Source organism: Cupriavidus sp. DF5525 (genome assembly GCF_040149425.2).
GTDB classification, from domain to species: Bacteria; Pseudomonadota; Gammaproteobacteria; order Burkholderiales; family Burkholderiaceae; genus Cupriavidus; species Cupriavidus pickettii_A.
Genome location: NZ_CP168265.1, coordinates 1,917,429 through 1,973,535 on the forward strand (window position 1 = coordinate 1,917,429; position 56,107 = coordinate 1,973,535).

Genomic DNA, 56,107 nt, shown 5'->3' on the forward strand with positions numbered 1-56,107 from the left:
AGGCGGACGACCTGCGGCAGCGAAGGCCCGCAACCGCGGGAATAGCCTTGGCCGTGTTCACCGCCCCGCACCACGACTGGGGGCTTTCGTCGGCGGCGGCGTGGCTCGGCATGCCCGACCGCAGGTGGCTCTCGCGCAAGCTTCTGCAGGAGTGTTCGAGCCTTCGCCAATTGGTCAGGACGCAACGCCTCTCGCGCTTTCTGTTCGACCTGCTGTCTTCGGCGCCGCTGTGTTCTGCCGCGCGCTACGGATTCGCGGACCAGTGTGGTCTGGAGAATGCGGTGTATGACCAGTTTGGCATCTCGGTCGCGGCGCTCTCCAGGCTTTCATCCGTCGGACACGAGGGAAGCGTGGTTAGTTTCGCTTACCGTGTGGCGGAGAAAATCGAACTCGACGCATCGGAGTGCCATGCCCTAGCATGACATCCACATAAGAGAAAACAGGAGACAAACGAGATGAACAGGCGTCAATTTGTCCGGGTTGCCGGCGGCGTGTCGTTGGCGGTCGTGGGTGGCGGAGCGAGCGCGAAATCGACGCTTTATCCCGCCAAGCCCATCCGCCTGGTCGTCAGTAGCGTGGCCGGCGCTTTGCTGGACTCCGCCAGCCGCCTGTATGCCGACCGGATGTCCCAATACCTGAAGCAGCCGGTGGTGGTGGAGAACATGCCGGGCGCCAGTTCGATGCTGGGCGCCCGCTATGTCGCCCGGGCCGCGGCGGATGGCTATACCCTGCTCGCGTTCGCCAATACCGTGGTCACGATGCCTCATCTGGTCAAAGGTGCCGGTTACGATTTCGACAAAGACTTCATTGCCGTCGGGGAAATGGCGCGTTCGCCGGGGCTGCTCGTGGTCGGAGGGCGGTCGCCGTTCAGGACGCTGGCGGATCTTGTCAAGGCCGCGAAGAGCAAACCAGGGGAGGTCACATTCGGTTCCGCGGGGCAAGGCAGCACGTCGCACCTGCCGGTGGAATTGTTCGTGAAAAGCGCCGGCATTCGTCTGACGCATGTTCCCTACAAGGGGGTCGCTGCTGTCGTCCCCGACGTGATCTCCGGGCGTGTGACCTGCATGATGGGGACCGGGACCTCGCTGGTTGGCTCGATCCAGGCGGGCTCGCTGCGGGCCCTTGCCATCTCCTCCGATACCCGATCCGCCAAATTCCCCAACGTTCCTACCTTCAATGAACTGGGCTATCCGGAAGCCACATACAGCATCTTCGTCGGGCTCGCCGCGCCGGCCGGAATTCCCGAGACCGTGCGGGCCAGGCTGGCGGATGCCATGGAGGCTGCCCGTTCCGATGAAACGCTGCGAGCCCGCCTCGCGGCGCTGGATCAGGAGATCTCCGAAGTCCGGACACCGGCGAAATTTCAGGAGTTCCTGCTGGCGGAGGAAAGACGGACCATCAAGTTGATCAAGGACGCCAATATCCAGCCGGAATGACATGGCGAAGCGCGGTCTGGCAAGTCGACCGGCGGCCCGGCCGGTGCTGAAGCGACCCCTCACGGTGTAGAAGATGAAGCGTGAACCAGAAGGAATTCTCGTCCTGGACGAGCATGGGAGTCCCACGTTTTCGAGCGGCCTGGGCCAGGACGCGCGGATCTCGCAATCGCTGTGCCGGCTCTGGCAGAACCGTACGCGGGTGCCCCTCAGGCGCCTGTTGGCCCTGACGGATCTGGACCGTCCGATGACGGTCGCGACCATCCCCACGCGGGATGCCGCTTGCTTTCTGGTCTTCGATGCGCAAGAGGCGGACGAATTCAGCGAATTCCTGGCCAGTGTCGACTCGGCGGAGGACATCCTCCGTCATTTCATCACCGATCCCTACAAGGCGATGGTGGTCGTCGACGCGGACGGAAAGATCAGCTATATGAGTCCGGTCCATGAGCGCTTCTTCGGCCTGCGCCACGGCGAAGCGATCGGCAAGCATGTGACAGCCGTGGTCGAGAATACGAGGCTGCACGAGGTCGTCGCGACCGGGAAGGGGCAGGTCGCTCAATTGCAGGAGATGAACGGCGTCACGCGTATCGTCTCACGGCTGCCCGTGCTCGATCGCAGGAAGCGCGTGGTTGCGGCGATCGGGCAGGTGATGTTCAAGGGGCCGGAGTCCATCCGGCGACTGACCGGCGAGCTGGCCCAGGCGAAGCAGGAACTGGACTTCTATCGGCGCGAACTCTCCGGCATCCGTAACCGGACGTACGGGCTGGAGCAGATCGTTGGCAGCAGCGACTCGGTGCGCAAGCTCAAGGACGACATTCTGCGTCTGGCACCGCTCGACGTGCCGGTGTTGCTGGCAGGTGAAAGCGGGACCGGCAAGGAAATGGTCGCTCATGCCATCCATATGCTGAGTCCGCGCAACGACAAGCCGCTGGTCCTGGTCAACGCTGCGGCGATGCCGCCGAATCTCGTCGAGAGCGAGCTGTTTGGCTACGAGCCGGGCGCCTTCACCGGAGCGGACCGGAAGGGCAGAAATGGCAAGTTCGAGGCCGCCGATACCGGCACGCTGTTCCTGGACGAGATCGGCGACATGCCGGTCGACATGCAGGTCAAGCTCCTGCGCGTGCTCCAGGACGGCAGGTTCGAGCGGATCGGCGGCGACCGTGCGCGGCACTCGGACTTCCGGCTTATCTCGGCCAGCAACCGCGACTTCAGGTCCATGATCGCCGACTCGAGCTTTCGGCTGGACCTGTTCTATCGCATCAGCGCGGTCACCTTGCGCCTGCCTCCCCTGCGCGAGCGCCTCGAGGATATCCCCGAGCTTGCGGATACCTTCCTGGAGGCATTTTCCGTGCGACACGGCACGCCGAAGAAATCCATCTCGGAGTCTGCCATCGGCTTTCTGCAGTCTCGCGCGTGGCCGGGCAACATCCGCCAGCTCCAGCATGCGATCGAGCGGGCGGCGATCTTCTGTGACAAGCCCATGCTCTCCATCAAGGACTTCGGCACGCTCGACGGTATCGACCGGCCGCTAAACAGCCTTCAGGCCGGTGGCTCAACGTCCGGCACCGAAGCTGGCAGCGGCGAGATCCGCGAGGCCACGGAGCGGGTGGCAACCGAGATGATCCTCGCGGCGATGCAGCGCACGGGCGGAAACAAGACGCGCGTCGCGGAGCAACTGGGCATCTCGCGCTCCTACCTCTACAAGCGACTCAGCATGATGGAGCCCGCGCGCAACGGTGAGTCGGCGTCGCGCCAGGCCGGCATCAAATGACGTGCCCCCGGGGCGGCCGGGCTATCGGCCACTCCGGGACCCCTCAGGCGAGCAGTTGCAGCACGGACGAGAACGGCCTGCCATCGCGCAGTCCGTGGACCGCCGCGATGAGTGCATCCGCATCGACGCGCGAGCGGCCGAAATCCAGACAATCCAGCACCTTGTCGCGCAGTTGCGCGGCCGACATGCGCTTCTCCGGGCTGCCGCCGACGTGCTCGGTACTGATCGCCAGCCGCTCGCCATTGGAGAGTTCCACGTCAAATGCGACCGGCACCATGCCCAGGAATGGCAGCCCCTCGTCCGCTTCGATCGTGATGCGCTCGCCTGCGAAGGCGCCCACGCGCTCGTCGCGGATCGCCGTCGCGGTGAAATCGCCGATCCGTACGGCGCCGCGTTCGAGGCCGACTGCCACGGTGTAGGCGATACTGAACTGCGCATCGACGACGCCGGCCGAGCGGTGGTCGAACTTACGCCCCACCATGTTCACGGCCTGGCTGCTCACGCGGATCTGGATATGCCTGACATCGCCGAGGCGCAAGCCCTGCGCGTGCAATTGCAGCGCCAGGTCGATCGGCGCGTGGGTGAAGCGGCACGCCGGATAGGGCTTCAGGCTCAGGTCCACCGGCAGATCGCAGCGCTCGATGTCCGCGCGGACAGCGTCGAAGTCGAACTTGCCGTCCTGGTACAGATTGACGAAGCCGGCCTTGCCTTCAAAGACGTTGCGCGGCCCGTCGATGCCAGCCTGGGCGAGCGCTGCGGACATGACCACGTTCTTTACCATCTGCGCCGGCTGGAAACGCTTGGCGAGGCTGCCGTCGACAATGGATTGCAGGCTGCCGGCGGTTTGCGTGAGCTGGTGGCCGAGCGCATTCACGGTGGTCTCGGCATCCCAGCGCCGCAGTCGCGCGATCGCAAGCACGGCACCGACCGAGCCGCTGATCACGCTGTAGTTCCAGCCGCGCGAGCCCTTGGGGCCGCCGGCACGGCCAATGCGCATCGCGCCGTCGACGCCGACGGCCAGCGCGGTGAGAAAGTCGCGGCCGTCGCAGCAGGCGCGGGCTTCCTCGACATCGGCGATCAGCCCAGGCAGCACCATGCCGTTGGCGTGCAGCGGCACCTTGTCGTCGGTGTCGTCATAGTCGAGAGCGTGCATGCTGACTGCGTTGAGGAACGCGGCGAAGGGCGCGCTGGTGCGGCCGAAGCCGCCCCAGACCGAGCACTCGCCGGTGCCCCAGTGCGCGAGCGCGCCGCGCGCCTCGGCCAATCCGGGAGCGTGCACGCCAGCCAGGGCGCAGGCGAGGCTGTCGACGAGGCCGTCGACGGTGGCGTCGACAACTTCGTCGCGGAGTTTGTCGTATTCGCGGCTGATGGCATTCGAGGCGAGCAGATAGGCGATATCCATGGTGGCATAGGTCAGGTTGGAACGCGTCGAGTATCGGTCGGCGGAACGCGGGGAGCCAGTCGCTTTTGTTCGCTGCCAGCGTAAGTCGGCCTTACGTTGTGCGATGGCCCGACGGTGCGGGTCGTGCTGGTTAGATTTCGCTACGCTCGCTCAAATTAATCTGACTCGACATGCCGCGGCGCGGCCTTTGACAATACGAGAACACCACCCGTTGCCTTTCCCGGAGATCTTCTCGATGACACAAGCCGCCGACCTTTCCCGCGATTTCGCCAACTCTATCGCGAACGCCCGCTATGGCAATCTGCCGCCCGAAGCCGTGGAGGGTGCGAAGAAGAGCATCCTGGATACGCTCGGCGTGATTCTGGCGGCGACCGGGGTGGAGCCGGCGGTAAAGGGGGTGAACGCGATGGTGCGCGAGGCCGGCGGCGCGGAGCAGAGTACGCTGCTCGGTTTCGGGGGGCGAGCACCGGCGGTCTGGGCGGCCTTCCACAACGGAGCGATGGCGCATTGCCTTGACTTCGACGACCACGCTCCCGAAGGCCACCACCCCAGCAGTTCGATCGTGCCCGCTGCGTTGGCGTTGGCGGAGCGCGCCGGTGGTATCTCGGGGCGCGACCTCATCGCCGCGGTCGCCGCCGGCCAGGACATGTTCCTGCGCATGCGCCGCAACGTCGCCAACCGGCAGGACTGGCATCTGACGACGGTGATCGGCGTCTATTCCGCGACGGCGACCGCGGCCCACGTGCTGGGGCTCAAGCCGGAGCAGATCGTCAGCGCGTTCGGCATTGCGGGTATGCAGTGCTGCGGCACGATGGAGCTGGCTTATGGCGTTGGCAGCGACCTTCGTGGCATGTATGCGGGGTTTACGACCAAAGGTGCCGTGCTCGCCGCGCTGATGGCGGAACAGGGTGTGAGCGGCGTCAAGAGCATGTTCGAGGGCAAGGCCGGGTTCTTCAATGTGTACTTCCGCGGGGAATACGACCGCGAGAAGATGCTGCAGGGCCTGGGCGAGACGTACGACGGCGGGTCGATTCTCTACAAGCCGTGGCCGTCCTGCGGCGCTTCGCACGGCTTTATCCATGCCACGCTGACGCTGATGAAGGAGCACAAGCTCACCATCGGCGATATCGAGCAGATCCGCGTGAACGTCGGCGACTTCCAGAAGCAGCTGTGCGAGCCGATCGAGAGCCGCCGGCGCCCGGCTACGCCGGCGGATGCCAAGTTCAGCATCCCCTACTGTGTGGCCGTCGCCGCGACCAAGGGGCAGGTGAAGGTGGCCGATTTCTTCGGCGACGCACTGAACGACCCGCACGTGCTGGCGGCAGCGCAGAAGGTCGTGCCGGTGGTCGACGACAGTTTCAACTGGAAGAGCATGCTTCCCAAGGGCCGGCTCGACATCGTCACGCGTGACGGCCGCACGCTGTCGCGGGTAGGTGAGAACGTCCCTGGCGACGAGGAATGTCCGATGAGCTGGGAGTACCTCTACGAAAAATTCCGCGACAGCGCCGCGCTGGCGGCGGTAGCGCCTTCAGCCGAGGGGATCCGCAAGGCCCAGGAAATGGTGCGGCATCTGGAGGCACTGGACGATGCCACCGAAGTGCTTCGCGTGTTGGCTTGACCATGGACGCAACCACGCTTCGCATCGCACGCTATGTGGCGGCGGCTGATTTCGACAAGCTGCCGGAAAGCGCCATACACGAATGCCAACGCCGCGTCATCGACAGCGTGGCGTGCGCGGCCGCCGCTCATGGCGAGCCGTTCTGCGCCACTATGCGGACGTTCGCCGCGCGCTACGCCGGAACGCCCGGCGCGCGAATCTGGGGGGCCGGCGCGCGCACCTCGATCGAAATGGCGGCATTCGCCAACGGCACGATGCTGCGCTACCTGGACTACAGCGACACGCATCTCGGCAGGAGCAACGGGCACCCGAGCGACATGATCGGTGGGCTCATCGCGGTGGCCGAAGCCTTCGGGCTGAGCGGCAAGGACCTTGTCACCGCGATCGTCGTCGCCTACGAGGTCTATTGCGGCCTGTGTGACGGCGCGGCGCTCGCTGCGCGCGGCATCGACCAGGGAACGTGCGCGGCGGCGGGTGCCGCCGCAGGTGCGGCGCGGCTGCTGGGCCTCGGCGAAAAGCAGGCCGGCGAGGCGCTGTCGATAGCGCTGTCCTCCGCTCTCCAGCTCTACAACGTGCGCACCGGCGATCTGTCCGACTGGAAGGGTTGCGCCGGTCCGAACGGCGCGCGCAACGGCGTCTTCGCCGCGCTGCTGGCGCGCGAAGGTGTATCCGGTCCTACCGCGGTCGTGGAGGGCAAGGGCGGCATGCGGGACGTCGTCGGTGAACTTGACTGGCAGGTCGGAGCGGGCGGGCCGCCGCGCATCGTCGGCACACACCTCAAGCTCCACCCCGTCTGCTATCACGGCCAGGCGGCCGTCGACGCGGCGCTGGCCTTACGAGATAGGGTGTCCATCACGGACATCGCGTCGATCGAAGTCGAAACTTACGAGGCGGCCTTCCGCGCGATGGGTGCCGACCCGACCCGCTGGGCCCCAACCAATCGCGAAACCGCCGATCACAGCCTGCCCTATGCGATTGCCGTGGCCTTGCTGAACGGCCGGCTGACTTCTGCCGACTACGAGCAGGAGCGGCTCGGCGATGCGGGGACGAGACGCTTGATGGAATGCATTGGGGTCTGCAGCTCCCCCAAACTCACCCTGGAATTCCCGGCGCACTCGCGCAGTCGCATCACGATCCGTGACAAGGGTGGTGCCACGTACAGCTACTTGCAGACCGACCCCAAGGGCAGCGCAGCGAATCCGCTCACCGACGCTGAGCTGGAGTCGAAGTTCATCGATCTGTACGGTCCGTGGGGCAATCCGTCGAAAGCCCGTCGGTTGTTGGACATGCTGTGGTCGGTCGAGCGTCTCGGCAGCGTTGCGCTGCTGGTCGATGCCCTCTGCGAGACGGCGGTCCCATAGGCGTACGGCGTTGCCGCGCTTCCCGCCGTGACCAGGGATATGGCGACGGACGCTGCCTGAGCGCGAGTGGCGCGCGCGTGCCCACGCGGCCTTCCACTGTCCGCGCTCGCCACGCCTGCCGCCGCATGACCCGGCGGCCGGCGTGAATCCCATCTCCAAATTCGCCCCTTCCCGGCTGTCCCATCCGCACGGCCGGATAGCGTTCGCCTTGCTCCATGCACCCGCGTTCATCATCAAAGCTCCCGCGAGGCAGGTAGCTGTCCTTATCGGATTCGCGCGCGACCCGGCGTTAGGAAAAGTTACCGTGGTCGGCAAAAAAAGCGACTCGACTATTGTTCCCGCCAACTCGAAACTTGACCTCACAGCATGAGCGCTGCAGTCAAACCAAGGAAACCAACATGTCCGCTATCCCGACCTCCTTTGAACAGAACTCCTCCCACGGCGTCACGCTGGATGACGTGCTCCAGGCCACGCAAGCCGTCACGCGGAACTTCGGCGACGAGTACTTCGCCAAGCTCGACAAGGAAGAGGCATTCCCGCACGACTACATCAAGGCGCTGATGGATGCCAAGCTGCATACGGTGATGATTCCCGAGCAGTACGGCGGCATGGGACTCGGCCTGCGCGAAGCGTGCGTCATCGTCGAGGAAATGCACCGCTCGGGCGGCGTCGGCTCCATGATCCACGGCCAGATGTTCATGATGGGCATTCTTGCCCGCCACGGCACGGACGAGCAGAAGCGCAAGATTCTCGAGGAAGTGTGCGCGGGCCGCACGCGTCTGCAGTCCTTCTCGCTGACCGAGCCGAACGCGGGCACCGATACCGCGAAGCTGCAGACCAAGGCGTGGCGCGAGGGCAATGAATGGGTCATCAAGGGGCAGAAGCTCTGGACCTCGCGCTTTGACTACACCGACGCGTTCATGGTGTTCGCGCGCACCAGCGCGCCGAAGGACCCGGCCAAGCCGCACCAGGGAATCTCGGCCTTCCTGGTCGACAAGCGCCAGGTCGATCCCAGGCAGTACACCAGCCGCAAGATCGACGTGATGTTCAACCATCACACCTTCGAAGTCTTCTACGACAATATGCGCGTGCCCGAGACTTCGCTGATCGGCGAGGAGGGTAAGGGCTTCAAGTACCTGCTCGACGGTCTGAACGCCGAGCGCATCATCATTGCTTCCGAGGCGATTGGCGACGGCCGCTGGTTCGTGGACAAGGCGGTCAACTACGCCAAGGAGCGCGTGCTGTTCGGCAAGCCGATCGGCGCCAACCAGGGCGTGCAGTTTCCCATCGCGCTTGGCTACGCGCATCTGGAAGCGGCGGACGCTTTGCGCTGGAAGGCGGCAGAGAAATTCGACCGCCGCGAGTCGTGTGGCGGCGAAGCCAACATTGCCAAGATGCTCGCCTCAGACGCCTCGTGGGAACTCGCCAACGTCTGCATGCAGACGCACGGCGGATTCGGCCTGGCCCGCGAATACCACATCGAGCGGCGCTTCCGCGACACCCGCGTGTTCCAGATCGCACCGATCTCACCAAACATGGTCCTGAACTACGTCAGCCAGCACGTTCTCGGCCTGCCGCGTTCCTACTAAGCCAGGAGAGCAAGATGAACGAAGGACTCTATTTCGAGGACTACACGGCGGACTGGACCTACGAGTCCAAGGGGGTGCCCGTCACCGAGGAAGGTATCGCCGGATTCGTCGACCTGCACCGGTTCCATACGCCGACCTTCATGGACCGAAGCTATGTCGAATCGACCAGGGAGTATGGCGCGCGCATGGCACCCGGCCTGCACGTACTCAGCCTGGCAGAGGGCGCGATCCTGCAGGCGGGGCTGACGCGGCGCCGCGGCATCTTCCTGATGGAACTGACGCCGAAGTTCGTGAAGCCCGTCTTCGCTGGCGACGCGATCAAGGTTCACGTGCGGTTGGAGTCCAGGCGCCTGACCAGCAAGCCGGACCGGGGCGTGGTCACGACTGCGCACGAGGTGAAGAACCAACGGGGCGAGATCGTGATGACGTATGACTCGACGCGGATGATCCGCACCCGCGCCTACGTCGAGACGGCCGCCACCGCGAACTGACAACAGGAGAACGTCCGTGCAAGCAATGTTACCGAAGCCGGTGGCCAACGCCGACTCGCAGACCTACTGGAACGCCGCCCGCGAGCGGCGTCTCATGATCCGCAAGTGCAATGCCTGCGGTCAGCTCCACTTCATGCCACGGTACTTGTGCCCGGCGTGCTGGTCCGACAACCTCGCCTGGATTGATGCCAGCGGCACCGGGCATGTGCATAGCTTCAGCGTGATCCGGCGTGCCTCGGATCCGGCTTTTGCCTCACTTGTGCCCTACGTGATAGCGCTGATCGAGCTTGACGAGGGTGTGCGCATGATGGCCAACATCCTCGGCGACGACGCCCTTGACGTCGCGATAGGGGACCCGGTGAAGCTCACGTTCGAGGATCGCGGCGACGGCGCCATGCTCCCCCAGTATGAACGGATTGCCGCGCGGAGCATGCGATGAAGAAGCCTGCATCCCTGAAGAACAAGGTCGCAATCGTCGGTGTCGGCGAATCCGAGATCGGGCGTGTGCCGCATATGTCGGGGCTCGGTCTGAACGCGCAGGCCGCCAGGCGCGCGCTCGACGACGCCGGACTGAAGGTGTCCGACATCGATGGATTGCTGACGGCCTATTCGTTCACCGAGCCGTACTTCATGCTCGGCTCGGTGCTGTGCGAGTACCTGGGCTTGAAGCCTCATTTCAATGCCTCGATGGTGGTCGGTGGCGGAAGTCCGGCGGTCATGCTCAAGCATGCCGCAGACGCAATCGCCGCCGGCCAGGCCGAGACCATCCTGGTCTGCGCCGGCGAGAACCGAGCGACCGGACAGTCGCGAGACGCCACCGTCAGCACGTTGCTCGCGGTGGGACATCCTTACTTTGAGCAGCCCTACGGCGGCTCGATTCCGGGCTACTACGCGATGATCGCCCGGCGGCACATGCACGTGTATGGCACGACGCGGGAACAAATGGCCCAGGTCGCCGTGCAGGCACGCAAGCATGCGCTGCTGCATCCGAACGCACATATGAAGAAGGCGATAGAACTGGAGGAGGTCCTGGACGCGAAGCCGATTGCCGATCCACTAGGCATGCTCGATTGCTGCCTGATCTCCGATGCGGGTGGCGCGTTTATCGTCACCTCGGCCGAGCGTGCGCGTGACCTCAAGTGCAAGCCGGTGTATCTGCAGGGCATTGGCGAATACCACACGCATGAGCACCTGATGTGCGCGCCCAGCCTGACCGAGTTCGGCGCCACGGAATCCGGGCGGATCGCATATGACATGGCAGGGCTCGGGCCGGGCGACATCGATGTCGCGCAGCTGTATGACTGCTTCACGATTGTGCCGATCCTCGAGCTGGAGGAACTGGGCTTCGTGAAGGCCGGAGAGGGCGGCGCGTTCTTCGCGGAGGGGCATGCGGGCCTTGGCGGCAAGCTGCCGGTCAACACGCACGGAGGCATGCTGTCGCATGCGCACGCTGGCGCCGCGGGCGGGTTGTTCGGCATCGTCGAAGCGGTGCGCCAGCTGCGCGGCGGCCTGGGCGCGCGCCAGGTGAATGGCGCCGAAGTCGCACTCGTCCACAACGAGGGCGGCATCCTGTCCTCGCATTGCACCGTCATTCTCGCCAACGACCGGGGCTGAGGCCCTGGTCCCGACAAATTAATAAAGGATTGCCATGACCATTGCTTCCACGCCGCGCGGCAAGTATTTTGAAGACTTCGAGGTCGGACAGGAGTTCATCAGCCCGGCACGTACGATCACGCTCACGGACATCGTCAACTTCGCTTGCCTGTCAGGTGACTTCAACGAAGTCCACACGAACTTTGAATACTGCAAGACCACTTCCTTCGGCGAACCCATTGCCCACGGCCCGCTGGTGTATGCCGTGATGGCTGGCCTGCAATATGCGAGCGGGATCAACGACGGCACGTTGCTTGCCTTGCTGCAGAATGACCTATGGCGGATGCTGTTGCCGGTCAAGCACGGCGACACCATCCGCGCTCGCGTCAGCGTGCTCGAGAAGAAGGAGACGAGCAGGCCGGATCGCGGCGTGGTCGTGGTCCGGCGAGAAGTCATCAAGCAGGACGAAAGCGTCGCGCAGGAGATGCGGACGACCTTCCTGTACCGTCGTCGGCCCAAAGCCTGACGGCTGCCAATCTACCATTCCGGCCTGCAGCCCGATGCGGGATACCGGCTTGTTGGGCTCCGCTGCAACGCTGCACCGGGGCCCGCGTGCCTGGCTCGACCGGCTCCGCTCGCAGCGGCGCGTTGGCTGCCATGATCATCACAGCAATGAAACCCTACACCCGACTTCCCGGCACTCCGGTGCCCCTGCACAAATGGGCCGGCGACGGCGGACTCCGGCTTGCCGGCGATTCATGGGGCGATCCGCAGGGACCGCTGGTGCTGTTGCTCCACGGGGTGGGACAGACGCGGCATGCGTGGCGCGCGACGGGCAGGATGCTGGGTGCTGCCGGCTACCACGCGGTGGCGTTTGACGCGCGCGGCCACGGTGACTCGGACTGGGCAGCGGATGGCGATTACTCCCGCGACGCCATGATTCGTGACTTGAAGAGCCTCGTCGCGGTACTTGGAAAGCGGCCAGCGCTGGTAGGCGCGTCGATGGGCGGCGCCACCAGCCTGATCGGCGTTGGTGAAGGGCGCATCGATGCCAGCGCACTGATCCTCGTGGACATTGCACCGCGCACGGAGTCTTCCGGCGTGGCGAAGGTAAAGTCTTTTATGCGCGGCACGAGCGAAGGCTTTGGTACGCTCGAGGAAGCCGCCGATGCCATTCACGCTTATCGCCCGCGCGCCCAGGGGGCACGGGTACCAAACGGACTCGCCAAGAACCTCCGGCTGGCTACGGACGGCAGATACCATTGGCACTGGGATCCCCGGCTTATGGAAAGGGAGCGCGAAAGCGACGAACGACGCATCGAGGCGGCGCGCCACCTCGAACTGCCGACGCTGCTGGTGCGCGGTGGCCGGTCGGACGTCGTCAGCGAGGAGGGGGCACGCGACTTCCTGTGTCTGTGTCCGCGAGCGGAGTTCGTGAACATCGCCGGAGCCGGCCACATGGTCTCGGGCGATCGCAACGACGTCTTCGGGCATGCGGCGCTCACGTTCCTGCGGCGTGCCGTGCCGCCCGCCAGCCAGGCAGTACCAAAGGCGTGAACGGCGCGCCGTTGGAAACCGGAGGGCGTGCAGATACCTGGGAACGCGGATGAAGGCCTGCGTTGCGCGTACTCATGGTTTCGCTGCTGAATTCCTCGCGAGCGGCAGGTCTGCCGCCCTCGAGGATCGACTCCTTGCATCAGGAGTAAGTTGCCCCGCCAGTCGCGCTCAGCGTCGCTCCGGTGATGTGACTCGCGGCACCCGACACGAGGAAAGTAGCCACCGACGCAATCTCATAGGGCTTCGCGAGGCCAAACGGCGCCTGCGAAGCGATCTTGTCGAACACCTTCTGCCGGATCGCCGTGAGTTCGCCGCCGGCAAATCGTTCATACACGGGCGTGTCCTCGACCAGCGTGACGCAAAGGGTATTGACGCGCACCTGCGAGCGTGAGAGCTCCTTTGCCATGACCTTGGCGGCCATGATGAGCCCGCCGGAGTGGATGGCCACCGTCGTCTGTCCGGGCGTCGGAAAGCGACCGCCTTCGGACGTGACGAACAGAATGGACCCGCTCCCGCGTTCGGTCATGTGCGGCACGACCGCATGTACCGGGTTGAGCTTGATGCGAACCGTCCTGGCGACCTGGTCCGCGATGGCGTTCGGCTCGACCTGGCCGATCACGCCTTGTGCGGCGGGCGGAGCGCCGGCGCTGGCTACGAGGATGTCCACCTTGCCGAACGCGTCGACCACGTGATTGGCCAGACCCATTGCCTGTCCGGCGTCCTCGATGTCGGCCGCAACAAAGGCACCTTGTCCGCCCGATGACTGGATGGATTCGATCAAGGCCGCGCCGGCGGCCTGGTTGCGGCCGGTCGCGACGACGAACACGCCTTCCTGTGCCAGTCGGATCGCGATGGCCTTGCCCAATCCAGCCGTCGCGCCTGTGACGATGGCGACCTTTTTCTGCTGGTTATCCGCTCGTTGTGTCATATCGGCCTTTTGATAAGTGGTTGCATGCCTGCCGACAAGAATCATCTAGAGGATTCACTGGAGGCACGGGATGACTTCGCAGCCCCGAAGGCGCCCGCCGATTCCAGCCGCGCAATCTCAGCGGAACAGAGGCCGAGTTCCTTTTCCAGCACCGCAACGCGATGCTCGCCAAGTCGCGGCAGGCGCAATTGTTCCTGCCCGGTGCGGAAGCGGGACGGATCGGCCGGCAGGCGAAGGGTGCCGCCCAGGCCGTCGTCGACTTCCTGCAGCGCGCCACGCTGGCGCAGATACTCGTCATTGAGCACCTCGTTCATGCTGAGCACTGCCGCAACGGGGACATCGGCCTCGTTCAGCTTTGTTGTGATCTCCGCGCGCGTATGTGCGCGGGTAAAAGTCTCCGTGATGGCATTTACCTCGTCGTGGCGCTTCGCGCGCTCAACGTAAGTCGCGTAGCGATCGTCGGTTCCCAGCTCGGGACGTCCCATCGCAACGCAAAGGCGGCGCCAGAAATCGTCGCGATTGACGCCGATGTTGATGAAGCCGTCCGATGCGGGGAACGCGCCGTATGGCACGCCGTGAAAATCGTTGGAGCCGGCGAACGCGGACAGGGCGGCGTCGGCAATCTGCACACGTGCCAGTGCCACCGAAACCATGGGAAGCGTGCATTCGATCAGGCCAAGGTCGAGGATTCGGCCCATGCCGTGACGCTCCTGATTGCGCAACGCCAGCAGAATCGCCCCATGCGCGGTCATGCCGGCGAGGATGTCGCCGAGCGCGAACCCGCACCAAACGGGATTGCCAGCATGGTCGCGTGTCAGACCGGTGGCACCGGTCATGGCTTCGGCCACGAGGGCGAGGCCGGCACGATCTGCAAATTCGCCAGCATCCTCCATCCCGAATCCCGAAATGCAGGCGATCACGAGCCGTGGATAGCGCTTATGCAGAGTCTCCGGATGAATGCCAAGTCGCTCCAGCGCTGCGGCGCGCATATTGGTGATGAGCACGTTTGCGGATTCCAGCAGGCAGTGCACGACCTTCAATCCTTCAGCGTTCTTCAGATCGAGCGCAATGCTTTGCTTGCCCCGGTTGAGTGCGCCGTAATGGGCCGAGACGGTGTGACCGTGCGCGTCCTCGCGCAGAGGAGCGCGCGATCGGGACAGTTCGCCGCCGGGGGGCTCCACCTTGATCACCTGTGCACCTTCTTCGGCGAGGAGTTGGCCGCAATACGGGCCAGCGATGAGATGCGTCAGCTCGATGACCTTGATGCCTTGCAGCGGCGGTGGCATGGATTTATCGTGGTTCATGTCTGGGACCTGGAAAGAAAGGGGTAAGGGCAGTTTCGTGGCTGCCCAGTTTGGTGTCGAGTTGGAAATCTTGGGGGGATTGGTAAGACGCGCTAACCGCCCGGAGCGCAGAGGCGGGGCTGCGGACGGCGGTCAAGCGAGAGCTGACGGCATTGCGCCGCCAGCCCGGTCAGAACTTGTGGCGCAAACCGATGACGGTGCCGAACTGGTTGGCCCCGCCCATGACCGTGCCGAAGCCAACGCTGCCCGCGCCGAGGCCGAGAGACGACCCGTTGCGGTTCTTCGTATAGCCAATCGTGAGGTAGGCGTCGGTGCGCTTTGAGAAAGCGTAGTCAGCCGATGCCACGAAAAGCCAGGGATCGGCGTTGGTACCTGCGAAGTCCTGGTAGTAAGCCCCGGCATTGAGCGTCAGCGACGCTACCGCCTGCCAACGCGCCCCGGCCCACCAGAGATTGGAGCGTTGGGTTGCCTGACCAACGGGTGCTCCTGGCAACAGTGCGCCGTCGTACGCCTTCGCCCAACGGTAGCCCGTATAGATCGTGACGCTTCCGACGGAGTAGGTTCCGGCAACGACCGCCCGCCGCGTGGTTGCGTCCGGCGTGGAGGTCGTGGTGCCGGTGTTGATTTCGTCATACGCCGTAGCGAGGCTAAAGCCTCCGGAAGAGTAGGTCAGATTGCCGCCGAACTCGCGTCCGATCTTTGCTTCCCCCGGGATTTCGCTCCCATTGACCCTGGTGCTGTCCGAACCAAAGCTGTACATCGCCGATGCCTTGAGACCGCCGAACTGACCAACATATTTGGCAGTGTTATCGGCGCGCGATGCCAGCGCGATGTCCTGCACAAGCAAGGAGTATCTCGGAGCGAGACCGATTGGGTCGATCTCCCCTGCGATATCGAAGAGTGGGTTGTTTTGCCTGCCCAGCAGAAATGTTCCCCACCGTCCCCGCAGGCCCACATATGCGCTCCGCCCGAAAAGTCGTCCCCCTTGCGCGGAGCGCGCAGTATCGGATTCGAAGCCACTTTCGAGGACAAACAGAGCCTTCAGGTTGCTGCCCAGGTCCTCAATGCCGCGCAGCCCCCAACGTGAGCCCGAGAGGTTACCTGGCGTCATGCGAACGACGTCATGTCCGCCATTGGGCTGATGGTTGGCGTACTCAATGCCAGCATCTACCACACCATATAGCGTAATGTTGGATTGACCGTAGGCAGCGGAAGAGCAGATCACTGCGGCGGATACGGCCGACAGCTTCAGTCGGGACATCATTCTTTCTCCTGTGTTTATGTGGCTTATCGTCTCGACGAGGAATATTTCATTCCGTTTTGATTCGGCATATGCGTTCTGCATGGCGACTCGGAGGCCCGTCGATGTCATCATCACGCCGCGGCATCAGGTGTCTGCGAGACACGTACACCGATGTGCCAGGCGTCAGCCTGCGAAAGTTCCTTCAGCCGGCGCAGTGGCTTCAACAGCAAGTGCCATGCCTGAGATTGATCAAGACAGAGTGGGAGGCTGCGATTCGGCCATGCGCAGCGTGGCTCCGGATGAAGGCGCGCTTGCGCTGCCTGCTGATGCGATGTCGAAGCGGTGTCTTTCCTGTGTTTATGAAAGACGGATTGTTGGTGTGGGCGACAGTAAGGCCGCAATGTCAGATTGGCTTATTCATGGCAAGCGCGCTTCCGTGTCGCCCTTGCACAGCGAACAAAAATGATCGCCTAAACGGTGGACGCCCCCGTCAGAGGTTTGACGGTTAGCGCAGCTTACAGGCTGGGCTAGAAAAGACGACGCGACAAAGGTTAGCCCTATCGCCAAGAATCAATAAAACGCAACTGACCCGAAACGCTGGATTGCGTTCGCGATTGGCGCCAATACCACCAGCTATGCTGGAGATCACCGCGAGTGATCCTTCGTAAAGGAATATCCGATGCGACTATCAATCTCTGGCCCGATGCTGCTGGCCTCGCTGATTGCCTTGCCCATTGCTGGAGCGAATGCGAAGGAGGAGGGGCGCCCTCCGCTAAGGCTTGTCGTGCCATACGCGGCCGGAGGCACGACTGACTACGTCGCCCGGCTTCTGCAGAAGCCGCTTGGCGAACTATTGAACCAGCCGGTCATCGTGGAAAACAAGCCTGGCGCGGCCGGGGCGATCGGTACGGACTACGTTGCGAAGGCTTCGGCTGATGGAAACACCATCCTGTTCGGCAACCAGGGACCGAACGCGATCGTTCCATCCCTGAGAAGAACGCCTTACGATGCGCTGCGGGACCTTCAACCGCTAACGACAATCGCCTTCATGCCATTGGTATTGATGGTATCGGCAGAGAAGGGTCCCAAAACGCTAAAGGCTTTTATGGAGCAAGCGCGTCAGCCGGATGCTAGCGTCAACTACGGTTCATCAGGGATTGGCTCGCTTGCGCACCTGACGGGAGTCGAGTTTTCCCGCCTCGGCAAGCTTGACATGACGCACATTCCTTATCAGGGCGGATCGCTGGTCGCCAGAGGCTTGCTTCAGGGAGACATCCAGTGCAGCTTCGTGAGCGCGATTGAATCTGTAGCACTGGTGCAATCGGGAAAGATGCGATTCCTCGGCGTAGCGGCACGCCAGCGCATGGCCTCGCTACCCGAGGTCCCGGCGATTGCCGAAGATTTGCCGAGATTTGAAAGCGTCTTGTGGTTTGCGGCGTTCGCGCCCAGAGGCACCAGCGACGTCGATGCGAGGCGGCTTCGCGGCGCCCTGGTCAAGGCGGTAGAGCGTCCGGAGTTCCGCAAGTACCTTGCGGACCATCACGCGGAAGCCAGGGCCAGTACACCGGAAGAACTGACGCAGCTTATCCGGAAGGACATGGCGCATTGGGGCGGCGTGGCCCGTACGGCCAAGATTCCCATGTAATGCCGGAGGAGGTCGAATCCTTTCCGGAGTTATTTCCCGACGCAACGGACGCTGACGTAAATCGAAGCAATCTACACTTCACGGCTACCGACGTGGGCGGACGAACGCATATCCGACCCGATCTGCGGCAACCTGGCCGTCAATATGCTGCTGGGCCCCGCGGGGCTGCCTGCCGACATCGTCAACAGCCTCGCCACGCTGGTGCGGCAGTCGGTCACGGAATCGGAGGCCGTCAGGAATGTGCGGGAGCAGCTTGGCAGCCAAGACACGCCATTGACCGGCGAAGCCCTGCAGCGCTTCATCGCGCGCACGGGGTCGATCTATCAGGCCATGATCAGGACGGTAGGGCTCAAAATGGAATGATGGCCGCGCTGAAACCGGGCGCGCTCATGGCGCGTACCGGTCCACGGCAAAAGTTCTGGGCCGAGGCCCGGCAGTGCCGCGAAACGACCGACGTTCAGTGCATGGACGCGTTCGCTTCGCTGTCGATCTGCTTGCGCAAGGTTGCAAAGCGCTTCTCCACATTGGCGCCAAATAGGGGATCGGCACTGGCCCAATCGATCGCGGCGACCTCCGCCCAGTCCGCTTCGGTCAGGAACCGGGCGGCACGCGGCATGACCTGTTTCTCCTCGGTGGACAGATGGTTACGGTAGTACACCAGGTACATGGCCGCGGCCGCTTCCAGTGCCGTTCGCGAAGTGACCACTTCGCTCTGGGCTTCGCGCAGGCGATTGAGCAATTCCGCGCCGACCGTGGCGATCACGCGATGTTCCTGCAGTAACCGGCTGATGATGATCCGTGTGCCGGGATCCCGTTCCACGAGCAGCGCGTAGGCAACATCCTCGCGGGGATGGTGCACGCAATCGCCATAGTTGCGCATGTAATGGATGATCGTGGCCATCAGGCCGTAGTCTGGCTGCTCGCCCTGATGGAAAGTGCTGACCTGCTGTTCTAGCAGGTCGAGCAGTGAGGCGAAATGGACATGGTCGGTATGCCAGGCGGCAAGCGGTGACGGGCTGGGGGAGGAAAGCGCGTCGGAAGGTGAAGTCGGCAGCGAGGTGACGAGCGGGGTGGCCATGGCGCCCTCCTGGGAAGCTGGGCAAGCAGATCGTTGAGTCCGATGCGAATTGGGACTCGCGGGGCTCTCATTGACACAGTAGTTGCCCTGCACGATTTGCGTCTGACGCAGATCAAAGCGGCGCCACCTTTCAGGATCATGTGCAGCGGGCCGCGTGCAGCCTTTCCCGGCCTATCTCAGTCCGCATCGCCGTGACGGTGTCTTTGTCCGTCTCAGGCAGGTCGTGGCTCGGATAGCGGGTGATGCGCGCCTGGGTCGGGGCGCGCCGGCGGCGGGCGAGGGCGAGCGGGTTGCCGGCCAGGTAGCCCGCCTCGGTCACCCAGGCGAACAGGGCGTTCAGGATCCGCAACGCAGCGTGCCTCCGTTGCCCGCATGTACCCAGGGTGCTACCGGTGATTCATGAGCGGTGGGGTTCGAACAGCGCGTTCAGGATCACCATGGCCTGGCGCACGCTACCGGGCGATAGCGGCCCGGCAAACGGGCGCCAGTCAGGATGGCTGGGAGACGACGGCCGCTCCCCGCTACAAGATCCTCCACGCCAGCGAGGCTTGTCACACAAAGTGCGGAAGACCCAATTTACATCGCCGCTCCGTGGCGACCAAAGACAGACGGCAAAGCCCACTCATCGCTCTGAACGTACCGCTCAGAGCGATGACACACTTATAGGTTACGCTGGATCGAAACAATAGGTACAAATCTTGTTGCCATCGGGGTCCCGCACATATGCCGCGTATGAGGTGGGGGTGAAGTTCCGGGGACCTGGCGCACCTTCATCCCGGGCGCCCAGGCTGATTGCGGCTTCATGGAAGGCATGGACCGCTGAGCGATTGGGGGCGGAAAAGCTAATGGTCCCACCGTTGGCATACGTGGATGGCAGGCCGTTCCCCGGCTTGGTGACCATGAATTCCGGGCTGTCTACACCCCATAGCGAGGCCGTGTCCAGATTCATGACGCGGCTGATGCCAAGTGCACCGAGAACGCCATCATAGAATGCGCGAGCACGCTCCAGGTCGTTGGTGCCTACAACAATATGGGAAAAGATTGCCATGTTCAAACTCCTTTGTGGGTAGAAAAAGAGTGGACACAATGCGCTATCAAGCATCAGTTGCCGCGCATTGGTCGGGTGTCGCTAAGCCGGCATCAACGTGTCCCGAACTTGAGCATTCCAACTAGCAGCGCTGGTCAACAACGGGCGGCGGCATCCATTCAGGATGCTTCCATGGAAACGTACGTGATCCTCGATGAATGAAGCGATGAAGTAATAGCCATGGTCGTAGCCTTCATGTCGCCGGAGAATGAGTAACTGACCAATAGCGGCACAAGCCTCTGCAAACGCGTCGGGGAGAAGTTGTTCGTGGAGAAATTGATCCGATAGTCCTTGATCAATCAGGATTCCGTCCACGAAGGGAGGGTGAATCTGCTTCAGCATCAGCGAGGTGGCATCATGATCCGCCCAAACGCTTTTGGTATCGCCGAGGTAGCCGGTGAAAGCCTTCTGGCCCCACGGGCAGCGCGAGGGCGCGGCGATCGGCGCAAACGCGGACACCGAACAGAAACGCTGCGGATGGCGCTGTGCCAGCACCAGCGCGCCGTGCCCGCCCATGGAATGCCCGAAGATGCCGACGCGGCTGGCATCGCCAGGCAGCGCAGTGGTGACCAGCCCGAACAACTCCTCCGCAACGTAGCTCTCCATGCGCCAGTGGTTGCTCCAAGGCGCCTCGGTGGCGTCGAGGTAGAAGCCGGCACCCACGCCGAAGTCCCAAGCATCGGCCTCACCCGGCACACCCGCGCCGCGCGGGCTGGTGTCGGGCGCCACCAGCATCAGCCCGTGCTCGGCGGCAAAGCGCTGCGCGCCGGCCTTGATCATGACAGTCTCTTCGGTGCAGGTCAGCCCGGCCAGGTAGAACAGCACCGGCACCTTGGCGCCGCCCTGCGCCTGCGGCGGCAGAAACACCGAGAATTTCATCGGCAAGCCGATGATGGCGGAGTCATGCCGGTAGAAGCGCTGCACACCGCCGTGGCAGCCGTGTTGCGAGATCAGTTCCATGGCGAGCGCCTCAGTACAGCACCACCGAGCGGATCGACTCGCCGCGCTTCATCAGGTCGAAGCCTTCGTTGATGCGCTCCAGCGGCAGCGTGTGCGTGATCAAGTCGTCGATATTGAGCTTGCCCTCCATGTACCAGTCGACGATCTTCGGCACGTCGGTGCGGCCGCGCGCGCCACCGAAGGCCGAGCCTTTCCACTCGCGGCCCGTTACCAGCTGGAACGGGCGCGTCGAGATCTCGGCGCCGGCCTCGGCCACGCCGATGATGATCGACTTGCCCCAGCCCTTGTGGCAGCACTCCAGCGCCTGGCGCATGACCTGCGTGTTGCCGATGCATTCGAATGAGTAGTCCGCGCCGCCGTCGGTCAGCTGGATGATGTGGTCGACGACGTTCTCCACTTCCTTCGGGTTGACGAAATGTGTCATGCCGAACTTGCGCGCCATCGCCTCGCGCGCCGGGTTCAGGTCCACGCCGATGATCTTGTCGGCGCCGACCATTTTCGCGGCCTGGATCACGTTCAGGCCGATGCCGCCCAGGCCGAACACCACCACGTTGGCACCGACCTCCACCTTGGCGGTGAACAGCACCGCGCCCACGCCGGTGGTCACGCCGCAGCCGATGTAGCAGACCTTGTCGAAGGGCGCATCCGGGCGGATCTTGGCCAGCGCGATCTCCGGCACCACGATGTGGTTGGCGAAGGTCGAGGTACCCATGTAGTGGAAGATCGGCTTGCCGTCGATCGAGAAGCGCGAGGTGCCGTCCGGCATCAGGCCCTTGCCCTGCGTGGCGCGGATCGCCTGGCACAGGTTGGTCTTGCGCGACAGGCAGAACTTGCACTGGCGACATTCCGGCGTGTACAGGGGAATCACATGGTCGCCCGGCTTCAGCGAGGTCACGCCGGGGCCGACGTCGGTGACGATGCCGGCGCCTTCATGCCCCAGGATCGCCGGAAAGATGCCTTCCGGATCGGCGCCTGACAGCGTGTAGTAATCGGTATGGCAGATGCCGGTGGCCTTCATTTCCACCAGCACTTCCCCGGCGCGCGGACCGTCCAGGTCCACGTCTTCGATGGTCAGCGGGGCACCGGCTTCCCAGGCGATTGCAGCTTTCGTCTTCATAGTAGGCGCGTCTATAGTGTCAAAGTGAGTAAGGTCTATCGGCCGAGGTATTGCTCGATGCGTTGCCGCAGCCCGGGTTCCGCTGCGGACCGAACCAATGCCGCCATGTCGACATCCGCTGTCGGTGGATGTACCGCGGCGTAAAGGCTCTCCTGCGCCCGTGGGGAAAGCATGGTGGCGTCCTTGAGGTCACGCGCGAAGAGAGCAGTCCAGTCATCCTGCTCGGTCACGCGGGAGACCAGATCAATCTGGTTCGCTTCATCGGCGGGAATTTCACGAACAGTCTGCAGGATTTCGCGCGCCCGTTCGTTGCCGACAAGCGCGGCGAAGCGGCGCGTTCCAAGCACCAGATCAAACAAGAGACCGGGCATGCGGAATTTTGTGTCTGACGTGGCATAGCGCCGCTTGCATGCCGCGAACAGATCGACCCCGGCTCCGAAGTTCCTCCCGTGTGCGTACGCTACCGTCATACAGGGCGAGTACGCGATCAATTGCAGCAGCGTTTCGATCCTGACCAGGCGAAGGAGAAGGCTCGCGTCTGTTTCCTGGTCGAGACTGCCGAGGTCAAAGCCTGCGCAGAAGTTGCGCCCCATGCCACGAAAGGCGATGAGCCTGACAGCGTCATCGGTGTGGGCCTGTCGGATCGCCTGGACCAATGCTTCGACAAGTTCTGGAGACAAGGCATTCAGCTTGTCGGGCCGATTCAGCGTGAGCGTAACGGAATCACCGTCCCGATTCACGATCAGATTCTCATTCATTGCACGAACTCCTCATTGGATTCTTGGCTTGCGCCAAGGATTTCCATGTTGTGCTCCCCTAATGCCGGGGGAGCACTGCGGATCGGCAGGTTGTTTCCGGACAGGCGAATCGGCGAGGCAAAGGTACGAGTCTCCACACCATTGGGCAGCGTGAGGAGCTGGACCCATTGCATGTGTTTCACCTGTTCGTCGGCTAGCACGTCGGAGTAGTTGTTGATCGGCGCGCATGGCACCCCGGCAGCCCTGAATCGCATGAGCCAGGTCTCCGCGTCCTCCCGAATGAACTCGGTTTCCAGCAGCTCGCGCAGTTCAACCTGATGCTTGGCCCGAAGCGCCGGACTAGTGAAGCGGCTGTCGACCAACATCTCGTCGCGCGCCATGACGCCACATACCGCGCGCCACAGCGCATTGTTGCCGGCTGCCATGCCAAAGTAGCCATCGCGGCAGGCGAAGACCTGATACGGCGCATTGCGCGGGTGGGCGCTTCCCAGCTTGACCGGATCGCGGCCACTGCCAAAGAATTCGGAAGTCTGCAGGGCAGCAATGCCAAGCGTGGCACCGAGCATTGAGATATCAACGTGCGTGCCCTTGCAGGTTGCGCTTGCCTGTTGTAGCGCGCAGATGGCGGAAAACGCGGCGTAGAGCCCGGCGGAAAAATCGGCGATCGGCACGCCGCACTTCACGGGCGGGCCGCCTGCCTCGCCTGTCACGCTCATGATGCCGCTCATGGCCTGCAGGGTCAGATCGAAGCCGCCTTCGCTGGCCCGTGGGCCAGTCTGGCCGTAGGCGGAAATTGAACAGTAGACCAGTTGCGGATTTCTTTCACGTACGGCTTCGTACCCCAGCCCCAACCGATCCATGACGCCGGGCCGGTTGTTTTCAATCAGGATATCTGCTGTGTCTATCAGATCAAGGGCCCTCGCCAAATCCTCAGTTTTCTTTAGATCTAGTGTGACCGACCGCTTGTTCCGATTCAGAGAGGCGAAGTTTTCGCTGTAGCCGGCCGAGATGGGCGGCCAACTCCGCAACGTATCCCCGGTTTCCGGATGTTCAATCTTGATGACGTCAGCCCCCATGTCCGCCAGCAACATGGCGCAGTAGGGGCCCGCAGCCACATTGCAGATCTCGATTACCCGGACGCCTTGCAGGGGGAGGGCGTGTTGTATTGGATTGGTCATCGTGAGTGCCTGGAATTGATTGGAAAGTGGGGCCGGCGGAAGCAGGGGTGATTCCGCCGGGAGACCATCGGTCATGCGCTGATGTGCGGCACGACCAGCAGGTACAGCAAGCCGAAGAATGTTCCCGCGGTGATGAAGCTGACCAGCGTGAATCCCAGCACCCGCTGCACGCCAACGCCAGCGATTGCAACGACGGGAATGGCCCAGAAGGGTTGCAGCAGACTGCCGGCTAGCTCACCCGCTGCTACGGCCATCGAGGTGCCTGCCAGGGTTGAGCCAAGCTGTTGTGCTGCAGGAATCGTGAAGGGGCCCTGCACGGCCCAGTGACCACCGCCGCTGGGGATGAAGATGGTGATGATGATGGAGCCAAGATAGCTCCAAAACGGTAGCGTATCGGTGGACGCGAAGCGGATGAACGATGCCGAGGCAACTTCTGCCAGGCCGGTTGCATGCATGATTCCCATGATGCCCCCGTAAAAGGGATACTGCAGCAGCATGGGCCCGGTCACCTTCGCCGCTTCCGTCACCGCATGGACGTAGGCGCCGGCGCTTCCGTGCAGGCATAGCCCGGCGAGCAGGAAGATGAAGATGACTGTATTAATGTCCAGGTGAATGCCGGTCGCGCTCCATTGCTGCACTAGGTACGCTGCACCAGCCACGACGAACAACAGTGCGCACAGCCGGGACCTTTCAAGCAGACCCGCCAGGCAATCGCGCCGCTTGGGAGTGGCGACAGCGGCTTCGCTGGCCTCGATCGCCTTCGGATCTGCAGCAATCGTGTCGCTCTCCGATGGGCGCATCATCATGAACACCAGCGGCAGCAGCAGTGTGGCGATGAGCCCGGCCACGAGATTCCAACCGGAGAAAACCGTATCCGCCAACGGTACTACTGCGCGGGTGTGTTGCTCGACGATGTTGAGGGGGTTCCCCGGCGTGGCGATGGACAGAGCGATCGAACTGGACATGCCGGTGAAGGCCCAGAGAACCCACGCCGTGTAGCCAGCCGCCACGAGCCACGCGAAGTCTACGCGAACCCGCTTGGCAACTTCCTTGGCCAGCATCGCCCCGACCACCAGGCCGAATCCCCAGTTAAGGAACGTGGCGAAGGCACCCACGAACGAGACCAGCGCGACCGCTGACAGGGGGCCGGTAGCGAGCATGGTGAGACGTTGCAAGCCGCGCCGGATGACTGGAGCACTGGCCAGGGCGTAGCCCGTGACCAGCACCAGCACCATCTGGAAGGCAAAGGTGAAAATTCCAAAAATGCCTTTGTACCAACCGGACAGAATGTTGCTGACTGAGCCGCCGGGGGCAAAGACGGCTGCACAGGCCGCCGTCATCGCCGTCAGCAAGATCACGATCACGAACGGATCGGGCATCAGGCGTTCAAACAGATAAACGCATGATGCGATTGCGCGCTGCATCCATGTCTTTTGTGACAGGGGCCCGGACAGGGCGATTTCCTGTGCATCCATGATTTGTCTCCTCACCAGAGGGTTGCGGGCCCGTATCGGGCCTCTGTAGTCGGTGGCGCTATGCCCTACGCGGCGGCTTCGGCGGGCTGGGGATGGATGGGGATGATGGCTTTCTCGTCCTGGCGCTCTTGTCGCTGCATGGCCATCAGAATCTGTCGGGCGCGGCGCAGGGCCTTGTCCGTTTTCAGGAAGAGTTCGGAGTAGTCGTCGTCGGGATAGTCAAACATCTTCTGCTGCCGCTCCAGCGCCCATTGATCCTGGGCGACGACTTCCGGAAACATTTCGGCCACTTTGTGGGCGGTGAGAATGCTGGTGTCGCTCAGCGTCGTATGCCCCTTCGTGCAGGAGACATTCCAGCGCCACACCAGATTGGCCTCATCGACCGGGTAATGCAGGTGCAGGAGCGTGTAGCCGCGTTCCATCGCGGTCCCCAGTTGACCTTCAGGCGCGACGTGCATTTCGACGCGGGTCAGGCCCGGACTCACCATGCAGTGAGTATGCAGGCGCTCGACTTCATCGTAGTGGAACCACTCACGCAGGTATGGCGGCTGCTCGTAGCCGTGCACATGGCGGATGGTCTTGACATAGTCGTAGCCCCCGGCGTTACCCTCTTCGAGCTGTACGGGAATCAGGCTGTTCGCCTTGTCTCCGATGTTGCCGTCATGCAGGGGATAGAAATGGGTGATGTCGAGCAGGTTCTCGATCAGCAGTAGATAGTTGGCTGGAACTTCCAGTGGTTGCGGCGAGCCAACGGCATCCTTGTCCGGGGAGATGACTTCCGGTGTGCGAGGTGGTTCGATGCCAGACGCGGCCTTCTGATCGCCAGGCCAGACCCAGACGACGCCGTCCGTTTCCCGCACTGGAATGACATGCAGGCGCGCCTGCGGCGGGATCTTGCCAGGCTGGGATGGGATCTCTACGCACTGTCCGGTCGCGTCATAGCAGAGACCGTGGTACGCACATTCGAGACGGCCATCGTCGAGCAGCTTGCTCTGGGAGAGAGGGAAGCGCTTGTGACAGCAACGATCGTCAAACGCGACCACTTCGCCACCGTCGGTACGCCACATGACGATGGGCTTGCCGGCAATCTTGAACCCCTTCAGCTCATGGGCCGGAAACTCCCGCGAGAAACCGATGGGGTACCAGCAATTCTTCACAAACTCGAACTTGCTCATCTCTGTTGTCTCCTCGTCTTTTGGGGGATGCAGAACCCAGCAATTGCTGACCTATAGGTCAAGGGTCAAGGTTGTGCTCTTGGCACGGCAGCAGCAGATCATGACGAACTCCTGCTGGTCGTCTTCGTCGAGTACGCTGTCGCTATGGATCGGTTCACCATCCAGATAGCGCGTCATGCAGGTGCCGCAATAGCCTTCTTCGCAGGACACATCGACGTCGACGGCGTTTTCCCGCAGGATCTGGACAATGGTCTTGCCAGGCGGCACGGTGAAGGTCTTGCCACAGCGGGCGAGGCACACCTCGAACGGGATTTCCGCCGCAGCGGGGGTTGCGCTGGTGCCCGATGAAGGGGCTGAGAAGCGCTCGCAATGTCTGGTGCCTGGCGCCCAGTGCGTGGAACTGGCGTCGACGGCGTCCATGAAACGCGAGGGGCCGCAGTAGTAGAGATGCGCACCAGCCGGCTGTTCGCGCAGGACAGCGCTCAGATCGAGGCCGTTTGCGGGATTACCGTCGTCATGGTGGACCACGGCAATGCCGGCCTGTACGAGCAGCCTGAGTTCCTCGAGGAAAGCAGTGCGTTCTGGGGAGCGCGTGCAGTAATACAGTTGGAACGTGTCGCCCCGCGCCAGCGCGGCGTTCATCATGGATCGGATGGGGGTAATGCCGATACCACCCGCTACAAAAACGTGGCGTGAGGTTTCTGCGAGCGGAAAGTGATTGCGGGGCGCCGAAATCAGCAGGTGATCGCCGGCGGTAAGTTGGTGCATTCCGACCGAGCCGCCACGGCCGGCGGGATCCCTCAACACCGCGACGACGTAACGGCTGGCATCGAGTGGATCGCTGCAGATGGAGTACTGCCGGATCAGGCCCGACGGAAGATGAACGTCGACATGGGCGCCGGCTGAAAAGGCCGGCAACGGCATGCCAGTCGGGTCTACCAACTCGAATGCGCGGATGTCGTCAGCGAGCTCGCTGATGGAACGGATGGAAACGGGGAACTTGCCAGTTGCCATTGGCCGTGAACGGGTGGCGGCAGGCGGTCTTTCGACGATGAGGTCCATCGCGGTCTCCTGTAGGCTTGCCCACCGGCCGAGCGTGGCGGTAAGGTCGTCTGTGATTTGATCCAAGCCTAGAAGTCGCGATTGTTTAATTCAAACGATATATTTTTGCAGAATCACATCGGAATTATTGATGTGTACGGGTCAAGGGCTGCGTCTGCGCACGGGCGCCGAGGGATGTGACGCCGACGACCTCCCGACGTATTACTTTTGGAACTCACTGACGCTTTGTGCGAGTTCGGCGATCGCGCTAGGAAGGGAGTAGGTGTGCTCGGGGGACACGGCCGCGACAAACTCGACCGGATCGAAGGGGTTGCGAACCTCAATGATTTCCAGCAAACCATCGCCGAGTTGGCGCTGGTAGTTAGGAACTGGGAGATAGGTCACGCCCATTCCTGCTATTGCCAGGGATGCCGCGACGCCCATGCTCTTGCAGCGCGCCAGGTAGCGGCAATGCGCGTGATCGCGCAGGAACCAGGCATCGATGGCCGCGCTGTGGAATGACTGTGGCTTCAGCCCAATGATTGGATACTGCGCCAGTTCCGCGGGCGAATGAATGTGCCGGGCTGCCAGGCCTGGACTTGCCATCCAGGCGAAATCGACTGTCCCGAGAGAAATGGCCGAGACGTCATGCGTGTGGGTATGCCCAGGTGCCAAGACGAGGTCGAGTTCGCCTTGCGCAAGCGCATTCATCAGATCGCTCGTCAGAGCCTCGTCGATCTCCAAGCGTACTTGCGGATACTCTTTCGCGATCCTCTTGATTAGGGCTGGCAGCCAAGAGATGGAGACAACTTCCGCGACACCAATTCGGATGGTGCCGCTCACGGAATCGGGCGCAGCAACGCGATGGGATAACTCCGAGGAAAGATTCAGAATACGCGTCGCATAGTCGAAGACTTCACGCCCACGCGGAGTCAGCCGGGCCTTACGCTGAGTTCGGTCAAAAAGTTCGACGCCCAAGCTACGCTCCAACTCACGCAGCCTCATTGAGACTGTCGATTGCGTTGCACATAGCCGCTCTGCCGCGGCGGCGAATCCGTCAAGCTGGACTATCCAATAGAAGGTCTCAAGCTGCTGTAGCGTCATGTTTTTCGTGGGTTTGTTCCCATTGAGTTCCTCAAAGCATATACGGACCGGTTGCTGCCAGTCACCAGACCGAGCTACTAAAACGCAGAACTCGCAGCTACGGTGCAGTCAAAATTTCATGTTCATGAAATAACCCATCATCCTTCTATTTCTCAGTGCCCCAGTCGATCCGGTGCCGCGCCTGTGTGGCTTCATGCCGCGCATCCTCCTCGCTGTGCAGGTAGCCGCTCGTCGTCGACAGCGAGCTGTGCCCAAAGCTGTCGCACACAAAGCGCAGGTCGACCTGCTGGTCGGTTATGTACGAACCGGCGGTGTGGCGCAGCCAGTGCGCCGAGGCGCTCGCCAGCACCGCGGCTTGCGCCTCCCACTCTGGCCCCCGCGCCCGCAAGCGCTCCGCGGCTAGGCCAAACACCTCTTTCAGGATCAGGTGCAGCGCGCCGCGTGACAGCGGTTTCTCGTGACCCTCGCTTCCAATCACCGGTAGCACCAGCGGACGCGTCTCCCCGAACTGCGGGGTAGGCGGCAACGCGTGGGCGCGGCGGTAGCGCGCCAGTTCGGCAATCAACTCGTCGGTCGCCGGCACCAGCCGGGTGTTGTTGCCTTTGCCGGCCACCTCCAGCCACCAGCCGCTCGATGCCCTGGGCATCCGTAGAACAAAGTTTCCTTTGTTCTACGCTTGGAGGCAGCGCTGGTCGAACACATAACTCGTTTCCTACTCGAGCTCGGGGCCGGCTTCGCCTATGTCGGCCGACAGGTTCACCTCGAAGAGGTGGCGATGATTTCTACCTTGATCTGCTGTTCTACCACCTCAAGCTGCGCTGCTATATCGTCATTGAACTGAAGACTGGCGCCTTTAAGCCCGAGTATGCAGGTCGGATCAGTTTCTACCTGTCGGCGGTTGAGGACTTGATGAAAACCGAGGCCGACCATCCTACCATCGTGGCTGCTGTTATGCCAGGAACACAACCGGCTGGTGGTCGAGTACGCGCTGAGCGGCATGGGGAATCCGATAGGCGTAGCCCAGTACCAGTTCATTGCGGAACTGAACTGGACTTCCTCTACGACGGCTTAGACTTCTACCGAATTCACTGACGCCAAGTTCACAGTTTCATAATCGCCGCGCGGAAGCACCAGCGATTCGAGTTTGGCCACCACATCGGACGGTGTCGCAGTGGACTTAGGTGTATGTGCGTAGATATGCGGGCGCCGCTCCTTGCGATCGAACCAGATCGCCTCGGGGCGTACCTGCTCCGGCCGGCGGCTAGCCAACCAGACGATGGTGTCGGCGCCCTTCTGATGGTCGCGCAGCACGGATTTGAGGATGGCGACGAAGCGCGGCATCGAGCGGTTGACGCTGGCGGTATTGACCCAACCGGGGTGCATCGCATAGAAGCACTTGCCGGTGTCGGCGAAGGCCGCACGCCAATGCGTCATGAGCATCATCTGCGCGCGCTTAGCAAGGCCGTAGGCGCGCACGCCGAGATAGCCGGGGCCGGTGATATTGAGATCGTCGACCACCATCGCGTGGTTGTACATGCCGCCCGACGCCACCTCGATCACGGTGGCATCGTCGCGCAGCATCTTGCGTCCCAGCAATTCGCGCAACAGCAGATAGTGGCCGAGAACGTTTGTGGCAAACGAGGTCTCGAGCCCCTCTCGGGTGATGATCTGGTCCCGCTTCTGGATGCCCACATTGTTGACCGCCACATCGATGCGCACCCCGCGCTGCTCCAGGCGGTCAACCAGCGCCCAGACGTCAGCCTGCAGTGAGAAGTCCGCTGTCTCGATCTGTACCGCTTCCGGTCGCGTCACCGAGGCGGCGAACGCCTTCAGCTTGGCGGTGTCTCGCGCCACGCAGATGACGATAGCGCCGGCCGCCACGGCTTGCCGAGCAGCGGAGGCGCCGATCCCTTCCGAGCCACCAGTGACCAGCCAGGTTTGCCCGCGGAAATCCGGGTTGATCCGGCGCCAGAACATGCGGCGCGCGTGATAGCCGATCGCACTGTAGCTCGCCGTGAAGCGGCAATAGAACGCGATGATCTTCTTGAGTGGGGTCTTGGCCATGATACTGGAACTGATAGTTGAGCTGGAATGCGTTGTGCGGTGCCGCGGATCAGCCTTACGCGTGAGGATCGGCGCTCAGGCCGAGGGCCTTCAGCAGCGTCGGACGGTCGTAGTACTCCCGCCACAGCGAGATCAGCGCGCCGTCGAACTCGAGGATGCCGACCGTCGGAACCGAACGGCCAACGCCGTCAATGATGATTTCGTCGATCCGCTCCACGATGAGCGCCTCGTCGGCAGTACCCATGCGCTGGATATGCAGCTTGACATGCTTGTTAGGCTTCGCCGCTTTCTCGATGCGCTCTAGGAATGCTTGCCGCCCCACGCAAGGGTCCAGCATCACCGAATGCAGCACGCCGTCCGGGGCGAACAGGCTGGCGCACTTTTGCCAATCCTTTGCTTCCCAGGCTTGTGTCATTTCCCTAAAGACATCTTTCTTCTGTTCTGCGGAAAGTGTGGATGCGACCATCTGGATTCCTCTTTTCGTTATCGGTTGAATTGCCGGCTGTCGTCCCTGACTGGCCGCTGGTCCTGCGTGGTCTCGCGCCCGCGCATTCTGCTGCTAATGAATGCTGCTAGCCCCGCGGGTGAGGGTCTTTGCAGTTGAATTACAGCGCTTGCTGTGCTGTCTATCCAGATCAATCTGGAAAATATCTCGTATGTCGAGAAAACGGCGGCACTACGCGGTGCTTCGCTCCCGCAGCAACTCCCTTAAAGCACTGGCAACTGCTGAGGGTTGTTCGAGCGGCGCCATATGTCCCGCCCGCTCGATCCAGGTCAGGCTGGCGCTCGGTATCTGCGCGGCAATTTCCGCCGACAACGCAGGCGGTACGACGCGATCTGCGCGTCCGCAGATGGCGGCGACTGGCATTTGCGCCGCAAGCAACGCAGCACGCGTATCGCGCCGGGACATGATGGCGCGGATCTGGCGCGCGAAGACGTCGGGACCAAGCGTTTCGAACATCGTGCGCAGCGCTTGGGCCGGGACGCTGTCCCCGGCATGCGCGGGATGGAGATTAAGCGCAAGCAGTTTGTGTGTCAGCGCTGAGAAATCCGTCTGGATTGCGTCGAGCAGCGTCTTGCGGCCGGCCGTCTGTTCTGGACTCTCGGGCCGCATGGACGTACCGAGCAGCGCGAGGTGGGACACGCGCGATGGCGCCTGCGCCACGATTTCCTGCGCGACGTAGCCTCCCATCGAAAAGCCGGCCAGCGCGAAGCGCCCTTGCTGCTGCGCCAGCACGCTCTGCGCCATCTCGGCAATGCTGGTCTGCCAGCTCAGATCCGCAACGCTGATGTCCGCCACGTCGGTGAGTTCGGCGGCGACCAGGTCCCACACGCTGGCGGTGTTCATCATGCCCGGCAGCAGCCATAGTCTGATGCGATTCAATGCAGCCTCCGTTCGACTAGAGTGGGGCGTCGCGCGTTGTTCCCTGCTTGCCATGACAGCGCGTTCACCGAATCACCATCATCCCGATGGTTAGTGCCAGCGACCGACAGCCCCGTTTGTCGCGATTACAAGGGACGGACTTTCGGCATACAAGCGGAATTTGCTATATTTGCTCAATGGATGAGAAAAATACTGCTTTGTCCCCCGTAGCGGGCACGCAAAGTGCCGCCAGGGCCTTGTCGCTGTTGCGGCATGTTGGCGCCAACCATGGCTCCGGCATCCGGCTGCGCGATCTGATCGCGGTGTCAGGGCTTGATCGCTCGACCACGCATCGTTTGCTGACGTGTCTGATCGAAGAGGGCTTCGTCGAGCGCATCGGTACCACGAAGCTCTACCGGCTCGGAATCGAAGCTCTGCAATGGGGGTTCTCGTCCGCTGGGCTGTCTAGCGTAAGCGATCGTTTTCGCCCGGTGATGCAGCGGCTGGCTCGCCAGACCGGTGACACGGTATTCCTGCTCGTGCGCAGCGGCGATTTCGCCGTTTGCCTGTGCAGAGAGGAGGGCGATTATCCGGTCAAGGCTTTCATCGTGCAGGTCGGCGTTCGGCGCCTGCTCGCCACTAGCGCAGTGGGTGTTTCCATCATGGCCATGCTGCCCGATGAAGAGATTGCACAAATGCTCGCAAGAAATGGCAAGGAGTACAGCCGGCTCGGTATCAGCGCAAGCCAGCTGCGCCAGCTGATCGCACGCGCACGAAAGCTCGGTTACTCGGAGTCGGCGGATCCACATGTCGAAATGAGCGGTGTAGGATGCGCGTTCGCGCTGACCCGCAACAGCTATGCAGGGATTAGTATCGCGGCGATCAACTCGAGGATGCCGGCGAAGCGTCGCGCGGAACTGGGCGAGTTGCTGGTGCAAGAAGTCGGCCCGTTTGGTTGGCGCGGCGAGGGATAATAGACTGCTTATACGGCAAGGCGCGGCTGGCCCCGCCTGGTCTCACATCAGCTGACGGGCCAAAGTTTGCAATTTCGGCCCGATCTCTTCCAGCAGCCAGGATCGGTTCAGTGGACGTCCCTGGAACGCGCAGTTTAGCGCCGCGGGCTCACCGCGATCAATCCGGCCGAGTGGCACGGCCACCGCCTGCACATCGGGAAAGATTTCGCCGACCGACACGCAGGCCCCCCAGCGCGAATACTCGGCCATGTTGCGGCGTAACTCCGCCTGGTGCCGCTGCCACTCCTCCGGCGCGCGGACCCGCAACTGGTTCATCAAGGCCTCGCGCTCTGATGGCGCGCATGACATCAGGTAGGCTCGCCCGATCGCGGTCCCGGCGAGGGACTGCCGCGTCCCCACATCCAGCGGATAAACCTTGTGGTGGTGCGAGCGGATTGCCTCGATATAGACGACGCTGAGGCGGTCCCGGATACCGATCGACACCGAGCCTCCCGTGCTTTCGGCAAGTTCGAGCAGGTAGGGTCGTGCGCGCCGGCGGATCGTGAACAATTCCAGCAGCGGGTAGCTCAGCGAGAGCACCGCACTTCCGAGCCGGTATTTGCCGTGAGGCTCGTCCTGGGCCAGATAGCCCATTGCCACCAAGGTGTAGGTCAGTCGCGAAATGGTCGCCACCGGCAGCTCCAGGCGGCGCGAGAGTTCCTTGTTACCCAGTACCGGCTCCTCAGGCGTAAAGCAGCGCAACAGAGCGATCCCGCGCGCCAGCGTCGTGGCGAATTGGCGGTCTCCCTCGTATTCGAGCAGGTCGAGCGGTACGCGGCGCGGAACGGACATGAACAGGGTATTTATGACATATCGAAACAACCATCAGTATATCAAAAATGCTGTCGGTGTTTCCCGAGCTCACTCCCTAGACTGACGCCATCGATCTTCACAGCGCAACGGAGGCACTCAGTATGCAAGACGATCTGCCCGTCCTCGACAATCCCGCCCTGAGCGGCAACAACGCGGGCATCCAGCAGGAAGACTCTTTTGACGAGTTGCCCGTGATCGGCTGTGTGCCGGCGGATCTGAATGGGCTGTATGTGCGCAACGGACCCAACAACTACTTTCCACCTGACTGGCGCTATCACGCCTACGACGGCGACGGCATGCTGCATGCGGTGCGCTTCCGCAACGGCAGGGTGAGCTACCGCAACCGATGGATCGCCACCAGCGCGCTGCAGGAAGAGAAGGCCGCGGGGCGCGCGCTGTGGAAGGGACTAAAGGAACCGCTGCGCGCGGACCGGCCCGACGAGCCGCTCAAGAACACCTCCAACACCGATGTGAAGTACCACGCGGGCCGGCTGATTACCATGTGGTATCGCTCTGGTATGCCGTACGCGGTCGATCCCGACAGTCTGCAGACCATTGGTCCCGCCGATTTCAGCGGGGCCGTTACACGGATCTCGGCGCATTCCAAACCGGACGAGCACACCGGCGAGCTGATGTTCTTCGACTATGGCTTGACGCGGCCGTTTATGGAATACGGCGTGATCGGACGGGATCGAAAGGTCGTGTACCGCACCGAAATCCCGCTCGACGCGCCAAGTCTTCCGCACGACATGGCCATCACCGAGCACTACAGCATTCTGCACGACTTCCCGTTGCGGCCAGACGCCGAGGCGCTGCGCGCGGGACGCTACAAGCTGCGCTTCGATGTCAGCGAACCGTCGCGCTTTGCAGTGATTCCGCGCCATGGCCACGCAGATGAGATTCGCTGGTTCAGCGCCAAGCCAACGTACATGCTGCACGTTGTCAATGCATGGGAAGACGGTGACGAGATCGTGATGATCGGCACGCCGTACCGCATCCACGCAGGCCCCGACGGTCAGCCGGACGCGCGCAGGCTGGAGCGGACCATCCATTTGCGGCAGCGCGACTTCCTGCTCTACCAGTGGCGCTTCAATCTGAAGACAGGCGAGACGCGCGAAGGCCCGATCGATGACGTGCTCAACACGGAATTCCCCGTCATCAACAGCACGTACCAGGGGCGCAGGAATCGCTGGTCGTACAACGTAGTGTTTCCGCATGGCGGCCACGAAGAGCCCCGCTTCCCGGGGCTGGTCAAGTATGACCTCGATACCGGCGGCTATGTCGCATACAGCGCCGGCCCGCGCCATTTCTACAACGAGCCCGGCTTCGCGCCGCGCGACAACAGCATGGCCGAAGACGACGGCTACTTGGTCTGCTTTGTCTGGAACCCTGTTGATGCCCGCTCGGAAATTCAGGTGTTTGATTGCAGGGGCGCGAACCTTGCCCAAGGACCCGTTGCGCGCGTGCTGTTGCCACGCCGCGTCCCCAACGGTTTTCACGCCACCTTTGTCAGTCAAGCGACGCTTAATCGTTGGAAGTAAATCATGATCTTGGTATCCAGGGACAAAATCGAAGACTATGTCGCGCGCGGATGGTGGGGCGAGCGGACGCTTGGCGCAATGTTCGTCGAGACCGCGGTGCGGCAGCCTACCGCCTTCGCAGTCGCCGATCCACCTAACCGGTCTGCGCTGTGGGGCAAGGCGGCGCAACAGTGGACGTGGGGCGAACTCCTCGAGCAAGTCGGCCGCTACACCGCTTGGCTGCACCGGCAAGGTTTGCGCAAGGACGACATCATTGTGCTGCAGCTCCCGAATTGCGTTGAGCTGCACGCGCTATACATTGCTTGTGCCATCTCCGGCGTCATCGTGTCGCCTGTGCCGATGCAGTACCGCTGGCATGAGCTGTCCCACGTGCTGAGCATCACCGGCGCGAGGTTCGCCATCACGACGCAGCGCGTCGGTTCCTTCCACGCGGCCGAGCAGTGGGCCGCCTACATGACGCAATGCGCCGCGCTGGAGCAAGTCTGGTGCTATCGGGACGGTTCGGACGACGCCTTGCCGCCCGCCATCGGCGACCTTGACGCCGCGCTAACGGCTACCACTGGGTGGAACGCGGCGGCGCTATGCGCGCACATGGAGGCGATTGGCCTGACGGCCCATGACGTCTTCACCATCTGCTGGACCTCCGGCACCGAAGCCCGCTCCAAGGGGGTGCCGCGCAACCACAACGAGTGGTTGGTGGTCGGTCAATCGGTGGTGGAGGCCGGCCGCCTGCAGCCCGGCAACCAGCTGCTGATTCCTTTCCCCTTCGTCAACATGGCGGGAGTCTCGACCAGCCTCGTGGCGTGGCTGCTGATCGGCGGCGGCTTGCATCATCATCACCCGTTCGACATCGAGGTATTTCTCACGCAGTTGCGAACCAGCCTGATCGACTATACGGTGGCTGCCCCGGCCGTGCTGAGCCGCCTGCTCAAGGAGCCGGAACGTCTCAGCGAAGTCGACCTGCAGCGCCTGAAACGCATCGGTTCGGGCGGCGGCCCGCTGGCGGACTGGCTGGTGGCGCAGTTCGCGCAGCGCTTCAACGTCGAAATCGTCAATTACTTCGGCTCGAATGAAGGCGCGGCACTGTCGTCGACGCCGGAGGACATCCCCGACCGCAGCCAGCGCGCGCTGTACTTTCCGCGCATGGGAGTGCCCGGTTACACCTGGTCGCACTCCAATGCAAAGCGTATCCGCACCCGCCTCGTTGATCCCGATACCGGCGCGGAGATCGATGTGCCGGGCCACGTCGGCGAACTCCGCTTCCAGGGACCAGCGATCTTCAGCGGCTATTTCAACGCCCCTGAGCTGTCGGCGCGCGCGTTCGACGAGCAAGGCTACTACCGCACCGGAGACCTGTTCGAAATCGCTGGAAATCGTCATCAGTTCTATCGCTTCGCAGGGCGCCACAAGGACATCGTGATCCGCGGTGGCATGAATATTTCGTCGGAGGAAGTCGAGAACCTGCTGCTCGGCCACCCCGATGTCCGGGAGGTGGCGGTAATCGGCAGCCCCGATCCGATACTGGGCGAGCGTGTCTGCGCGGTAGTAGTGCCGCAACCAGACGCCACCGTCACGTTGCCTGCGCTGGTGGCGCATTTGCGCGCGGAAGGTGTCGCAGCCTTCAAGCTGCCGGAGCAATTGCTGATCACGGCCGAGCTCCCACGCAACCCGGTCGGCAAGGTGCTCAAGCGGGAGTTGCGCCAGTTGCTGGCGAGCGTAAGTCAGAACACGAGTGCGGCGGTGCAGGGGTAGCACTGAATCGCCCGCATCGATCAAATTTCATATAGCGAGTCAACCATGCATGTCGAAGTCGTCGGAGAAATCCACCCTACGCTAGCGCTCGAAGGGCATCCCTACACTTCCGGGCCGTTCACCCCTAACTATCGCGAAGTCAATGCCGTTGACCTCGAGGTCGAAGGGACGATCCCGGCACGCCTCAATGGCGTCTATCTGCGCAACACGCAGAACCCGGTGCACCAGCCGCTCGGCAAGTTCCATCCTTTTGATGGTGACGCAATGTTGCACTTGATGAGCTTTCAAAACGGGCGCTGCGAATACCGCAACCGCTTCGTCCGCACCAAGGCGTTCCAGCAGGAGCAACAAGCCGGGCGGGCGCTGTATGCCGGCCTGATCGACAAGCCGAGCTTGTCGGAGCTGCCGGGCTGGGGCGCGCGCGGCGGGCTGCGCGACAGCGCCGCGACCGACGTCATCGTCCATGCCGGCAAAGCGCTCGCGATGTTCTATCAATGCGGCGAACCGTACCGGTTGGATGCACGTACCCTGGAATTGGAGGGGGTCGATGCCTGGGGCGCCGACGTGTTGCGGGACTGCGGCCTCTCCGCCCATGCCAAAGTCGATCCTCGCACCGGCGATCTGCTCTTTTTCAACTACAGCAAGGACGCCCCGTACATGCATTACGGCGAGGTCGACCGGCAAAACCGGCTGGTGCACTACGTGCCGGTGCCGCTGCCGGGCCCACGGCTTCCGCACGACATGGCGTTCACCGAACATTTCGCCATCCTGAATGACTTTCCGCTGCATTGGGACGAGAATCTGCTGCCGCAAGGCAAGCACAAGCTCAGCTACTACCCCGACAAGCCGTCGCGCTTTGCCATCGTGCCGCGCCGCGGGGCCGCCTCGGCGCAGATCCGCTGGTTCGAGGCGAGCCCGACCTACGTGCTGCATTGGCTCAATGCCTGGGAAGACGGTGACGAGGTGGTGCTGCATGGCTATCACCAGAAGACGCCCATGCCGAAGGCCGGCTACGACAACACCGGCAACACCATGGGGCCGGACCGGTATGGCCCGACGCTGTACGAATGGCGCTTCAACCTGCGCACCGGCGCTACGCGCGAACGCCGCCTGGACGAGCGCTATCTCGAATTCGGCATGGTCAACATGGAGTACTGGGGCAAGCCGTATCGTTACTCGTACAACATGCTTGCGCATCCCGGAGCATTCCTGTTCGACGGCATCCTGCGCTATGACCACACCACCGGCGAGTCGCAACAGTATCTGTTCGGCGAAGGCCGCTTCGGCAGCGAATCGCCGATGGCGCCGTGTCACGACGCGCAGGGTGAGGACGATGGCTATGTGGTCAGTTTCGTCACCGACATGAACACCGAGCGTTCCGAATGCCTGGTGCTGGACGCCCGCGATCTCGCCGCCGGGCCGGTCGCGCGCATTTTCCTTCCCCATCGCGTCAGCAGCGGCACGCATGCGTGCTGGGCCGATGCGAGGGACATCCAGTCCGATTGGGCTGGCTTGCTGTGAACCCCCAACCGAGCCATTGACATGAGCCAATCCGCATACATCCTCGGCGGCTACCAGACCGACTTCGCCAAGGTCTGGTCCCGCCATGGACAGGACATCTCCGACATCATCCGCGACACCACGCTCGGCACCCTCGACGCCTGCGCGCTCGATGCAGCGCAGATCGAGAGCATCCACGTCGGCAACGCGTTCGGTGAACTGCAACGCCAGCAGGCGCATCTCGGCGCGATGGTGGCGCAAGTGGTGCCGGAACTGTGGGGCGTACCGGCCATGCGCCATGAGGGCGCCTGCGCGTCGTCGTCGCTGGCAGTACTGACGGCGATGGCGGAGCTCGAAGCCGGGCGCTATGATTGCGTGCTGGTGGTAGGCGCCGAGGAGTTTAAAAACATCTCGGGCCACGAAGCCTCAAAAAATCAGAATTCCGCCGCGTGGCAAGGTCGCGAAGAGATCGAATGTACCTTCATGTGGCCCGCGGCATTTGGGCGCATCGCGCACGAGTATGAGCGCCGCTTCGGCTTGGACCGAAAATACCTGAATCGCATTGCCGAGATTAACTACGGTAATGCTCGCCGCAATCCATTGGCGCAGACCCGCAACTGGCAGTTCAACGCCGACAGTTTCACCGACAACGACGAAGCCAACCCGCTGATCGAGCCGGGCACGCGCCGCCAGGACTGCGGCCAGGTGACCGACGGCGGCTGCGGCATTGTACTGGCCTCGCCGCGCTTCGCGCAGGAGTATGCGTGCCGGCGCGGCACATCGGTCGACCAACTGCCGCGTATCGCAGGGTGGGGACACCGCACCGCCGGCCTGCGCTTGCAGGACAAGTTGGAGCGCAGCCGTGACCAGGCCTATGTATTCCCGCACCTGCGCCACGCCATCGAGGATGCCTGGCGACGGGCCAATGTGACGGGTATTGAGGCGATCGACGGGGTCGAGACCCATGACTGCTTCACCACCACCGAGTACGTGGCGCTGGATCACCTCGGCCTGACGCCGCCGGGGCAGAGCTGGCAAGCCGTGGAAGACGGCAGCATTGAACCGGGCGGACGGTGCCCCGTCAATATGAGCGGCGGTTTGATTGGGTGTGGGCACCCGGTGGGCGCCACCGGCGCGCGCATGTTGTTGGATGCCGCGCGCCAGGTGACCGGCACGGCAGGGGAGGCGCAAATCGAAGGCGCAAAGCGGCTCCAGACGCTGAATATCGGCGGGTCGTGCGCCACCGTGGCCAGCTTTGTGGTGGAGCGGGAGGGGGAAGCGTGAAGCCGCTCACTGAGATCGGTGCCGATACGAAGGCCACCATGCCGGTGCTGGCATGGCGGGATGGGAGCCTTGCGCATATCCGCTTCAACCGGCCGGCGGCGCGCAACGCCGTCGACCTTGCGCTAGCGCGGGCCTTCCGCCTTGCCTGCGAAGACCTCGCGGCCGCCACCGATGTGCGTGCACTGATCCTGAGCGGCGAAGGGCGGGCCTTCCTGTCCGGCGGCGATCTGCAGGCGATGACCTCGGCGCATGGCAGCCCGGCCGAGATTGTCGACGAAATGCACGGCGCGCTTGCCGTGATGGAGCGTCTCGAATTCCCGAAGGTAGCCGCCGTACACGGCGCGGTGGCGGGCGGTGCCATCGGCGTGATGCTGGCCGCGGACCTGATCGTCGCCGCGGCGGATACGCGCTTCAATGTCGCCGCCGCGCTGGTCGGCGCGAGCCCCGAGTGCGGCACCACCTGGCGCCTGCCACGCGCCGTGGGGCTGCGTCGCGCCCTGGAGCTTGCGCTGTTGTGCGAGCCGCTGTCCGCGCCAGACGCATGCGCTGCCGGCCTGATCAACCGCGTGGTGGCACCGGCGGAGCTGATGGCTGAGGCCGAGGGGATCGCGCGTCGCCTGGCAGCCGGTCCGCCGCTGGCGCTGGCGCTGACCCGGCGCTTGCTGCTCGATGCCGGCCAGCGCGATCTGACGGCCCAGCTGCGCGCCGAGGCCGAAAGCTTCGCGCTATGTGCCGCGAGCGCGGACTTCACCGAAGGCGTGACGGCGATGCTGCAGAAGAGGCAGGCTAACTTTGGCTGACATCAATCGGATCGAGCGGACTGCTGTTCCGCTCGGTAAAAGAGTCGGGCGACAACATGAACAGTGAATTGCAGGACACACACAGCGCTGCAGCCGTCGCGCCATCGCAGCGCTTCCGGCTGGATGGGCGCGTGGTGCTGGTCACCGGTGCATCGAGCGGACTCGGCAAGCACTTTGCATCTGTGCTGGCGGAGGCCGGCGCGCGTGTCGCGCTCGCCGCGCGTCGCGTGGACAAGCTGCAACCGATCGTCGAAGTGATCTCGCAGGCGGGCGGAACGGCGTGCGCATTGGCGCTCGATGTGACCGACGCGAAAAGCATCCAGGCCTGCTTCGACGCGATACCGTGGGGTACTCCGCAGGTGGTCGTCAACAATGCCGGGGTCGCGCTGACCGGGCCGGCGCTAGAGCAGACCGAGGCGGATTTCGATGCGGTGGTCGACACTAATTTGAAAGGGTGCTGGCTGGTCGCCTGCGAAGCCGGGCGGCGCATGACGAATGCCGGCGGCGGCAGCATTGTTAATATCGCCTCGATTCTTGGCGCCAGGGTGACGGCGGGCGTTGCACCGTATGCCATCTCGAAAGCTGGCGTGATCCAGGCGACCAAGGCACTGGCGCTGGAACTGGCGCGGCACCGGATCCGGGTCAATGCGCTACTCCCCGGCTACGTGATGACCGAGATGAACGAAGACTTCCTGCGCAGCGAGGCCGGCGAGAAGCTGCGCCTGCGCATTCCCGGCCGGCGTTTCTGCCAGCTGACCGACATGGACGGGCCGCTTCTGCTGCTGGCATCGGATGCTGGCGCGGCAATGACCGGGACGACGCTGGTGGTGGATGGCGGACATCTGGTGAGTCCGTTATGAATGCCGATCTGCTGGCCCCGTGCCGCCGCTTCGATTTTAACGCGCGAGCAGAGCAAGGTGGTGCGGAATGCCCTTGAGGTCCGCTGCCCTCCATGCCGACGAGGAAAATCCCACGATGTGAGCTGTTCTTTCGAAGCTATTTTCCACCGCCTGCGTTGTGCGCTCTAATTCTGCAATGAAGGAAAGCTGGCACTGCAGGCTCCACCATTCCAGACCATAAGAAAGGCGGCCATGACAGCCGTCTACAGGAGACAAGAGCATGTCCACGAAAACCCGCCGATCGTTTCTCGCGTTCGCTGCCCAGGCCGCGTGCCTCGCTTCGCTCGGCAACCCGGTGTGGGCTCAGTCGAAGCCGGTGGCCCGGATCGTCGTCCCGTTCGCGCCCGGCGGCGGCGGCGACGTGCTGGGCCGCCTGCTGGCGGAGAAGCTTTCCGTCGAGCTGGGGCAGACCGTCATCGTCGAGAACCGGCCGGGAGGCAGCGCCACGATTGCCACCGACGTGGTGGCCAAGTCGGCGCCGGATGGCAATACGATCCTGCTGACGGTGCCGCTGCTGGTGCAGACGCCATCGCTGTTCAAGAAGCTGCCATATGACCCGATCGCAGACCTGACGCCGGTCATTGACGTGGTCACCTCGCCGCTATGGGTGGCGGTCAGTACCTCGCGGACCTCAGCGCGCACCGTCAAGGAGTTCGTGGCGGACGTCAAGGCGCATCCGGGCAAGCATAGCTTCGCCTCGCTCGGCAACGGCTCCTCCGCACATGTGCTCGGCTCGCAGTTCAACGCAGTGGCCGGGCTGGACATGATCCACGTGCCCTACAAAGGCTCTGCCCCGGCGAGCGTGGCGCTGGTCGCGGGCGAGGTGTCACTCACGATTCTGGATATCGTCACGCTGAAGCCGCAACTGGCATCGGGCAAGATCCGCCTTCTGGCGGTCACTGGCGGCAAGCGGTCGCCGTTGACGCCCGAGGTGCCGACGCTGGCTGAGCAAGGCTATCCGGGCTTCGATCTGCCGACGTGGGCCGGGCTGTTCGTCCCCAGCAAGACCTCGCCAGAGATCGTCCGCAAGCTGCACGCGGCGACCGTGAAGGTTCTCCATCAGCCTGATGTCGTATCACGCCTCGGCAGCCTTGGCTACATGCCCGGCGGGCAGTCCCAGGAATCGTTCGCCAAGGGAGTCGGCGCCGAAAAAGTGCGCTGGGCCGAGCTGATTGGGAAGGCCGGGATTCAACCGGACTGATCTGCCGCTGCCGGCCCCGGTGGGGCCGTTCAGTCGCAACCATGCTGTGACATTTGCCACTGCGCATACGCGCAGAGCCCCCTTTTTTTCTTCCGAATTTGTCGAGGTGATCCAATGACGTGGATTTCATTCCCCCGCCGGCGTGCCCTGATGGCGATGCTGGTTCTGCTGTGCGGCCCGGTTGCGGCCCAATCGTACCCCGACAAGCCAGTGCGGGTCGTAGTGCCGTTCCCCGCCGGTGGCGGTACCGATGTGGTCGCGCGCATCGCCGGTTCGGCGCTGCAGGTCAATATGAAGCAGGCCATTGTGGTCGACAACCGGCCCGGCGCAAGCGGCGTGATCGGCAGCGACTATGTCGCCAAGGCCCAGCCTGACGGCTATACGTTACTGTTCACGATTCCGATCCTGCTGCAGACTGCCAGCGCGATGCCGAAGATCCCGTATGACCCGCTGCGCGATTTCGTTCCCGTGACCACCCTGGTTAGCGCGCCGCTGTGGCTGGCAGTCAGCACCAGCCGCGTAAAGGCCACCGATTTCGCAGCATTCACCAGCGAGGCGAAAGCCACCACCAAAAAGTGGGAATACTCGTCGTTCGGCAACGCCTCGTCGTCGCACTTGTACGGCCACGCATTGAACCAGGCGCTAAGTGCCGGCATGCTCCACGTCCCCTACAAAGGCGGCAGTGCCGCGGTGCAAGCGCTGGCGAACGGGGAGGTCGCCGCGATGTGGACCGATTACCCGTCTGTGCGTCCCTATGTCGTATCCGGGAAGGTGCGCATCATCGCCTCCTCTGGCGCCAAGCGAAGCCGCCTGACGCCCGATGTCCCCACGCTGTCGGAACTTGGCTTGCCGGGTTTCGAAGCGCTCGGCTGGGGCGCCTTCTTCGCCCCCGCGGGAACGCCCCCGGAGGTCGTCAAGCGCTTGCAGACCGAGATTTCGGCGGTGACGCGCAATCCGGACGTCGTCAGGAAATTTGCCGACCTGGGCTACGAGCCCGGGGGCAAGCCGCAGCCGGAATTCGCCGCCGATGTCCGCGCCGATCAGGCACGCTGGTCCGCCTTGATCAAGGCGGCCGACATTCGGCTGGACTGAGCCTTCGAGAAGGGCGGCCCATTTGTTGCCTCGGTATGGGCCGGGGCTAACACTGCGTAAGGAGGGGCGGCGCGTTATCTCATATTTCTGAATTGAATCATCAGAAACGTTCTTCTGATGAGCAGGCAGGTAGGCAGGTAGGCAGGTAGGCAGGAAGAATAAATTGCCGCCGGGAAATGGGGAATTCCCGCAGGGTGTGCATCACATCGATAAGGAGGAGTGTTTTGAACAAGATTGGACGGGTTCGGTTTCTGGCATCGGTTATGGCGATGGGTGCAACGGGTATGTCGGCGCCGGTCGTATTCGCGCAATCCAGTGTTACGATTTACGGCGTGGCCGATACCTATCTGGAGTACAGCAGCAACAATCGTTCTGCAGTTGCGGGAGATAACAGCGCCAAGTCGGCGGTCAAGCTCACCTCTGCCGGCTTGTCCGGCCCGCGTTGGGGCTTGCGCGGCGTGGAAGATCTGGGTGGCGGCATGAAGGCCCTGTTCGTGCTGGAGAGCGGCTTCAATATCGACACCGGTACGATGGCCGACACCTCGCGCTTGTTTAACCGGCAATCCTTTGTCGGCATGGAATCGCCCTATGGACGGCTAACGTTTGGCAGGCAATACACGACGTTTTTTGACATCCTGGCCAACTTTACGCCGCTCTACTACTCGGGCACCTACGAACCGTTCTCGGTGCTGCTCGGGCCCTTGCGCGTCGATAACGCGGTCAAGTACCGCATCGCCCTCGGCGCGCTGACGGCGCAGGCTCACTACGCGTTCGGCGAACAGCCTGGCTCGATTCAGGCCAGCGCATCCTGGGGCGGCGGCGTCAGCTATGGGTCGGGGCCGTTTGCGGTCTCGGCGATCTATGACCAGGGCAATGGCCCCGACACCGCCGCCGGCATCGCCAAGTCGCGCAAGGCAGCAGTGGCCGGCACCTACACGCAGGGACCGATCCGGCTCTCGGCCGGCTACCGCTGGGGCAAGGACGTCGCCGCAAACGGTGCTACCTCGTCGCGCGACAATATGTATTGGGCCGGCATCGGCTATCAGATCGCCACGCCATTCGGGCTGACGCTCGCCTACTACTACGACGACATCAAGTCGAAGGCAGGCGTCGCCAACCCGGCCAATCCGCAACAGTACGTGTTGCAGGGAATCTACTCATTATCCAAGCGCACCGACGTCTATGGCGTGGCCGCCTACGCAAAAAACTCTGCGCTCAACTTCGCTTCGCTGCAGACGCTCGCACCGGGGAAAACCAACCAAACCGGGGTTGCGCTGGGGATTCGGCACAAGTTCTGAGTGCGCCGGGAGACCGGTAAGGAGTAGGTGGTGAAAGTCCACTGCGATGAAGGAATAGCGAACCACATCGGCCCCGAGCCGTGCGCAGGCCACCGTGAGGTGGTCAGCGAAGCGTCGGTAGGGGAACGTGCGGGCCAGCCATCGAGCCGCGATAGTTGTGTTGTTCCGGGTGCCGACGCGGTTCAGAACGCGGAAGGCAACATGAAGGGGCGCGTGAACGCGAGTGCCTCGACGACCCGGCGTGGTCCAAGACCCTGGCACGCACGGACGCTCTTTGCGCGGGAACCGGGAGATCTCTCGTCTGGCCAGTCGCAGCATGGCCTGGTCCGCATCGGGAAGGCGAGGAGCCGTAGCCGATGATGAACGGACGGGAGAAGTCAGACTCCGCCGTACTAGCGAGGAAGCCTGCGAACAATGCCGGGAAATCGGCTGCGGAGTGGGTGGAGCGAAGGGCGGGGACCAAGGGGAACATGGGTCAGTCCAACACGTGCCGGGCGCAGAACCGGGCAAGCGTGCCACAGGGGCTGGAACGTGTACGGCGAGCTGCAAGGCAGCGGAAGAAGGAGCGGTTCACTGCGTTGCTGCATCACGTCACTGCCGACCGGCTTCGGGAGTCGTTTTATGCGCTCAAACGCAACGCGGCTCCGGGAGTGGATGGCATGACGTGGAGGTACTACGAGGCAGGACTGGAGGAGCATCTCCAGCGTCTGCACACGCAAGTACTCAGCGGAGCGTATCGGGCGCTACCCGTTCGGCGGCAGTACATACCAAAGCCGGACGGCAAACAGCGTCCATTGGGGATTGCCGCACTGGAAGACAAAATCGTCCAGCGCGCGGTGGTTGGAGTGCTAAATGCGATCTACGAGGAAGACTTCCTCGGTTTCTCGTACGGGTTCCGACCCGGACGCAGTCAGCATGATGCGTTGGACGCGTTGGCAACGGCCATCATCCGCACCCCGGTGAACTGGATCCTAGACGCCGACATCCGGAGCTTCTTCGACTCGGTCAGTCAGGACTGGCTGGTTCGGTTCATGGAGCATCGGATCGGCGACGAGCGCGTCATTCGCCTTGTGCGGAAATGGCTCAAGGCGGGCGTTCTGGAGAATGGGGAACTGAGCGTCAGTGAAACCGGTACACCGCAGGGTTCGGTGGCTTCGCCACTGTTCGCGAACGTGTATATGCACTACGTGTTTGATCTCTGGGCCAACCGGTGGCGACGGCGGGAAGCTAAAGGCAACGTCATCATTCTGCGGTACGCGGATGATGTTGTGGTTGGCTTCGAGCACGAAGCTGACGCGCGGCGCTTCTGGGACGCGATGCGACAGAGGCTGGAGGAGTTCTCGCTTGCGCTTCACCCGGACAAGACGAGGCTACTGGAGTTTGGCCGCAACGCAGCGGCCAACCGCCAGAGTCGAGGCCTTGGCCGGCCGGAGACCTTCGCCTTCCTGGGCTTCATCTTTATCTGCGGACGATCGCGTCGCGGTGCCTTCCAGTTGCAGAGGAAGACTCGCGGTGATCGCATGCGGGCGAAGCTCAGGCAGATCAAGGAGGACCTGCGACGGCGCATGCACGACCCGATTCCTGCGCAAGGAAAATGGCTTGGGCAGGTGGTGCGCGGATACTTCGCGTACCACGCGGTACCAACGAACTCGCGAGCGCTCAGCGCGTTCCGTTACCACGTTGTTGACCTCTGGCGGCGTGCGCTCAGGCGCCGCAGCCAAAAAAATCATATGACGTGGACGCGGGTCGAGCGGATCGCGGATGCCTGGCTCCCGCAGCCTCGAATCCTTCATCCATGGCCGGACCGGCGCTTTGCCGTCAAACACCCGAGGTAGGAGCCGTATGCCCGAATCGGGCTCGTACGGATCTGTGCGGGGGGTGCTCAGTAATGGGCATTCCTACCGCGATGATAAGGGCGCTGGTCTCGGCACGCAAGATGTGTAGACCCTGAGTGGAGGCATATGGCCGGGAGTGGCCGTATGCCTTCGAATCTATGACGGCTCGATCGCAGTTAACAAATGGACGCTAGCGAAGATGATGAAGCGTAACGCTTTCGACGCCGAGGACAAACATGACTAACAGGCATGATTTCGCCGGCACGGTGCCGGTGCGCGAGCAGCATCAGTTCGACCAGACGGCCCTGGAGCGCTGGATGGAACAGAATGTGGCGGGCTATGCGGGGCCGCTCACGATCGACCAGTTCAAGGGCGGGCAGTCTAACCCCACATACCGCCTGACCACGCCTGGCCGCAGCTATGTGCTGCGGCGCAAACCGCGCGGCGCCTTGCTGAAGGGCGCCCATGCGGTGGAGCGCGAAGCGCGCGTGATGGCGGCGCTCGGCCAAGCGGATTTTCCGGTGCCGTATATTCACGGGCTTTGCACCGACAATTCGGTAATTGGCAGCTGGTTCTTCGTCATGAATATGATCGAAGGCCGGATCTTCTGGGATGCCAGCTTTTCCGATGTGTCACGGCATGACCGGGCGGCGTACATGGACGCGATGAACGCGACGCTGGCCCGGTTGCATACAATAGATCCCGCTTCGATCGGTCTAAGCGATTACGGCAAGCCTGGCGGTTACGTGGCTCGCCAGGTGGCGCGCTGGTCGGCCCAGTACCTGAGCGACGAACTGGCCGGTCGGCATCCCGCGATGGATCTGCTCGCCAACTGGTTGCCTCGGCATCTGCCAGCCGCCGATGAGGTTGCCATTGCCCATGGCGACTTCCGGGCCGACAACGTGATTTTTCATCCCACCGAGCCCCGGGTGCTGGCGGTGCTGGACTGGGAACTGTCGACCCTCGGTGATCCACTTGCCGACTTTGCCTACCATGTAATGATGTTCCGCATGCCGCCTGATATCCTGGGTGGCATCTCGGGGCTGGACTTGGCAGGCTTGGAATTGCCGGACGAGGCTGCGTATGTCGACGCCTATTGCAGGCGTACAGGCCGCGATGGTATCCCGAACCTCGATTTCTACATCGCCTTCAACATGTTCCGCTTCGCCGCGATCCTGCATGGCATCAAGGGCAGAGTTGCGCGCGGCACGGCGTCCAATGCCGAGGCGCATGCCATGGGCGAACGCTTTGCGCGCGTGGCCGAGTTGGCTTGGGCGCAGGCGCAGCGGGTAGGTTGAGAGCTGGACCGGGATTTCGCGTTAGCTCTTTTGCGGCGCGCATCGGTGGTCGCGACCCGGCTGCCCGGCCGCATCGACGCATATGTACCGGCCCGAAAGGCGGCCCATGCGTCTTTCATGGGCGGGGTACGGTTGAGGGATCCATAATTTTGACTTCCAGGCCACATTTTTGACGACGGCCAAACACCGTAGCTTCGAAGCACACACACTGCGGCACTGAAATTTTGCGAGTATTGCCCGTCCAGGTCATATATTCGACAGGCGGGGTAAGGTGCTTGCGCGAGGGGCTGCAGCATGTGGCCATGATTGAGCAAACCGTCGGCGGCTCATCGTCATCAAGGAGTTGGACAAGAGGTTCAAGAAAAAGGAGCGGCCAAGCGGCAGTAATGTCAGGCAGGTGGATCTGGCGCGGCCTGGTTGCCGGTGCCAGTTTTGGTTACGATCGCCTACCTTGCTTCAACACTACGGCAGCATCTATCCGATTTTCAGAACCGTTCCGACTTCATACCGAATCTAAGCATCGACACCGAGCTGATGCTCGTTTGCGGCCGCTCGGCATCTCGCCGGGACGGCCGTTCTTTTTTGTGCGAATGGAATGAAAGGCGCCGCGCGCCGGCGGCGCAGTTTGCTGACAAACGGTTGAGGAGTGGCCGAATGTCAGCGCAGGAGTGCAGAATTCAGGTACCAGCGCGCTGGCCGCCGGCCGCCCCCCAAATGAAGGACCGCTTCCCGGGCGATGGGAGAGGGGTGTGGGTGACGGCCGGAGCGTCGACGAAGAGCCGCGCCTCGGTATGCAAGTGCCTGCCCTCACCCCTGTCCCTCTAGTGCTTTCCACCGCATTGAGCAATCCGCTGGCCGAGAGCAATGGCGTCGATTTTATCGATACGCTGGACTATGACGTCATCGGCCTGCCGGAAGCCAGCGCGATCCACAACTTCCTCAAGCGCGCTGGGGCGAACCTGCAGCGCGAACCGCGTTGGCGCGTCCAGGTCAGCAACTTCGAGACCGCGTGCCGGATGGTCGAGGCAAATGTCGGTGTCGGCGTTCTGCCCGAGAGCACCGCCGCGCGCCACGCCCATACGATGGCGCTGCGCATCGTCAAGCTCAACGACGAATGGGCCGAGCGCAAGCTGCAGATCTGCGTGGCCGAACTCGGCGCCTTGCCACTGTTTGCGCGCAAGCTGGTCGACCTGTTGGTCGAGGACGGCCTCGGGCGCCAGGACTGACGGCGCCCCCTCAGCCGCTAGCCGCTACTGTTGCCGGAAGCCGTTAAAAAGCCCGGGACGGTCGCTGCCAGGGCCAAGACACACGTCGCTGGCCAATCCATGGGAAATCTCGTTGAGCGAGTTCGTGAAATTCCTGGTTCAAGAGCGCGACGCGCACTTGCACGACGCGGTGTGCCCCGGTACGACTCCAACGCATATGTTGGCTCTTACACATGCGGCGACCAATGATTCGATTGATAGATGACTCGACGAAGCCAGTCGCGATTCGTCGGCCAACACGCTGCCGGGCACGATAGTCGATTAGCGACTCAAGGTTGCTATTGAGGTAGCTGATCAAAGCTATAAGCTTGCAATGTGCTTGTCTTGCTTGGCGTCTCGCGTTTGGGTCGAGTCGTTCGCGCAGCTCAAGCAGGCAACACAGCTCCTTAGCGAGCTTCTGCCAACGAAACGTTTGTCCGGTCCAGACGAAGCTGCGAAAGCGAACAAACAAATCCCAAAGCTCGAACGCTGACCCGTTAGCCGTAAGGCGTCCATACGCCAGAGGAGCGATAGCTTGATCTACATATCGCATCATTCGACCGATGTGCGCCCAGTCGAGTACCCATTCGGTATCGAACGGAAGGTCGTCAGCAACGCCGGCAAGATCCAGGGCGCCGTCAGTCACGACGCAGACCTCATTAGGATCGTCGTACCCGCTGTCCACGAGGAATTTTGTCATTTCCTCCTGCAATCGCTTGGTGCGTGGCATGGCGGAAGCCCAGACCCGTGGTTGGCTGCCAGGCTGGCCTAACGCCGCAACCACGACGGCTATCGATGATGACGTCTTCCTTGCGCGATTGTCTTTGCCTGTTCCCTTGCCATTATTTCGCGCTCGCCTAACATAGCCGACATCAATCCCTAGCTCAGCAATTGGACTTTCCTCCTTGCACCATCGCCGCACGGGCAATGCGTCCTGTAGGGATTTGCCGACGGCCATTGTGTGATTGCGGATCGTCACGTGACTATCGCGTCCGGAGGTAGGTAACAAAAGGTCCATGACCTGCTTGGCCTGCCGGTAGGGCATCGTGGCGCCGAGTTCAGCATGCAGCCATCGTAGCTCGCTCGTGCTTGCCTCCTTAACGTAGTTCTTAAGCGGCGACACATACCTGGATCGGTCCGCACCACACTTGCATGCTTTCCATCGATCGCGGCAGTAGTAGACCTTGCCCAGGGTGGTCTTCAATTCGGAGGAATGCCCGTCATGCACACGACGGAGCGCGCCGCAGGCTTTACAAGCTCGCTGCAACGCGCAGTAGCGATCGATCTGCTCTACGACAAATTCCTGCTGAACGCTATTGACTAATGATTTGCCTTCTGCAAGGGACAAGCCGACGTCGCCGGGTTCGCCGGAGTCGGCGCGGTGGAACCGCATCAACTCAACCCGTTTGACCGCGGTGGCTTCGCCATCATCGAACTCGAGAACGATCGTGCATCGCATGTCGACTCCCCGCCTCTTTGATATCGAGACGATACTCCGATGCATGGCGGCATCCCAGGGTTTTTAACGGCTTCCTGCAACACCGCCGCCGATCAACTGTTGATCCCAGTGCGTGTCCGATGTTGCCCCCTGGCCGAGGGCCAGTCGATTCGCTGCCGATCGCCTCCGGAGCATCGCCTTCCGCAGCGTCAAGGCCCAACAAGGAGCAAGGTGCTGTTGAGTGGTCAAATTCATAAGATATTTTACTGAGTGTAGTAGAAATAACTGTTTGCCATATTAATGAATTCGCTCTTTAATTTGCAAAAAGCACGACAAGCAAAACTGGAACAACCGCATCAACCGTCGTGAGCCCCCGATCAAATCGATGGGAAGGGCCCCGGTCACAGGCTAAAACTGTATGACCATCTTCTTTCTCTCCTCCAAAACGGCATGAAAGATATCGGTTGTGAATTTTCAATAAAAACCTGAAGTGGCTTGCATGAGGCAGCATCGCTATCGAATAACTGTCGAGCATCTCACCGATGCAAATGGGCAGCCACCAACCAGGCAAGCCACCTATCTTTCAAAGTCTGAAATCACGCCGATATGCTTGGCATCGTCGAAGAAATTCGAGCACGCGGAGGCTTCGAGACACAGACAGCCACCTCCTTTGCAGTCTGTTTGAAATTATTTGGAGAGGTGATTCTGAAGCATCGCGGACACCCACTGTTCACGGAGTTTGCACCACACTTTCAAAAATTCATGCAAAAAATCAAGTAAGAGACATAAAACCTTTCTCAACGCGCACGGTGATTCCCACGCCTTATATAAATAATCTTCCAATCAATCTTCCGTCACACTCATGAATAGACTACACACCATCATCGCCCTTGGCTTGGCTGCATCCGGAGCTATCATGCTTGCCGGTTGTGGCGCTTCCCATGCGCAAGCAAGCGCGGAAGAGGCGGAGGAGACTCGGTTCATCGATCTTACATACCCCATCCCGACCTTCGAGCCCTTGCCTGGGAAGCCCACCGAAGCCGATCTGACGAAGCCGCTGGGTGAAAGCAAACCGATCCCGAGCTTCTTTCCTCAGGCTGTCTTCGTGCCAAGCGTCAACCCCATGGACAGTGGCCATTTCTATCGGGGCATACTCCGGATCGCCGAGCATCATGGGACGCACATCGATGCTCCGTCTCACTACGTGAACACCCAGGCAACCCTTGAAGCTGGCGCGGTCAAGCCCAAGTTTCAGAATGAGCTTACGCTGAAGGATCTCACCGGATCTATCGTATTCATTGACATCAGCAAGCGGATTCAACAGGAGCTGGACAAGAATGGCGGAGTTCCAAGCCCCGATAGAAGGAGGACCGACTTCTCTGAAAACTCCGGCAACAATGTCACAGTTTCCGACATCGACGCTGTTGCAGGTCAGATCAAGAATAATTCGTGGATTGTGGTCAATAGTGGTTGGGGAAAGTTCTTCAACGACCAAAACCTGGACACTTCTCCATTTGTGAATGGTTGGAACTTCCCCGGTGTTAGCAAGGCGGCGCTGGATCGATTGATTGAAATCGAAAACCAAAATGGCATCCGAGTAAACGGAATAGCAACAGACAATCTCGGCATCGACAGCGGCGAGACGGAGCGTGGCGAAGGCGATCAATGGAATCACTCCTACCACTCCCACGTCAGAGGATTGCAGCGCGGCTGGAAGTTTGTCGAAAATATTGCAAATTTGGATGAACTGGCCGCGCATAAAGCCAAAAAGTGCACGTTGATTATTGGGGCGCTGCCAATCGAAGGAGGAAGTGGCAGCCCGTCGCGCGTTATGGCTGCGTGCAATTAATCTATTTTTTGTCATGATCTGCCAGCGGATACCAATGTCCGCTGGCAATCTGCATTTTTGTACCTTCTTTTCGACAGGCGCTCTATTCACGAAATATAGTAGGCGCTCCCAGTCGGAGTCGAAATCTTACGCGCAACCGGTTGGCGACGATGCTCTCGCATCATTGAGGTGAAGCCTGGGCATAAGACAGTCGACACCCCTCAAGTGGTTGTGCGGTTCAATCACGCTGCGTGCCCGTCAGCATTGGGCGTCAGGACTCTGTATGTACGCACCGTACAAGATGCTCCGCAAACGCATTGGCCGCCGGCGACAACGCGACGCCGGCTCGATGCACCATCAGCACGTCGCGTTCGATCACAGGCTTTTCCAGCCGCTTCCATGCGACGCTGGCATTACCCAACAGCTCTGAGGCGTGTGCGGGCACGATGGCGACGCCAAGTCCAGCTTTCACTAGAGCAATTAACGTGCCACTGTAGGTTGCTTCCAGCGCGGGCTCGAACGGCAACTCCCCTGCAACGAATCCAGCCTGCGTCAGCTCCCTGAAAACACTTCCGCTGCGCAAAGTCAGCAGTGGAAAACCTTTGAGATCCTGCCATGTCAGCCGCCCCAGGCGCGCCAGCGCATGGCGCCGAGGAAAAACAGCCACAAGCGGTTCTGAGAAGAGCAGAACGCTGGACAGGTCGTCCTCCGTTCGTCGGAACGTGCCGATGCCCAAATCCGCTATGCCAGAGCGGACGTTCGGCAGAACCTGATCCGTCAAGGAGTCCAGCACGAGTGCATCGACGCCTGGGTGCTCGCTGCGGAATGTCGCAAGGATCTTCGGCAGCAAGGTGCTCGACAGGATCAGCGGCGCGGCGATGACGACGCGACCGCGTTGCAGCGCCAAGAGCTTGTCGACGTTGCCTACAGCGTGTTCCAGTTCGCTGAGGATGCGTTGCGCACTCGCGAAGAACTCCTGCCCCACCGCTGTGGGACTAGTGCGGCGGGTGGTGCGGTCAATGAGCTGTGTTCCCAATGCGGTCTCCAGGTCACGAACCAGTTGGCTGAGCGCCGATTGCGTCAAGTGCATCGCGTTCCCCGCAGCAGTAAAGCTCCCTTTTTGCACGACGAGCACAAAGGCACGCAGCTGTCGGATGGTCACATTCATAAGCAATGTCGCTGAATTAATTAGAAATAACTGTTTGCATTATGAATCAAATCGCTCTGTAATGCACTAAAACACAACCTATTAAAGCCAACACGGAGACCTCAATGAAGAGACGAACCTTTACTGCGGCACTGACAACTGCCGCATTCGCATGGAAGCCACTCGTGGCCGGCGCCCAAACGGCGTCGCCGAGTTCGGGACAAGCTTGGCCTACCAAGCCCATCACCTATGTCGTGCCGTTCACGCCCGGTGGAACAACCGACATCGTCGGACGCGCGATCAGCACGGGGCTCTCGAAGACCCTTGGTCAGCCGATGATCGTGGACAATAAGCCGGGTGCTGCCGGTGCGATCGCTGCTCGTCTCGTTGCGAAGGCTCATCCTGATGGCTACACGTTGCTTGGCGGAACGATCAGCACTCACGCCATTAATCCGGGGCTCTACAAAGACCTGGGCTACGACCCGCTCAAGGACTTTGAGCCCATCACGCTGGTTGGGGTGGTCCCCAATGCGTTGTACGTCAATGCACAACTGCCGGTTCGCTCGGTACAGGACCTCATCGCACTGATCAGGAAGGATCCGGCCATGCGCACGTTCGCGTCTCCGGGTGTGGGGTCGTCCACGCATCTGGCGGGCGAGCTTTTCGCCGATCTGATCGGCGTGCCGCTTACGCATGTGCCCTACCGGGGGCAGCCAGAGGCATTGCAGGACGTGGCGGGCGGCCGGGTCGCGTTTCTGTTCGATCAGTTGACTGCCGGTGTCCCACTCGTCAACGCGGGCAAGCTCAGGCTGCTTGCCGTGACGACGCCCAAGCGTACTGCCGCAGCGCCAGACACGCCGACGATGGAGGAAGCCGGCGTCAAGGGCTTTCAGGTAGCGGCCTGGCAGGCCGTGTATGCGCCCAAAGGCACTCCCAAAGTGATTCTCGACCGTCTGAACACGGAGATCGTCAAGCTACTCAAGACCCCCGAAGTTCGCGACAGGCTCGGTGCAAGTTCCGGCATCGAAGTGGTCGGCAGCTCGCCTCAAGAACTGACACAGTTCATGCAAAGCGAGATCAGGCGCTGGGCCGAACTCATCAAGAAGGCCAATGTGCAGATCAATTAGACCGGGGGAGAGATTCATGAAATGCTCAATAGGAATACTGGCCATGTCGGTCGCGGTGCTTGCCGGTTGTGCAGGAGCGCCGCGTGGGCAGGAGGACGCCATCGCGCTCAAGAGCGTGCGCGGCTACCACATCGGCGGCGAACGCAAGACGCTGAGCGGCCTGCCGGTCAAGGAGATCCGTACCAATCCACAGGCGCCGATCCGCAAATCCGATCCGAATGGCGACTACCAAGTCGGGCAGTTATACGTGCAGCAGTTCACGCTCGCGTCGCCGCGCGCCAAGGTGCCGCTGCTGCTGTGGCACGGCGGTGGGCTCTCCGGCGTGACGTGGGAGACCACGCCCGACGGACGCTCCGGCTGGCACGAGTATTTCATGCAAGCGGGCTACGACACCTTCGTCTCCGATGCCGTGGAGCGTGGCCGTGCTTCGTGGGCGCGCTATCCGGAGATCAATCCCAGCGAACCCGAGCACCGCACCATCGACCAGGCCTGGGACATCTTCCGCTTCGGCCCTGCCGGTGGGTACTCGGCGAACGTCGGCAAGCAGAAAACCTACCCGGGTGTGCAGTTCCCGGTGGCGCAGATCGACCAGTTCACCAAGCAATTCGTCGCGCGCTGGAGCAGCAGCGATGCGTGGATCCAGAAAGCCTACGACGAGCTGG

Annotated in this window: 50 protein-coding genes and 5 pseudogenes (2 of these 55 only partly in view); 32 read left to right on the plus strand and 23 right to left on the minus strand. The window is 62.2% G+C overall.

All coding sequences use genetic code 11. The annotated features are described in order from the left end of the window. From ABNX08_RS09090 to ABNX08_RS09100, 3 genes are all read left to right on the plus strand, one after another. Positions 1-422: the 3' portion of a hypothetical protein gene (locus ABNX08_RS09090; protein ID WP_022534877.1), read on the plus strand. Its footprint begins 355 nt before the window's first position; only the last 422 of its 777 coding nucleotides appear in the window; its start codon lies beyond the left edge, outside the window; its stop codon occupies positions 420-422. 33 nt (positions 423-455) lie between these two features. Beyond that, positions 456-1,436 (plus strand): tripartite tricarboxylate transporter substrate binding protein, encoded by a 981-nt coding sequence (locus tag ABNX08_RS09095; protein ID WP_022534878.1) that lies wholly within the window; start codon positions 456-458, stop codon positions 1,434-1,436. Between the two features lie 73 nt (positions 1,437-1,509). Beyond that, entirely contained in the window at positions 1,510-3,204 is a 1,695-nt protein-coding gene (locus ABNX08_RS09100) for a sigma-54-dependent Fis family transcriptional regulator (RefSeq protein ID WP_022534879.1), read from the plus strand. A 43-nt stretch (positions 3,205-3,247) separates the two neighbouring features. On the opposite strand, the gene ABNX08_RS09105 is transcribed toward ABNX08_RS09100, so the two are convergent. Then, on the minus strand, positions 3,248-4,606 hold the full coding sequence (locus ABNX08_RS09105; protein ID WP_022534880.1) for an MmgE/PrpD family protein: 1,359 nt from the start codon (positions 4,604-4,606) through the stop codon (positions 3,248-3,250). 235 nt (positions 4,607-4,841) lie between these two features. Between ABNX08_RS09105 and ABNX08_RS09110 the strand changes: the two genes are divergently transcribed. The 8 genes from ABNX08_RS09110 to ABNX08_RS09145 all read left to right on the plus strand — a co-directional run bounded on the left by ABNX08_RS09110 (position 4,842) and on the right by ABNX08_RS09145 (position 12,815). Continuing rightward, positions 4,842-6,224 (plus strand): MmgE/PrpD family protein, encoded by a 1,383-nt coding sequence (locus ABNX08_RS09110; RefSeq protein WP_022534881.1) that lies wholly within the window; start codon positions 4,842-4,844, stop codon positions 6,222-6,224. A 2-nt stretch (positions 6,225-6,226) separates the two neighbouring features. After that, positions 6,227-7,585, plus strand: coding sequence for an MmgE/PrpD family protein (locus ABNX08_RS09115; RefSeq protein WP_022534882.1), 1,359 nt, complete (start codon positions 6,227-6,229; stop codon positions 7,583-7,585). 398 nt (positions 7,586-7,983) lie between these two features. Next, positions 7,984-9,174 carry an acyl-CoA dehydrogenase family protein gene (locus ABNX08_RS09120; protein ID WP_022534883.1) on the plus strand — a complete coding sequence of 397 codons (1,191 nt, stop codon included), beginning with the start codon at positions 7,984-7,986 and terminating at the stop codon, positions 9,172-9,174. A 14-nt stretch (positions 9,175-9,188) separates the two neighbouring features. Continuing rightward, on the plus strand, positions 9,189-9,665 hold the full coding sequence (locus ABNX08_RS09125; RefSeq protein WP_022534884.1) for a MaoC/PaaZ C-terminal domain-containing protein: 477 nt from the start codon (positions 9,189-9,191) through the stop codon (positions 9,663-9,665). A gap of 25 nt (positions 9,666-9,690) precedes the next feature. Continuing rightward, positions 9,691-10,104 carry a Zn-ribbon domain-containing OB-fold protein gene (locus tag ABNX08_RS09130; RefSeq protein WP_041681028.1) on the plus strand — a complete coding sequence of 138 codons (414 nt, stop codon included), beginning with the start codon at positions 9,691-9,693 and terminating at the stop codon, positions 10,102-10,104. Further along, positions 10,101-11,279 carry a thiolase gene (locus ABNX08_RS09135; protein ID WP_022534886.1) on the plus strand — a complete coding sequence of 393 codons (1,179 nt, stop codon included), beginning with the start codon at positions 10,101-10,103 and terminating at the stop codon, positions 11,277-11,279. The genes ABNX08_RS09130 and ABNX08_RS09135 overlap by 4 nt, the downstream gene beginning before the upstream one ends. 34 nt (positions 11,280-11,313) lie before the next feature. Next, on the plus strand, positions 11,314-11,784 hold the full coding sequence (locus ABNX08_RS09140; protein WP_022534887.1) for a MaoC/PaaZ C-terminal domain-containing protein: 471 nt from the start codon (positions 11,314-11,316) through the stop codon (positions 11,782-11,784). Between the two features lie 146 nt (positions 11,785-11,930). Beyond that, entirely contained in the window at positions 11,931-12,815 is an 885-nt protein-coding gene (locus ABNX08_RS09145) for an alpha/beta fold hydrolase (protein WP_022534888.1), read from the plus strand. 139 nt (positions 12,816-12,954) lie between these two features. On the opposite strand, the gene ABNX08_RS09150 is transcribed toward ABNX08_RS09145, so the two are convergent. The 3 genes from ABNX08_RS09150 to ABNX08_RS09160 all read right to left on the minus strand — a co-directional run bounded on the left by ABNX08_RS09150 (position 12,955) and on the right by ABNX08_RS09160 (position 16,311). Further along, positions 12,955-13,788: an SDR family NAD(P)-dependent oxidoreductase gene (locus tag ABNX08_RS09150; RefSeq protein WP_349606042.1), complete on the minus strand. Its 834-nt coding sequence runs from the start codon at positions 13,786-13,788 to the stop codon at positions 12,955-12,957. Continuing rightward, positions 13,785-15,047 carry a CoA transferase gene (locus tag ABNX08_RS09155; RefSeq protein WP_349606041.1) on the minus strand — a complete coding sequence of 421 codons (1,263 nt, stop codon included), beginning with the start codon at positions 15,045-15,047 and terminating at the stop codon, positions 13,785-13,787. The genes ABNX08_RS09150 and ABNX08_RS09155 overlap by 4 nt, the downstream gene beginning before the upstream one ends. Positions 15,048-15,216: 169 nt before the next feature. Then, positions 15,217-16,311, minus strand: coding sequence for a porin (locus ABNX08_RS09160; protein ID WP_022534891.1), 1,095 nt, complete (start codon positions 16,309-16,311; stop codon positions 15,217-15,219). Between the two features lie 214 nt (positions 16,312-16,525). Between ABNX08_RS09160 and ABNX08_RS09165 the strand changes: the two genes are divergently transcribed. The 3 genes from ABNX08_RS09165 to ABNX08_RS09175 all read left to right on the plus strand — a co-directional run bounded on the left by ABNX08_RS09165 (position 16,526) and on the right by ABNX08_RS09175 (position 18,298). After that, positions 16,526-16,756, plus strand: a complete 231-nt coding sequence (locus ABNX08_RS09165; protein ID WP_349606038.1) for a hypothetical protein — start codon at positions 16,526-16,528, stop codon at positions 16,754-16,756. 213 nt (positions 16,757-16,969) lie between these two features. After that, positions 16,970-17,935 (plus strand): tripartite tricarboxylate transporter substrate binding protein, encoded by a 966-nt coding sequence (locus ABNX08_RS09170; RefSeq protein WP_022534892.1) that lies wholly within the window; start codon positions 16,970-16,972, stop codon positions 17,933-17,935. A gap of 144 nt (positions 17,936-18,079) precedes the next feature. Continuing rightward, positions 18,080-18,298, plus strand: coding sequence for a hypothetical protein (locus ABNX08_RS09175; RefSeq protein ID WP_022534893.1), 219 nt, complete (start codon positions 18,080-18,082; stop codon positions 18,296-18,298). 94 nt (positions 18,299-18,392) lie between these two features. On the opposite strand, the gene ABNX08_RS09180 is transcribed toward ABNX08_RS09175, so the two are convergent. The 12 genes and pseudogenes from ABNX08_RS09180 to ABNX08_RS09235 all read right to left on the minus strand — a co-directional run. Beyond that, positions 18,393-19,013, minus strand: a complete 621-nt coding sequence (locus tag ABNX08_RS09180) for a hemerythrin domain-containing protein (protein ID WP_349606037.1) — start codon at positions 19,011-19,013, stop codon at positions 18,393-18,395. Between the two features lie 142 nt (positions 19,014-19,155). Next, positions 19,156-19,536, minus strand: a pseudogene (locus tag ABNX08_RS09185) (hypothetical protein); the annotation flags it as partial. 144 nt (positions 19,537-19,680) lie between these two features. Beyond that, complete coding sequence (locus tag ABNX08_RS09190; protein WP_022534896.1) at positions 19,681-20,061, minus strand: VOC family protein; 381 nt, start codon at positions 20,059-20,061, stop codon at positions 19,681-19,683. 159 nt (positions 20,062-20,220) lie between these two features. Continuing rightward, positions 20,221-21,060 (minus strand): annotated as a pseudogene (fghA, locus tag ABNX08_RS09195) (S-formylglutathione hydrolase); the annotation flags it as partial. Between the two features lie 10 nt (positions 21,061-21,070). Continuing rightward, complete coding sequence (locus ABNX08_RS09200) at positions 21,071-22,177, minus strand: S-(hydroxymethyl)glutathione dehydrogenase/class III alcohol dehydrogenase (RefSeq protein WP_022534898.1); 1,107 nt, start codon at positions 22,175-22,177, stop codon at positions 21,071-21,073. A 35-nt stretch (positions 22,178-22,212) separates the two neighbouring features. Next, positions 22,213-22,935: an enoyl-CoA hydratase/isomerase family protein gene (locus ABNX08_RS09205; RefSeq protein WP_022534899.1), complete on the minus strand. Its 723-nt coding sequence runs from the start codon at positions 22,933-22,935 to the stop codon at positions 22,213-22,215. Then, positions 22,932-24,113: a CaiB/BaiF CoA-transferase family protein gene (locus ABNX08_RS09210; protein WP_022534900.1), complete on the minus strand. Its 1,182-nt coding sequence runs from the start codon at positions 24,111-24,113 to the stop codon at positions 22,932-22,934. Before ABNX08_RS09210 ends, ABNX08_RS09205 begins: the two co-directional genes overlap by 4 nt. 71 nt (positions 24,114-24,184) lie before the next feature. Continuing rightward, entirely contained in the window at positions 24,185-25,588 is a 1,404-nt protein-coding gene (locus ABNX08_RS09215; protein WP_022534901.1) for a short-chain fatty acid transporter, read from the minus strand. 65 nt (positions 25,589-25,653) lie between these two features. After that, complete coding sequence (locus tag ABNX08_RS09220; protein ID WP_022534902.1) at positions 25,654-26,763, minus strand: Rieske 2Fe-2S domain-containing protein; 1,110 nt, start codon at positions 26,761-26,763, stop codon at positions 25,654-25,656. A 51-nt stretch (positions 26,764-26,814) separates the two neighbouring features. Continuing rightward, the gene (locus tag ABNX08_RS09225) at positions 26,815-27,825 is read right to left on the minus strand and encodes a PDR/VanB family oxidoreductase (RefSeq protein WP_022534903.1); all 1,011 of its coding nucleotides are present in this window, start codon (positions 27,823-27,825) and stop codon (positions 26,815-26,817) included. Between the two features lie 201 nt (positions 27,826-28,026). Then, positions 28,027-28,908 carry a LysR family transcriptional regulator gene (locus tag ABNX08_RS09230; RefSeq protein WP_022534904.1) on the minus strand — a complete coding sequence of 294 codons (882 nt, stop codon included), beginning with the start codon at positions 28,906-28,908 and terminating at the stop codon, positions 28,027-28,029. A 145-nt stretch (positions 28,909-29,053) separates the two neighbouring features. Next, a pseudogene (locus ABNX08_RS09235) lies at positions 29,054-29,564 on the minus strand (tyrosine-type recombinase/integrase); the annotation flags it as partial. 20 nt (positions 29,565-29,584) lie between these two features. Between ABNX08_RS09235 and ABNX08_RS09240 the strand changes: the two are divergent. Continuing rightward, positions 29,585-29,980 (plus strand): annotated as a pseudogene (locus ABNX08_RS09240) (PDDEXK nuclease domain-containing protein); the annotation flags it as partial. Here the strand turns inward: ABNX08_RS09240 and ABNX08_RS09245 are convergent. The 3 genes from ABNX08_RS09245 to ABNX08_RS09255 form a co-directional block, all read right to left on the minus strand. Further along, complete coding sequence (locus ABNX08_RS09245) at positions 29,977-30,972, minus strand: SDR family NAD(P)-dependent oxidoreductase (RefSeq protein WP_022534906.1); 996 nt, start codon at positions 30,970-30,972, stop codon at positions 29,977-29,979. The pseudogene ABNX08_RS09240 and the gene ABNX08_RS09245 sit on opposite strands and share 4 nt — an antisense overlap. Before the next feature lie 55 nt (positions 30,973-31,027). Next, a complete protein-coding gene (locus tag ABNX08_RS09250; protein WP_013958850.1) occupies positions 31,028-31,438 on the minus strand; it encodes an SgcJ/EcaC family oxidoreductase in 411 nt (136 codons plus the stop codon). A gap of 210 nt (positions 31,439-31,648) precedes the next feature. After that, a complete protein-coding gene (locus ABNX08_RS09255; protein WP_041681400.1) occupies positions 31,649-32,323 on the minus strand; it encodes an alpha/beta fold hydrolase in 675 nt (224 codons plus the stop codon). 209 nt (positions 32,324-32,532) lie between these two features. Between ABNX08_RS09255 and ABNX08_RS09260 the strand changes: the two genes are divergently transcribed. Further along, on the plus strand, positions 32,533-33,309 hold the full coding sequence (locus tag ABNX08_RS09260; protein ID WP_022534908.1) for an IclR family transcriptional regulator: 777 nt from the start codon (positions 32,533-32,535) through the stop codon (positions 33,307-33,309). A gap of 42 nt (positions 33,310-33,351) precedes the next feature. Here ABNX08_RS09260 and ABNX08_RS09265 read toward each other — a convergent pair whose 3' ends face one another. Next, positions 33,352-34,140: an IclR family transcriptional regulator gene (locus ABNX08_RS09265; RefSeq protein ID WP_022534909.1), complete on the minus strand. Its 789-nt coding sequence runs from the start codon at positions 34,138-34,140 to the stop codon at positions 33,352-33,354. A 122-nt stretch (positions 34,141-34,262) separates the two neighbouring features. Here ABNX08_RS09265 and ABNX08_RS09270 point away from each other — a divergent pair, with 122 nt between their 5' ends. Genes ABNX08_RS09270 through ABNX08_RS09295 form a run of 6 tightly spaced genes read left to right on the plus strand, consistent with a single transcriptional unit; the run spans position 34,263 to position 41,898 of the window. Beyond that, positions 34,263-35,702 carry a carotenoid oxygenase family protein gene (locus ABNX08_RS09270; protein WP_022534910.1) on the plus strand — a complete coding sequence of 480 codons (1,440 nt, stop codon included), beginning with the start codon at positions 34,263-34,265 and terminating at the stop codon, positions 35,700-35,702. Positions 35,703-35,705: 3 nt separating this feature from the next. Further along, the gene (locus ABNX08_RS09275; protein WP_022534911.1) at positions 35,706-37,454 is read left to right on the plus strand and encodes a class I adenylate-forming enzyme family protein; all 1,749 of its coding nucleotides are present in this window, start codon (positions 35,706-35,708) and stop codon (positions 37,452-37,454) included. A gap of 45 nt (positions 37,455-37,499) precedes the next feature. Next, positions 37,500-38,975: a carotenoid oxygenase family protein gene (locus ABNX08_RS09280; RefSeq protein WP_022534912.1), complete on the plus strand. Its 1,476-nt coding sequence runs from the start codon at positions 37,500-37,502 to the stop codon at positions 38,973-38,975. 21 nt (positions 38,976-38,996) lie between these two features. Next, positions 38,997-40,238, plus strand: coding sequence for an acetyl-CoA acetyltransferase (locus tag ABNX08_RS09285; RefSeq protein ID WP_022534913.1), 1,242 nt, complete (start codon positions 38,997-38,999; stop codon positions 40,236-40,238). After that, entirely contained in the window at positions 40,235-41,038 is an 804-nt protein-coding gene (locus ABNX08_RS09290) for an enoyl-CoA hydratase-related protein (RefSeq protein WP_349606033.1), read from the plus strand. Before ABNX08_RS09285 ends, ABNX08_RS09290 begins: the two co-directional genes overlap by 4 nt. A gap of 56 nt (positions 41,039-41,094) precedes the next feature. Next, the gene (locus tag ABNX08_RS09295; RefSeq protein ID WP_022534917.1) at positions 41,095-41,898 is read left to right on the plus strand and encodes an SDR family NAD(P)-dependent oxidoreductase; all 804 of its coding nucleotides are present in this window, start codon (positions 41,095-41,097) and stop codon (positions 41,896-41,898) included. Positions 41,899-41,934: 36 nt separating this feature from the next. Here the strand turns inward: ABNX08_RS09295 and ABNX08_RS09300 are convergent, their stop codons facing one another. Further along, the gene (locus ABNX08_RS09300; protein WP_349606031.1) at positions 41,935-42,165 is read right to left on the minus strand and encodes a hypothetical protein; all 231 of its coding nucleotides are present in this window, start codon (positions 42,163-42,165) and stop codon (positions 41,935-41,937) included. Here ABNX08_RS09300 and ABNX08_RS09305 point away from each other — a divergent pair. The 6 genes and pseudogenes from ABNX08_RS09305 to ABNX08_RS09330 all read left to right on the plus strand — a co-directional run. Then, complete coding sequence (locus ABNX08_RS09305; RefSeq protein ID WP_022534918.1) at positions 42,158-43,138, plus strand: tripartite tricarboxylate transporter substrate binding protein; 981 nt, start codon at positions 42,158-42,160, stop codon at positions 43,136-43,138. The two genes, ABNX08_RS09300 and ABNX08_RS09305, sit on opposite strands and share 8 nt — an antisense overlap. Positions 43,139-43,252: 114 nt before the next feature. Then, positions 43,253-44,230: a tripartite tricarboxylate transporter substrate binding protein gene (locus ABNX08_RS09310; protein WP_022534919.1), complete on the plus strand. Its 978-nt coding sequence runs from the start codon at positions 43,253-43,255 to the stop codon at positions 44,228-44,230. A 224-nt stretch (positions 44,231-44,454) separates the two neighbouring features. Further along, positions 44,455-45,528, plus strand: coding sequence for a porin (locus tag ABNX08_RS09315; RefSeq protein WP_051369727.1), 1,074 nt, complete (start codon positions 44,455-44,457; stop codon positions 45,526-45,528). 359 nt (positions 45,529-45,887) lie between these two features. Then, positions 45,888-47,363 (plus strand): group II intron reverse transcriptase/maturase, encoded by a 1,476-nt coding sequence (gene ltrA, locus ABNX08_RS09320; protein WP_374063673.1) that lies wholly within the window; start codon positions 45,888-45,890, stop codon positions 47,361-47,363. Between the two features lie 236 nt (positions 47,364-47,599). After that, the gene (locus ABNX08_RS09325) at positions 47,600-48,661 is read left to right on the plus strand and encodes a phosphotransferase family protein (protein ID WP_022534922.1); all 1,062 of its coding nucleotides are present in this window, start codon (positions 47,600-47,602) and stop codon (positions 48,659-48,661) included. Positions 48,662-49,479: 818 nt separating this feature from the next. Beyond that, positions 49,480-49,887, plus strand: a pseudogene (locus tag ABNX08_RS09330) (LysR substrate-binding domain-containing protein); the annotation flags it as partial. Positions 49,888-49,930: 43 nt separating this feature from the next. Here the strand turns inward: ABNX08_RS09330 and ABNX08_RS09335 are convergent. Beyond that, entirely contained in the window at positions 49,931-51,364 is a 1,434-nt protein-coding gene (locus ABNX08_RS09335; RefSeq protein ID WP_022534924.1) for an ISKra4 family transposase, read from the minus strand. 585 nt (positions 51,365-51,949) lie between these two features. Here ABNX08_RS09335 and ABNX08_RS09340 point away from each other — a divergent pair. Both ABNX08_RS09340 and ABNX08_RS09345 read left to right on the plus strand, forming a co-directional pair. Beyond that, positions 51,950-52,123 (plus strand): DUF3861 family protein, encoded by a 174-nt coding sequence (locus ABNX08_RS09340; RefSeq protein ID WP_349606932.1) that lies wholly within the window; start codon positions 51,950-51,952, stop codon positions 52,121-52,123. Between the two features lie 82 nt (positions 52,124-52,205). Next, positions 52,206-53,192 (plus strand): cyclase family protein, encoded by a 987-nt coding sequence (locus ABNX08_RS09345; RefSeq protein ID WP_349606934.1) that lies wholly within the window; start codon positions 52,206-52,208, stop codon positions 53,190-53,192. Positions 53,193-53,442: 250 nt separating this feature from the next. Here the strand turns inward: ABNX08_RS09345 and ABNX08_RS09350 are convergent, their stop codons facing one another. Then, positions 53,443-54,339, minus strand: a complete 897-nt coding sequence (locus ABNX08_RS09350) for a LysR family transcriptional regulator (RefSeq protein ID WP_022534926.1) — start codon at positions 54,337-54,339, stop codon at positions 53,443-53,445. Positions 54,340-54,443: 104 nt separating this feature from the next. Between ABNX08_RS09350 and ABNX08_RS09355 the strand changes: the two genes are divergently transcribed. Both ABNX08_RS09355 and ABNX08_RS09360 read left to right on the plus strand, forming a co-directional pair. After that, entirely contained in the window at positions 54,444-55,445 is a 1,002-nt protein-coding gene (locus ABNX08_RS09355) for a tripartite tricarboxylate transporter substrate binding protein (RefSeq protein ID WP_022534927.1), read from the plus strand. 16 nt (positions 55,446-55,461) lie between these two features. Further along, on the plus strand, positions 55,462-56,107 hold the 5' portion of the coding sequence (locus ABNX08_RS09360; RefSeq protein ID WP_041681032.1) for an esterase. It continues 401 nt past the right edge of the window; 646 of the gene's 1,047 nt are visible here — the first part of the coding sequence; its start codon is at positions 55,462-55,464; its stop codon lies beyond the right edge, outside the window.

Excerpts from the sequence above, each read along its gene's own strand:
- ABNX08_RS09115 (WP_022534882.1), top strand. The coding sequence starts at position 6,227 with ATGGACGCAACCACGCTTCGCATCGCACGCTATGTGGCGGCGGCTGAT.
- ABNX08_RS09110 (WP_022534881.1), top strand. The coding sequence starts at position 4,842 with ATGACACAAGCCGCCGACCTTTCCCGCGATTTCGCCAACTCTATCGCG.
- ABNX08_RS09150 (WP_349606042.1), bottom strand. The coding sequence starts at position 13,788 with ATGATTCTTGTCGGCAGGCATGCAACCACTTATCAAAAGGCCGATATG.
- ABNX08_RS09120 (WP_022534883.1), top strand. The coding sequence starts at position 7,984 with ATGTCCGCTATCCCGACCTCCTTTGAACAGAACTCCTCCCACGGCGTC.
- ABNX08_RS09190 (WP_022534896.1), bottom strand. The coding sequence starts at position 20,061 with ATGGCAATCTTTTCCCATATTGTTGTAGGCACCAACGACCTGGAGCGT.
- ABNX08_RS09260 (WP_022534908.1), top strand. The coding sequence starts at position 32,533 with ATGGATGAGAAAAATACTGCTTTGTCCCCCGTAGCGGGCACGCAAAGT.
- ABNX08_RS09125 (WP_022534884.1), top strand. The coding sequence starts at position 9,189 with ATGAACGAAGGACTCTATTTCGAGGACTACACGGCGGACTGGACCTAC.
- ABNX08_RS09255 (WP_041681400.1), bottom strand. The coding sequence starts at position 32,323 with ATGATGAACACCGCCAGCGTGTGGGACCTGGTCGCCGCCGAACTCACC.
- ABNX08_RS09305 (WP_022534918.1), top strand. The coding sequence starts at position 42,158 with ATGTCCACGAAAACCCGCCGATCGTTTCTCGCGTTCGCTGCCCAGGCC.
- ABNX08_RS09310 (WP_022534919.1), top strand. The coding sequence starts at position 43,253 with ATGACGTGGATTTCATTCCCCCGCCGGCGTGCCCTGATGGCGATGCTG.
- ABNX08_RS09175 (WP_022534893.1), top strand. The coding sequence starts at position 18,080 with ATGCTGCTGGGCCCCGCGGGGCTGCCTGCCGACATCGTCAACAGCCTC.
- ABNX08_RS09350 (WP_022534926.1), bottom strand. The coding sequence starts at position 54,339 with ATGAATGTGACCATCCGACAGCTGCGTGCCTTTGTGCTCGTCGTGCAA.
- ltrA (WP_374063673.1), top strand. The coding sequence starts at position 45,888 with ATGAACGGACGGGAGAAGTCAGACTCCGCCGTACTAGCGAGGAAGCCT.
- ABNX08_RS09285 (WP_022534913.1), top strand. The coding sequence starts at position 38,997 with ATGAGCCAATCCGCATACATCCTCGGCGGCTACCAGACCGACTTCGCC.
- ABNX08_RS09335 (WP_022534924.1), bottom strand. The coding sequence starts at position 51,364 with ATGCGATGCACGATCGTTCTCGAGTTCGATGATGGCGAAGCCACCGCG.
- ABNX08_RS09265 (WP_022534909.1), bottom strand. The coding sequence starts at position 34,140 with ATGTCCGTTCCGCGCCGCGTACCGCTCGACCTGCTCGAATACGAGGGA.
- ABNX08_RS09245 (WP_022534906.1), bottom strand. The coding sequence starts at position 30,972 with ATGGCCAAGACCCCACTCAAGAAGATCATCGCGTTCTATTGCCGCTTC.
- ABNX08_RS09295 (WP_022534917.1), top strand. The coding sequence starts at position 41,095 with ATGAACAGTGAATTGCAGGACACACACAGCGCTGCAGCCGTCGCGCCA.
- ABNX08_RS09130 (WP_041681028.1), top strand. The coding sequence starts at position 9,691 with ATGTTACCGAAGCCGGTGGCCAACGCCGACTCGCAGACCTACTGGAAC.
- ABNX08_RS09275 (WP_022534911.1), top strand. The coding sequence starts at position 35,706 with ATGATCTTGGTATCCAGGGACAAAATCGAAGACTATGTCGCGCGCGGA.
- ABNX08_RS09270 (WP_022534910.1), top strand. The coding sequence starts at position 34,263 with ATGCAAGACGATCTGCCCGTCCTCGACAATCCCGCCCTGAGCGGCAAC.
- ABNX08_RS09345 (WP_349606934.1), top strand. The coding sequence starts at position 52,206 with ATGAATAGACTACACACCATCATCGCCCTTGGCTTGGCTGCATCCGGA.
- ABNX08_RS09220 (WP_022534902.1), bottom strand. The coding sequence starts at position 26,763 with ATGAGCAAGTTCGAGTTTGTGAAGAATTGCTGGTACCCCATCGGTTTC.
- ABNX08_RS09340 (WP_349606932.1), top strand. The coding sequence starts at position 51,950 with ATGCTTGGCATCGTCGAAGAAATTCGAGCACGCGGAGGCTTCGAGACA.
- ABNX08_RS09200 (WP_022534898.1), bottom strand. The coding sequence starts at position 22,177 with ATGAAGACGAAAGCTGCAATCGCCTGGGAAGCCGGTGCCCCGCTGACC.
- ABNX08_RS09095 (WP_022534878.1), top strand. The coding sequence starts at position 456 with ATGAACAGGCGTCAATTTGTCCGGGTTGCCGGCGGCGTGTCGTTGGCG.
- ABNX08_RS09160 (WP_022534891.1), bottom strand. The coding sequence starts at position 16,311 with ATGATGTCCCGACTGAAGCTGTCGGCCGTATCCGCCGCAGTGATCTGC.
- ABNX08_RS09180 (WP_349606037.1), bottom strand. The coding sequence starts at position 19,013 with ATGGCCACCCCGCTCGTCACCTCGCTGCCGACTTCACCTTCCGACGCG.
- ABNX08_RS09155 (WP_349606041.1), bottom strand. The coding sequence starts at position 15,047 with ATGAACCACGATAAATCCATGCCACCGCCGCTGCAAGGCATCAAGGTC.
- ABNX08_RS09205 (WP_022534899.1), bottom strand. The coding sequence starts at position 22,935 with ATGAATGAGAATCTGATCGTGAATCGGGACGGTGATTCCGTTACGCTC.
- ABNX08_RS09210 (WP_022534900.1), bottom strand. The coding sequence starts at position 24,113 with ATGACCAATCCAATACAACACGCCCTCCCCCTGCAAGGCGTCCGGGTA.
- ABNX08_RS09325 (WP_022534922.1), top strand. The coding sequence starts at position 47,600 with ATGACTAACAGGCATGATTTCGCCGGCACGGTGCCGGTGCGCGAGCAG.
- ABNX08_RS09135 (WP_022534886.1), top strand. The coding sequence starts at position 10,101 with ATGAAGAAGCCTGCATCCCTGAAGAACAAGGTCGCAATCGTCGGTGTC.
- ABNX08_RS09105 (WP_022534880.1), bottom strand. The coding sequence starts at position 4,606 with ATGGATATCGCCTATCTGCTCGCCTCGAATGCCATCAGCCGCGAATAC.
- ABNX08_RS09165 (WP_349606038.1), top strand. The coding sequence starts at position 16,526 with ATGCCTGAGATTGATCAAGACAGAGTGGGAGGCTGCGATTCGGCCATG.
- ABNX08_RS09280 (WP_022534912.1), top strand. The coding sequence starts at position 37,500 with ATGCATGTCGAAGTCGTCGGAGAAATCCACCCTACGCTAGCGCTCGAA.
- ABNX08_RS09230 (WP_022534904.1), bottom strand. The coding sequence starts at position 28,908 with ATGACGCTACAGCAGCTTGAGACCTTCTATTGGATAGTCCAGCTTGAC.
- ABNX08_RS09355 (WP_022534927.1), top strand. The coding sequence starts at position 54,444 with ATGAAGAGACGAACCTTTACTGCGGCACTGACAACTGCCGCATTCGCA.
- ABNX08_RS09215 (WP_022534901.1), bottom strand. The coding sequence starts at position 25,588 with ATGGATGCACAGGAAATCGCCCTGTCCGGGCCCCTGTCACAAAAGACA.
- ABNX08_RS09100 (WP_022534879.1), top strand. The coding sequence starts at position 1,510 with ATGAAGCGTGAACCAGAAGGAATTCTCGTCCTGGACGAGCATGGGAGT.
- ABNX08_RS09170 (WP_022534892.1), top strand. The coding sequence starts at position 16,970 with ATGCGACTATCAATCTCTGGCCCGATGCTGCTGGCCTCGCTGATTGCC.
- ABNX08_RS09145 (WP_022534888.1), top strand. The coding sequence starts at position 11,931 with ATGAAACCCTACACCCGACTTCCCGGCACTCCGGTGCCCCTGCACAAA.
- ABNX08_RS09250 (WP_013958850.1), bottom strand. The coding sequence starts at position 31,438 with ATGGTCGCATCCACACTTTCCGCAGAACAGAAGAAAGATGTCTTTAGG.
- ABNX08_RS09225 (WP_022534903.1), bottom strand. The coding sequence starts at position 27,825 with ATGGACCTCATCGTCGAAAGACCGCCTGCCGCCACCCGTTCACGGCCA.
- ABNX08_RS09140 (WP_022534887.1), top strand. The coding sequence starts at position 11,314 with ATGACCATTGCTTCCACGCCGCGCGGCAAGTATTTTGAAGACTTCGAG.